The sequence below is a fragment of the Streptomyces sp. NBC_00223 genome, from assembly GCF_036199905.1.
GTDB lineage: Bacteria > Actinomycetota > Actinomycetes > Streptomycetales > Streptomycetaceae > Actinacidiphila.
This window is the reverse complement of sequence record NZ_CP108109.1, coordinates 283,993-340,019: the sequence shown is the minus strand read 5'-3', so window position 1 is coordinate 340,019 and position 56,027 is coordinate 283,993. Positions and strand designations below refer to the sequence as shown.

The window sequence follows — 56,027 nt, the reverse complement described above, 5'->3', positions numbered from 1 at the left end:
CACCTCCACCCTGCCCGTCTCGGCGCTCGCCGAAGGCGTCGAGCGGCAGCGGGACTTCGTCGGCCTGCACTTCTTCTCGCCGGTCGACCGGATGCCGCTGGTGGAGATCGTCCGCGGCGCGGCCACCGGCGACGAGACACTGGCCCGCGCCTTCGACCTGGTCCGGCAGATCCGCAAGACCCCCATCGTGGTCAACGACTCGCGCGGCTTCTTCACCTCCCGGGTCATCGGCCAGTTCCTCAACGAGGGCGTCGCCATGGTCGGCGAGGGCGTCCCGGCCGCCTCCGTCGAGCAGGCGGCGGCGCAGGCCGGCTACCCCGCCAAGGTGCTCGCGCTGATCGACGAACTCACCCTGACACTCGGCCGCGGCATCCGCCGCGAGGCCCGCGCGGCGGTCGAGGCGGCGGGCGGCAGCTGGCGGGAGCACCCGGCCGAGCGGGTCGTGGACCGCATGGTCGAGGAGTTCGGGCGGCCCGGCCGCAGCGGCGGCGCGGGCTTCTACGAGTACGAGGACGGCCGCCGCACCCGGCTGTGGCCGGGCCTCGCCGAGCACTTCGGGACGGCCGGGGGCGCCGCCGAGGTGCCGTTCCGCGACATGCGGGAAAGGATGCTGTTCGCCGAGTCGCTGGACACCGTACGGCTGCTGGAGGAGGGCGTCCTGACCTCGGTCGCCGACGCGAACATCGGCTCGCTGCTGGGCATCGGCTTCCCGGCGTGGACCGGGGGAGTGCTCCAGTACATCAACGGCTACGAGGGCGGGGTCGCCGGATTCACCGCCCGGGCCCGGGAGCTGGCCGCGCGCTACGGCGAGCGGTTCGCGCCGCCCGCGCTGCTGGTGGCCAAGGCGGAGAGCGGGGAGATCTTCAGGGACTGAGCGGCGCGGGCGGGTCACCAGGTGGGCGATCCTCACCGGCCGCGGGCCGCCCGCCTCGTACGCTGGCCCCCGTGCGCCTACGCCTCGCCGCCCTGCGCCCGCCGCTGTGGGCGGCTCTCCTCGCCCTGCTCGCGTGCTGTTCGGCGTGCTCGGGCGGCGGAGGTGACCACCACCCGCCGGCCGGGTCGTCCGGCGTCGGCGACCGGCTCTTCCCCGACGCGGGCAACGGCGGCTACGACGTCACGCACTACGGCCTCGACCTGTCCTACGACCCCGGCTCCGGGCGGCTGCGCGGCACCGCGGTGATCAGCGCGACGGCCGACCGGGAGCTGAGCGCCTTCGACCTCGATCTCGCCGGGCTCACCGTCGACAAGGTCACCGTCGGCGGCCGGACGGCCGGTGTGCACCGCTCCGGCACCGAGCTGACCGTACGGCCCGCGACGCCGCTCGCCCGCGGGGAACGCTTCGAGACGACCGTGACGTACGGCGGGGTGCCGGACCTGCTCAAGGACCCGGACGGTTCGCACGAGGGGTGGTTCCGCACCGACGACGGGGCGCTGGCGTTGGGGGAGCCGGTCGGCTCCATGGCGTGGTTCCCGGGCAACGACCACCCCTCGGACAAGGCGGCGTACGACATCACCGTCGACGTGCCCGCGGGGCTGACCGTGGTGTCCAACGGCGAACTCGTCGACCGCCGTGACTCCGGCGGCCGCAGCGCCTTCCACTGGCGCACGGACGCGCCCATGGCGACGTATCTGGCCACCGTCGCCATCGGGCACTACGACATCACCCGGTCCCGTACCCCCGACGGGGTGCCGCTGTACGTCGCCGTGGACCCGCGCTCCGCCGACGCCGCGACGGACGCGGCGGTGAAACGTATCCCCGAGATCCTGGACTGGGAGAGCGGGCTCTTCGGGCCGTACCCCTTCGCGTCCTCGGGCGCGATCGTCGGCCACCTGCCGCGCGGGTCGGTCGGCTACGCGCTGGAGACGCAGAACCGGCCGGTCTTCCCGGGCGACGGAGCGCCGCCCGCGCTGCGGACGACCACCTTGGCGCACGAGCTGTCCCACGAGTGGTTCGGCGACTCGGTCACCCCGAAGTCCTGGCAGGACATGTGGCTCAACGAGGGCTTCGCCACCTATGCGCAATGGCTCTGGCAGGAGCGCGAAGGCGGCCCGTCCGTCGACGAGAGCGCCGCCAGGGCCTTCGCCGACCCCGCGAACTGGGCCTTCCCGCCCGACGCCCCGCCCTCGGCCGCGGCCGTCTCCGCGCCCCCGGTCTACGGGCGCGGCGCGCTGGTCCTGTACGAGCTGCGCAGGGCCCTGGGCGAGCGGACGTTCGCCGCCCTGCTGCGCGGCTGGCCCGCCGCCCACCGCCACGGCAACGCCTCGACGGCCGACTTCACCGCCTTCTGCCGCGAACTGTCGGGCAACGACCTGACCGCGCTCTTCGCCACCTGGCTCCACGCCTCCGCGAAGCCCGCCCACCTCTGAGCCCGGCGGCGTGGCCGGTCAGCGCAGGGGGGCGCCGACCGTGTGCATGTGGGTCAGGGCCTGGGCGAAGGACTCGACCAGGCCGGTCTCGGTGTAGGAGACGCCCAGTTTGCGGCAGTGCGCCCGGACCAGCGGCTGGGCCAGCCGCAGATGCGGCCGGGGAAGACTCGGGAAGAGGTGGTGCTCGATCTGGTAGTTGAGGCCGCCGAGCATGAAGTCGGTGACCGGGTTGCCGCGGACATTGCGCGAGGTCAGCACCTGGCGGCGCAGATGACCCCAGCGCGCGCCCTCCTCCGGCATCGCCATGCCCTTGTGGTTCGGCGCGAACGCGCACCCCAGGTGCAGCCCGAACAGCGCGTGGTGCAGCGCCGCGAAGGCGACCGCCTGCCACAGCGGCAGAAACGTCAGCAGCACCGAGGCGTAGACGACCACATGGGCGACGAGCAGCCCGCCCTCGACCATCCGGTCCCGGGTCCCCATCCGCCGCAGGTCCTGGAAGCTGGCCACCTTCAGCGCCAGCCCTTCCAGCAGCAGCATCGGGAAGAACAGCCACGCCTGGTACTTCGCCAGGAAGCGCGCGAAGCCCTCCCGCTCGACGGCCTGCGCACGGGTCCACACCAGCGCGCCCACCTCGACATCCGGGTCCTTGCCCACGTGGTTGGGGTTGGCGTGGTGCTTGTTGTGCTTGTCGGTCCACCAGCCCGCGCCCATACCGAGCAGCAGATTGCCGTGGAAGAGCGCGATCGCCCGGTTCGTGTCCCGGCCGCCCGCGATCTGCTGGTGCCCCGCGTCGTGCCCGACGAAGCCGGTACGCGCCGACAGCACCGCGGCCGGCAGGGCGAGCGCCAGCACCCACCAGGTGCCGGTCCCGCCGACCAGCACCACCGCCACCCACACCGCCGCGAACATCAGCAGGTTCAGCGTGATGGAGCGTACGTAGTGGCCGGTCCGGCGCCGCAGCAGACCGGCCTCCCGCACCTGCCGCAGAAGCGGCGCGAATTCGCTGCCGGCCTCTGCCGACGGCGCCCTCCCGGGCGCTTCGATGAGTGTGCGGGCAACAGTGGCCATGGGCGCTCCTCGGTGTTGGGCGGTGTCCGGCACACGGCCCGACGGGCCGTACTACGACGCTACGAACCACCGCTCGTCCCGGACCATGGCGCCATCACCCGGATCCCCGGGGTGCCAGACCCCCTGATAACCGGGGGATATCCCTACCTGCGCGCTGCCAGGATGTCCTGCATGACCACGAACGATCTCTGCCCGGCCGCCGCATGGACGGCCGCGCCCCTTTCAGTGTTGCACCCTGACGCCGAGAACCTGCTACGTCGCTACTACACCGAACTGATCATCCGCTATTACGGCCGTCCGACCGACGACGAGGAGGTGGCGGCCGTCCTCGCCGAGGAGCCCAGCGACGACCTGACCCGCCCGACCGGCGAATTCCTGGCCGCCCACCTGGACGGCGTCCCCGTCGGCTGCGTCGGCGTCCGTGTCCTCGACGTCCTCGACGCCTCTAGCGTCGAACTGACCAGGATGTACGTCGCTCCCGAGGTCCGCGGCCGGGGACTCGCGGACACCCTCGTCGGCGCGGCGGAAAGCGTCGCCCGCGACACCTTCGGCGCCCGCGTGATCCGCCTCGACACCCGCGCCGACCTGGTCGAGGCCCGCGCCCTGTACGCCCGGCACGGCTACACGGAGATCGACGCGTACAACGACAGCCCGTACGCGGACCACTGGTTCGAGAAGACGCTGGGCTGATTCCCCTACGATGCTGGCAACATCCCAGCGTCCGAGGAGCGAGATCATCAGCGGCAACGGATCGGTCGAGGCCAGGATCGCCGAAGAACTCGGCGTACGCGAAGGGCAGGTGCGGGCGGCCGTCGACCTGCTCGACGGCGGGGCGACCGTGCCGTTCATCGCCCGCTACCGCAAGGAGGTCACCGGCACCCTTGACGACGCGCAGCTTCGCACCCTGGAGGAGCGGCTGCGCTATCTGCGGGAGCTGGACGAGCGGCGCGCGGCCGTACTGGAGTCCATCGAGTCGCAGGGCAAGCTGGACGACGCGCTCAAGGCGCAGATCCTGGCCGCCGACTCCAAGGCCCGCCTTGAGGACATCTACCTGCCGTTCAAGCCCAAGCGGCGCACCAAGGCGCAGATCGCCCGTGAGGCGGGCCTCGAACCGCTGGCCGAGCGGCTGCTCGCCGACCCGGGCCTGGACCCGCAGACCGAGGCGGCCGCCTACGTCTCCGCCGACAAGGGCGTCCAGGACGCGGCCGCCGCCCTGGAGGGCGCCCGCGCCGTCCTCACCGAGCGCTTCTCCGAGGACGCCGACCTGGTCGGCGAGCTGCGCACCCGGATGTGGACCCGCGGCCGGCTCATGGCGAAGGTCCGCGACGGCAAGGAGGAGTCGGGCGCGAAGTTCGCCGACTACTTCGACTTCGCCGAGCCCTTCACCAAGCTGCCCTCCCACCGGGTGCTGGCGATGCTCCGCGGCGAGAAGGAGGACGTGCTCGACCTCACCCTCGAACCCGAGGAGCCCACCGAGGGCCCCAGCAGCTTCGAGCGCCGCATCGCCCAGAACTTCGGCATCGCCGACCGGGGCCGCCCCGCCGACAAGTGGCTCGCCGACACCGTCCGCTGGGCCTGGCGCACCCGCTTCCTGGTCCGCCTCGGCATCGACCTGCGGGTCCAGCTGCGCCAGCAGGCCGAGGACGAGGCCGTACGGGTCTTCGCCGCGAACCTCCGCGACCTGCTGCTCGCCGCGCCCGCAGGCACCCGCGCCACCATGGGCCTCGACCCGGGCCTGCGCACCGGGGTGAAGGTCGCCGTCGTCGACGACACCGGCAAGGTCGTCGCCACCGACACGATCTACCCGCATGTGCCCCGCAACCGCTGGGACGAGTCGCTGGCCACCCTCGCCCGCCTCGCCCGCGAGCACCGTGTCGACCTGATCGCGATCGGCAACGGCACCGCCTCGCGCGAGACCGACAAGCTCGCCGCCGAGCTGATCCGCCTCCACCCGGACCTGAAGCTCACCAAGGCCGTCGTCTCCGAGGCCGGCGCCTCGGTCTACTCCGCCTCGGCCTACGCCTCCGCCGAGCTGCCGGAGCTGGACGTGTCGCTGCGCGGTGCCGTCTCCATCGCCCGCCGGCTCCAGGACCCGCTCGCCGAACTCGTCAAGATCGACCCGCGCTCGATCGGCGTCGGCCAGTACCAGCACGACCTGTCCGAGGTGAAGCTCTCCCGCTCCCTGGACGCGGTCGTCGAGGACTGCGTCAACGGCGTCGGGGTGGACGTCAACACCGCCTCCGTACCGCTGCTGCGCCGGGTCTCCGGCATCACCGAGGGCCTGGCCGCCAACATCGTCGCCCACCGCGACTCCCACGGCCCCTTCCGCGCCCGCAAGGCCCTCAAGGACGTGGCCAGGCTCGGCCCCAAGGCGTACGAGCAGTGCGCGGGCTTCCTTCGCATCCAAGGAGGCGACGACCCGCTCGACGCCTCCAGCGTGCACCCCGAGGCGTACCCGGTCGTACGGCGGATGAGCGCGAGCGCAGGGACCGGCATCGCCGACCTGATCGGCAACGGGACCGTGCTGAGGTCGCTGCGCCCGCAGGAGTTCGTGGACGACTCCTTCGGCCTGCCGACCGTCACCGACATCCTCACCGAGCTGGAGAAGCCCGGCCGCGACCCGCGCCCCGCCTTCAAGACCGCCGCCTTCAAGGAGGGCGTGGAGGAGATGAAGGACCTGCGGCCCGGAATGCTGCTGGAGGGCGTGGTCACCAATGTGGCCGCCTTCGGCGCCTTCGTGGACGTCGGCGTCCACCAGGACGGCCTGGTGCACGTCTCGGCGCTGTCCGACTCCTACGTCTCCGACCCGCGCGAGGTCGTCAAGCCCGGGGACATCGTGCGCGTCAAGGTGCTCGACGTGGACCTGCCGCGCAAGCGGATCTCGCTGACACTGCGGCTGAACGACGAGGTCGGGCCCGCGCAGCGCGGTGACCAGCGCGGCGGCTCCGGTGGTGGTTCCGGCGCGGGTGGCGGCTCGGGTGGCGGCGAACGCCGGGGGACCCCGCCGCGCCAGGGCGGCGGCAGGGGCCAGGGCCAGCGCCGCGGCGGCCCCGGGGCGTCCGCGGCCGCGCCCGGCGGCGCGATGGCCGACGCCCTGCGCAGGGCCGGACTGACCGGCGGCAAGTGACGGGGAACCCTTACGGCCCGCGACGCGTTCCACATGGTAGGCAGTACCAGGACGCGGCGTGGGCCGCCGTGAGGCGAAGGCGGGGAAAATGTCGAATCGAGCGAAGCTCGCCATCGGTGGCGTAGCGGTGGGTCTGGTGCTCTTGTACTGGATCCCCCTGTGGGTGTTCTTCCTGATCATCGTGGGTGTGCCGGCGGTGGCGTACCTCACCCTCGACCCCTCGCAGCGGCGTCGGCTGCGCCGGGCCGGCCGGCGGCAAATCGGTCGCTGAGCCGCCGACCCTCCGGATAGGGTGCGAGCGCGGTCAGGGCATCCGATCGAGGGGACGACGTTCCATGAGCGGCGGCACGGTCATCGCGGTCAGTCGCGACGCCACGCACCGGTTCAGCAAGGTCAACCAGAACAGCATCCGGCTGGTCGCCGGGCTCGGCGTGGAGGGCGACGCGCACCTCGGCGTCACCGTCCAGCACCGGTCCCGGGTCGCCCGGGACCCGACGCAGCCCAATCTGCGCCAGGTGCATCTGATCCACTCCGAGCTCTTCGACGAGCTGCGCACCGCCGGGTACGAGATCACCCCCGGCGACCTGGGGGAGAACGTCACGACCCGCGGCCTGGACCTGCTCGGCCTACCCGTGGGCACCCGGCTGCGCATCGGCGCCGACGCCCTGATCGAGGTCACCGGTCTGCGCAATCCCTGTCTGCAGATCGAGCACTTCCGCAGCGGCCTGCTCAGGCAGGTCGTCGGCCGTGACGAGACCGGCGCGGTGGTCCGCAAGGGCGGCATCATGAGCGTCGTGCTCGAAGGCGGCGACATCCGCCCCGGCGACCCGATCGCGGTCATCCTCCCGGCCGCGCCGCACCGCCCGCTGGAGCGCGTCTGATGACCGCCGCCATCCGCTCGGTCGACGCCCTCCGCGCCCATCTGGCCACCGGCGCGAGCGTGAAGTACGTCCACTTCTGGGGCCACCGCCCGCGGTGCGACGGCAGCGTGGACGCGGCCTGCCTCAGCCAGTGGTGGCCCGCGCCCTTCACCGTCGAAGGCGTCGAGTACGCCACCGCCGAGCACTGGATGATGGCCGGCAAGGCCCGGCTGTTCGGCGACACGGAGGCCGAGAAGCGGGCGCTGGCGGCGAGCCACCCCAAGGCGGCGAAGGACGTGGGCGGTTCGGTGCGCGGCTTCGACGAGGCGGTGTGGCGGCGCGAGCGCTTCGGGCTCGTCACGGCGGGCAATGCGCACAAGTTCGGACAGCACCCGGATCTGCGGGCCTATCTGCTCGGCACGGGCGAACGCGTCCTGGTCGAGGCCAGCCCGATGGACCGTATCTGGGGCATCGGCCTGGCCGTCGACGACGACCGGGCCCGGACTCCGGCGGCGTGGCGCGGCCTCAACCTGCTCGGCTTCGCCCTGATGGAGGCCCGGGCCCGGCTGTCGGCGGGCTGAGGGGGCCTTGCACAAAGGCGCGGATCGGCGGTCGGTTCCGGTGGTCGGGTTCCGGCGGTCGGTTTCGCGCCCAGGGGGCCGTCGCCCGGGAGACGCGGCGGACGAACAGTGTGCGCGGGGCCGTACGCCGGAACGTGTTCGCGTCTCGCGGGCGAGGGCGGGGCATCCCGCGCGGGGCCGGTTCGCCGCCTAGGCTGCCCGTACGGCCGTACCGGCAACCGCCCCCGGAAGGGAGCCACCCGAACATGACGGAACGTCTGGTCGTCATCGGCGGCGACGCCACCGGTATGTCCGCCGCCTCCCAGGCCCGCCGCAGGCGCCCCGCCGACGACCTGGAGATCGTCGCCTTCGAACGCGGCCATCACACCTCGTACTCCGCCTGCGGCATCCCGTACTGGATCGCCGGCGACGTCGGCGACCCGGACGCGCTGATCGCCCGGACCGCCGCCGAGCACCGGGCCCGCGGCATCGACCTGCGGCTCGGTACCGAGGTCACCGAACTGGACCTCGCGGGCGGCCGGGTACGCGCCCGGGACGCCGAAGGACGCGAGGAGTGGACCGGGTACGACCATCTGGTGATCGCCACGGGAGCCGTGCCCGTACGCCCGCCGATCCCCGGCATCTCCGCGCCCGGCGTCTTCGGCGTGCAGACCCTGGACGACGGCGAGGCCGTGCTGCGCGGTCTCGACCGCGCCGGGGTCCGGCGGGCCGTGGTGGTCGGCGGCGGCTACATCGGCGTCGAGATGGCCGAGGCCATGCTGCGGCACGGCCTCGACGTGACCCTCGTCGACCGTGACGACCAGCCGATGAACACCCTCGACCCCGACATGGGCCGCCTGGTGCGCGACGCGCTCGAAGGGCTCGGCGTGCGGGTGGTCTCCGGCGCCGCCGTCCGCGAAGTGCTCACCGGCGCCGACGGCCGGGCGCGGGCGGTCGCCACCGACGACGCCGAGTTCGCCGCGGACCTCGTGGTCCTGGGCCTGGGCGTACGCCCCGGCACCGGCCTCGCCCGCGCGGCCGGGCTGCCGCTGGGCGAGCACGGCGGGCTGCTCACCGACCGCGCGATGCGGGTACGCGGCACCGAACGGGTCTGGGCGGGCGGCGACTGCGTGGAAGTGCTCAACCTCGTCTCCGGCGCCTTCCAGCACATCGCCCTGGGCACCCACGCCAACAAGCACGGCCGGATCATCGGCACCAACATCGGCGGCGGCTACGCCACCTTCCCCGGCGTCGTGGGCACCGCCGTCAGCAAGGTGTGCGAAGTCGAGATCGCCCGCACCGGCCTGAAGGAGTCCCAGGCGCGGGCGGCCGGGCTGCGGTACGTGACGGCGGTCATCGAGTCCACCAGCCGGGCCGGTTACTACCCGGACGCGGCCCCGATGACCGTCAAGATGACGGCGGAACTCGGCAGCGGGCGGCTGCTCGGCCTCCAGATCGTCGGCCGGGAGGGCGCGGCCAAGCGGGTCGACATCGGGGCGGTCGCGCTGACCGCGGGGATGACCGTCGATCAGATGGTCGGCCTCGACCTGGGTTACGCGCCGCCGTTCTCGCCGGTGTGGGACCCGGTGCTGGTCGCGGCCAGGAAGGCGGCGGACGCGGTGGCCGCGGACGTGGGGAGCGCGGCCGCGCGGGGCCGGCCGCCTTTCGGGCCGGCCGGGCTGAGCGTGTGAGGGGCGGGACTCCGGTAGCTCAGCTGGAGGCGGCGGCCACCGGCGCTGCCGCCAGCCGGGTGAGCGCGTCGAGCAGTGCCGGCAGCGCCGGTCCGCGCCCGACGGGCAGCACCTCGCCGGGAGCGTCGTCGAGCAGTACGAAGGCCATGTCGTCGGTCCTGCCGACCAGGCTCCAGCCCGGACCGTCCGCCCGCACCGCGCCGTAGGCGGTCCTGACCCGGCCGGGCGGCGGCGGTTGGCGCACGTACTCCTCGGCCTGCGCGAGCGCCCGGCGTACGCCCAGGTGCGAGACGGCGCCGGGCGGCCCGGCGGCGTCCGGAGCCCCGTCGGGCACGCTGTCGCCCGGACCGCCGCTGATGTCTCCGTGGAGCGTGTCGAGCCCGTCGCGCCACTGCCGCCAGTGCAGGGCGACGTCGTCGGCGCCCAGGCGGCGTTGGGCCGGGCCCCACTGCGCGGTGTCCGGGGGCGTGAGCGCGGGGCCGCCGCCGGTCTCCTCGTCCGGGTCGTAGGGCGCGGGCAGCCCGGGGGCGGCGACGGCGACCGGCAGCGGCCAGCCCGGCAGGGTGGCGGCCGAGGTGTCCTCGTCCGGCGACAGTTCGTACTCCAGCCCGCAGTCCCAGGCGGCCAGCGCGCACGCCACCGCGGCGGTGTCCGTGGTGGCGACCGTCCAGCGGGCTCCGCCGGCGTCCTGCCCGAACACGAGGCCGTAGCCGTCGTCCTGGGGATCGAGTCCGAGTTCGGCGCAGGCGGCCGGATAGTCGTCCCCCAGCACACCGGGGAACCGACCGGGCGTCAGCAACGCGGCGGTCAGCACGAAGAGCGCGTCGTCGTCCTCGGGGTACGCGGCCGCGGCCATCCGTCGTCTCCTGTTCGTCTCGGTCCGCGCACCTTAACCAGCGGGTAACCTCCGCGTCGAGAGGGCGTGAAGGGCCGATTCCGGCGCCGGATCGGGTCCGTGGCGGCGTTATCGGGCCGTGTACGTGGCGCACGGCGGTGCGCGCGGTGTGACGGGCCTGTGGGGCGTACGGCGGCGCCGGGCGCGGTCGGCAGAGCCCGCGGCGGGGCCGGATACGGCGGCCGTGCATGATGGTCGCGTGATCACCCTCAGGTCCGTGGGCCTCTTCGTCCTCGCCGCGCTGCTGGAGATCGGCGGCGCCTGGCTGATCTGGCAGGGAGTGCGCGAGCACCGGGGCTTCGGCTGGGTGGGCGCGGGAATCGTCGCCCTGGGGCTCTACGGGTTCGTCGCCACCCTCCAGCCGAGCGCCGACTTCGGGCGCATCCTGGCCGCCTACGGCGGGGTCTTCGTCGCGGGCTCGCTGCTGTGGGGCATGGCCCTGGACGGCTACCGCCCCGACCGCTTCGACATCACGGGGGCGGTGATCTGTCTCGTCGGCGTGGCGGTCATCATGTACGCGCCGCGCGGCGGCTGAATTTCGTCGGCCCGCTCTCTGTGACATCGGCCGAATCGCGACCGAGATCCGAGAGGGGGTTGCCGTAGCGCCGCGGGCGTACCAGGCTCGTAGCCGCAGCGGAGACCGGAGGTAGGCGATGACGGTGAGCAACGGGCTCGCGTGGCTGCTCGACGACCTGACACAGCGAGTGCCGCATGTGCAGCACGCACTCGTCCTGTCGAACGACGGGCTGGTCACCGGCGCCAGTGGCGATCTCGACCGTCCGACCGCCGAGCATCTGGCAGCTGTGTCCTCCGGGTTCCACAGTCTGGCCAAGGGCGCGGGGCGGCAGTTCGGGACCGGGAACGTACGGCAGACCATGATCGAGTTCGACGACGGTTTCCTCTTCGTGACCGCGGCGGGGGACGGCAGTTGCCTCTCCGTGCTCAGCGGGATGGAGGCGGATATCGGCCAGGTTGCCTATGAGATGACCCATCTCGTCCGCCGGGTCGGCGAACACCTCGGGGTCCCGCCGCGCCAGTCGGACGCCGCGCCTTCCTGATTTCCTCACTTCCTCGAACTTCCCGATTTTCCGGGGGAGTTCGGAGTTATCCACAGGCTCGTCACGGGCTGTCGGGCTTTCGCGCTACATTCGTCACTGTCAGTGAACGAATGAAGCGAGGGAGTGATGACCGTGAAGACGACCGAGGTCACGCGGGGCAAGGACGTACGGGGCAGGGACGTACGGGACGAGGAGCCGCGGGCGGGCGGAGTGCCGGCCGGCGGGGTCCGGGCGGGGGAAGTACGGGCCGGGAGCGCGGGGGTCGAGGACGCGCGGGCCCGTGCCGGGAGCGCGGCGCGGCGGGAGCTGTCCGCGCGGAGTAAGGGGATCGGGCCGGCGCCGGGCGCGCCGCCCGGGAGCGGGACGCTGCTCACGCTGGGCCGGGCGCGTGACACGCTCGGGCTCGACCACGACGACTTCGACGTGGCCGTCCAGATCGGCGAGGTGCGCACGGTCGCCTGCGGCCCGCGCGTACGGAAGGTACCGGCCGCCGAGGTGGCCCGGCTGCTCGACCCGGACGGCCGTCCCCAGGCCCTGCTCGACCGGGTGCGCCTGGTCAGCAGCACGGACGCGGCGAAGCAACTGGGCATCGGCCGCGACCGCTTCGTACGGCTGGCGAGACTCGGCTACGTCCGGCCGCTGCGCTGGTACGTGAACCGGTACCGGGCGCTGGTGTGGATGTATCCGGTCCAGGAGTTGCCGGACCTCGCCGACCAGCACCCGGCGCTGCTGCGCGGGCCGCTGCCCGAGGGGCTGCGCGGAGCCGTCGCGAGCGGCGAGGACCAGCGGGCGCGCGGCTGGCGTTCCCGCAGGGTCGCCCAACTGCTCAGGGACGCCTACGACCCCTGGGAGGAGGCCGCCGTCTGGGCCGCGCTGCTCGGCCCGGAGGCCGTCGACCAGGCCCTCCCCGACCCGTACGAGCGGGCGCACTTGCGCAGGCTGCGCCGCGCGCTGCCGCCGGGGCGGACGGGCGCGGCCACGCCCGAGCAGATCAAGGAGATCACGACGGCCGACCACCCGGACGAGATCGCAACGGCCCTGCTCGCCCTGTCCGAAACCCTCGTCCGAGCCCGCGCCCATGAGTCCGCCCCGGCGCTCGTGCCACCGACCGTGGGGCCGCTGCCCGTATCGGCCTTCACGCCGTCGGCCGGCCTGGTCGCCACCTCGGTACGCCCGCCTGCGGCGCCGACTGCCTCGGCGCTCGGGCTCGCGCCCATGCCACCCGCCGGGGTGCCGGAGATGCCGACACGGCAGTCCGCCGCCGGATCGCTGCCTTTGCCGGCCTCCGCGGCGCCCGCCGGTCCGGTCATCGCCTCCGCGCTCGGCCTCACGCCTGTGCCGCCCGCAGGGCTGCGGGCGGCGCCGCCGTGGCCGTCCGCCGCTGGACCGCTGCCCGCTGCCTCCGCGGCGTCCGCCGGTCCGGCCATCGCCTCCGCACCCGGGCTCACGCCCGTGCCGCCTGCCGGGCTGGCGGTCGGACCCGCCGTCCGGCGGGTCGCCGAACCGCCGCCCCCGCGGGCCCCCGGGCCGGTCGCCGTATCCGTCGATCGGGGGCGGGTCGTGCCGCGGGGGCTGCGGAGGCTGCTGCGTGGGGGCGGGTCAGCTGTCGGTGCGGCCCGGCGGCTGAGCCAGGCCCGTGCCCGCGCTCACAGCTCGCCGACGTCCGTCAGCCGGATCACCGCGCGGCCCTCCTCGTCGGAAGCCGCCAGGTCCACCTCGGCGGACAGGCCCCAGCCGTGATCGCCGTTGGGGTCGGCGAAGGTCTGCCGCACCCGCCACAGACCGTGCTCCGGCTGCTCCTCGATGAGCAGCAGCTTGGGCCCGCGCGCGTCGGGCCCGGTGCCGAGGTCGTCGTACTCGTCCCAGTACGCGTCCATGGCGTCCGCCCACCGGTCGGCGTCCCACCCGGACTCCGCGTCCAGCTCGCCGAGCTGGTGGTACTTCTCCAGCGCGGCCAGCTCGACCCGGCGGAAGAGCGCGTTGCGGACCAGGACCCGGAAGGCGCGGGAGTTGGCGGTGACCGGCTTGACCTGGTCGGCCCGCTCCGCGGCCTCCTCGGCGCTCTCCTCCTCGGGGTTGGCGAGCTGCTCCCACTCGTCCAGCAGACTGGAGTCGACCTGCCGTACCAGCTCGCCGAGCCAGGCGGTCAGATCCTGGAAGTCCTCCGACTTCAGATCGTCCGGCACGGTGTGCTCCAGCGCCTTGTACGCGCTCGCCAGGTAGCGCAGGACGATCCCCTCGGTCCTGGCCAGCTCGTAGTAGGAGGTGAACTCCGCGAAGGTCATGGCCCGTTCGTACATGTCGCGGACCACCGCCTTGGGCGAGAGCGGGTGGTCGCCGACCCACGGGTGGCTCTTGCGGTAGACGCCGTAAGCGTGCATCAGCAGCTCTTCGAGCGGCTTGGGGTAGCCGACCTCCTGGAGGCGTTCCATCCGCTCCTCGTACTCCACCCCGTCGGCCTTCATCGCCGCCACCGCGTCACCGCGCGCCTTGTTCTGCTGGGCGGCGAGGATCTGCCGGGGGTCGTCGAGGGTGGACTCCACCACGGACACCATGTCCAGGGCGTAGGAGGGGGAGTCGGGGTCGAGCAGTTCGAAGGAGGCGAGCGCGAAGGTGGACAGCGGCTGGTTGAGCGCGAAGTCCTGCTGGAGGTCGACGGTCAGCCGGACGATCCGGCCCTCGGCGTCCGGCTCGTCCAGCCGTTCCACCACACCGCCGGCCACCAGCGAGCGGTAGATCGCGATGGCCCGGCGAATGTGCCGCAGCTGGGACCGCCGGTCCTCGTGGTTGTCCTCCAGCAGATGGCGCATGGCGTCGAAGGCGTTGCCCGGCCGTGCGATGACCGACAGCAGCATGGTGTGCGTCACCCGGAAGCGGGAGGTCAGCGGCTCGGGATCGGAGGCGATCAGCTTCTCGAAGGTGCCCTGCGACCAGCCGACGAACCCCTCGGGGGCCTTCTTGCGCACCACCTTGCGCCGCTTCTTGGGGTCGTCGCCGGCCTTCGCGAGGGCCTTCTCGTTCTCGATGACGTACTCCGGCGCCTGGGCCTCCACGAAGCCCGCCGTGTCGAACCCGGCGCGCCCCGCGCGCCCGGCGATCTGGTGGAACTCACGGGCCCTCAGCACCCGCACCCGCTGACCGTCGTACTTGGTCAGCGCGGTGAACAGCACCGTGCGGATGGGCACGTTGACCCCCACGCCCAGGGTGTCCGTACCGCAGATCACCTTCAGCAGACCGGCCTGGGCGAGTTTCTCCACCAGGCGGCGGTACTTGGGGAGCATCCCGGCGTGGTGCACCCCGATGCCGTGCCGCACGTAGCGGGACAGATTGCGGCCGAAGGTCGTGGTGAAGCGGAAGTTGCCGATCAGCTCGGCGATCGCGTCCTTCTCGGCGCGCGAGCACATGTTGATGCTCATCAGCGCCTGCGCCCGCTCCACCGCGGCCGCCTGGGTGAAGTGCACGATGTAGACCGGGGACTGACGGGTCTCCAGCAGTTCGGTCAGGGTCTCGGTCAGCGGCGACGAGCGGTACTCGTAGCTGAGCGGCACCGGCCGGCTCGCGGACCGTACGACCGTGGTGGGCCGTCCGGTGCGGCGGGTCAGATCCTCCTCGAACCGCGACACGTCACCGAGCGTGGCCGACATCAGCAGGAACTGCGCCTGCGGCAGCTCCAGGATCGGGATCTGCCAGGCCCAGCCGCGGTCGGGCTCGGCGTAGAAGTGGAACTCGTCCATGACGACCTGGCCCACGTCGGCGTTCCGGCCGTCACGCAGCGCGATGGAGGCGAGCACCTCGGCGGTGCAGCAGATCACGGGCGCGTCCGGGTTGACCGACGCGTCGCCGGTGAGCATGCCCACGTTCTCGGTGCCGAAGAGTTTGCACAGGTCGAAGAACTTCTCCGAGACCAGCGCCTTGATCGGCGCGGTGTAGAAGGTCACCTCGTCGCGGGCCAGCGCGGCGAAGTGCGCACCGGCCGCGACCAGGCTCTTCCCGGAGCCGGTGGGGGTGGAAAGGATCACATTGGCACCGGAGACCACCTCGATGAGCGCCTCCTCCTGGGCGGGGTAGAGGGCGATGCCCTGTCCCTCGGCCCACGTCGAGAACGCTTCGAAGAGGGCATCGGGGTCGGGCTCGGCAGGCAGCTGGTCGATGAGGGTCACCCCTCCATCTTGCCCGTCCCGGCTGTGCGTGGGGGAACCGGAGGAGGCCACTGTGATCACCGGCGATAAGGTGTGCCGTCAACGAAGCGTCAACTCCGCCCGAGGGCGGCTGTGTAGGGGGGATGAGCGGCACCATGATGGGACCTGCGCACTCACTGTCCGGAGCGACGGCCTGGCTGGCCGCCGGGGCGGTCGCCTCCGGCCTCGGCCATCCGATGCCGTGGCCCACGCTGCTGGTCGGTGCGCTCATCTGCGCGGGTGCGGCGCTCGCCCCGGACCTCGACCACCACGCGGCGACCATATCCCGGTCCTTCGGGCCCCTCTCGCACGCCGCCTGCAAGATGATCGACAAGCTGTCGCACGCCACTTACAACGCGACCAGGAAGCACGGCGACCCCAGGCGCGCGGGCGGCCACCGCACCCTCACCCACACCTGGCTCTGGTCGGTGCTGATCGGGGCGGGCTGCTCGGCCGCCGCGGTCTTCTTCGGCCGGTGGGCCGTGCTGGCGATCCTCTTCGTCCACATGGTGCTGGCCGTGCAGGGCCTGCTGTGGAAGCAGGCCCGCAAGTCCAGCGACGCCCTGGTCTGGCTGCTCGGCGCCGCCAGCGCGTGGCTGCTCGCCGGTGTGCTGGACGACCCGGGCAACGGCAAGGACTGGCTCTTCACACAGCCGGGCCAGCACTACCTGTGGATCGGTATGCCCATCGTGCTCGGCGCGCTGGTGCACTGCCTCGGCGACGCGCTGACGGTCTCCGGCTGCCCGGTCCTGTGGCCGATACCGCTCGGCAGCAGGCGCTGGTACCCGGTGGGGCCACCGAAGTTCATGCGGTTCCGGGCCGGGAGCTGGCTGGAGATCAAGGTGCTGACCCCGGCGTTCTTCGTGGTCGGCGGGGCGAGCGCGCTCGGCGCCCTCGGCCTGTTCGGCTGACCCGGACGGCTGCCCGGAAAGCCCGGACGCCCCGGACAGCCGTGGCCGGGCCTCCCGGCCCGGCCACCGCGGCCGTCCCCCCGATCGCGGTCACCTCCGCCCCGGCCGCCGTCCGGCCCGGCTCAGCCGTGCCAGGACCGCCACAGGGCCGCGTACGCGCCGTCCGCCGCGACCAGCTGGTGGTGGCTGCCCAGCTCGCTGATCCGGCCCTCCTCCACCACCGCGATCACATCGGCGTCGTGCGCGGTGTGCAGCCGGTGCGCGATGGCGACGACCGTACGGCCGTCCAGGACCCGCGACAGGGACCGTTCCAGATGGCGGGCCGCCCGCGGGTCCAGGAGCGAGGTCGCCTCGTCCAGCACCAGGGTGTGCGGGTCGGCCAGGACCAGCCGCGCCAGGGCGAGCTGCTGGGCCTGGGCCGGGGTGAGCACCGACCCGCCCGAGCCGACCTCGGTGTCGAGCCCGTCGTCCAGCGCCCGCGCCCAGTCCTCGGCGTCCACCGCGCGCAGCGCCTCCCACAGCTCGCCGTCCGCCGCCTCCGCCCGGGCCAGCAGCAGATTGTCCCGGAGGCTGCCGACGAAGACATGGTGCTCCTGGTTGACCAGGGCGACATGCTCGCGCACCCGCTCCGCGGGCATCCGGGCCAGCTCCGCGCCGCCGAGGGTGACCTCGCCGGTCCGCGGCGCGTAGATCCCGGCCAGCAGTCGGCCGAGCGTCGACTTGCCCGCGCCGGAAGGTCCGACCAGCGCCATCCGGGTGCCGGGCGGCACGTTGAGCGTCACCTCGTGCAGTACGTCGGCGCCCGCCCGGTAGCCGAAGCGCACCCGGTCGGCCGCCACTTCGCGCCCGTCCGGCACGACCGACGCGTCGCCCTCGTCCTCGGCGACCTCGCGCACCCCGACCAGCCGCGCCAGCGACACCTGGGCGACCTGCAACTCGTCGTACCAGCGCAGGATCAGGTTCACCGGGTCGACGAGCATCTGGGCGTAGAGGGCGCCGGTGGTCAGCTCGCCCGCCGTCACCCAGCCGTGCAGCGCGAAGACGCCGCCGATCATCAGCACGGAGGTCAGGATCAGCACATGCGTCAGATTGATCACCGGGAAGAGCACGCTGCGCAGCCACATCGTGTAGCGCTCCCACGCCACCCACTGGCCGATCCGCAGCCGCGACAGCTCCTCGCGGCGGGGGCCGAGCCCGTGCGCCTCGATGGTGCGCCCGGCGTCGACCGACTCGGTGAGCGCGGCGGCGACGGCCGCGTACCCGGCGGCCTCGGAGCGGTACGCCTGCGGGGCCCGGCGGAAGTACCAGCGGCAGCCGGCCACCAGCAGCGGCGCCGCGACCAGCACCGACAGCGCCAGCGGCGGCGAGGTCACGGCCAGCGCGCCCAGCAGCAGCCCGGCCCACACCACGGCGATCGCCAGCTGCGGCACCGCCTCGCGCATCGCGTTGGACAGCCGGTCGATGTCGGTGGTGATCCGGGAGAGCAGATCGCCGGTCCCGGCCCGTTCCAGCACGCCCGGCGGCAGCGTCACCGAGCGCACCAGGAAGTCCTCGCGCAGATCGGCCAGCATCTCCTCGCCGAGCACCGCCCCGCGCAGCCGTACCATCCGCACGAAGAACGCCTGCACCGCCAGCGCGGCCAGGAACAGGGCGATGGTGCGCCCGAGGTGGATGTCCCGGTCGCCCGTCGACAGATCCTCGACCAGCCGGCCCAGCAGATACGGCCCGACCATCGAGGCCAGCACGGCGACGACGTTGACGCCGATCAGCAGGGCGAAGGCCGTCCGGTGCCGCCGGGCCAGCTCGCGCACATAGCGGCGGACCGTCGTGGGCGAGCCCACCGGCAGCGTGGTGCTCTGCCGCGGCGCGGCCGGATCGTACTCCGGCGGTCGCAGGCCGATCATGCGGACTCCTCCATCGTGGCGTCGGTACGGGAAGCGGCCTCGGCGGGCGCGCCGAGGACGGCGGACGGCCCGGAGTCGGTCTCCCGGGTGACCACCGCGCGGTAACGCCGGTTGGTCCGCAGCAGTTCGTGGTGGCCGCCGGCCGCCGTCGCCGTACCCTCGTCGACGAAGACCACCCGGTCGGCCCGGTCGAGGACCAGCGGACTCGACGTCAGGACCACGGTGGTGCGGCCCGCCCTGAGCTCCTTGACCCCGACGGCGATCCTGGCCTCGGTGTGCGCGTCCACGGCCGAGGTCGGCTCGTCCAGCACCAGCACCTCGGGGTCGGTGACCAGCGAACGGGCCAGCGCCAGCCGCTGCCGCTGCCCGCCGGACAGCGACCGCCCCCGCTCGGTGATCCGCGCCCGCATCGGGTCGCCGCAGTCGGCGTCCGCCCCGGCCAGCGACTGCGCCAGCGCCTCCAGCACGTCCCCGCACTGGGCCGCCGCGAGCGCCGCCCGAGCCGCGACCATCCCGGACGACGGCACGTCGAGCAGATCGGCCAGCGCGCCGGAGAGCAGCACGGGGTCCTTGTCCTGGACGAGTACGGTCGCGCGGGCCAGTGCCAGCGGAAGGCCGTCCAGCGCCCGCCCGCCCAGCAGCGCGGACGGCTCGTCCCCGACGGCCTCCGGGCTGTGCCCGCCGAGCCGGGCGGCCAGCCGCCCCGCCGCGTCCGGGTCCCCGCACACCACTGCCGTGAGCAGCCCGGCGGGCGCGCGCAGCCCCGACGCCGGGTCGTACAGATCACCGCCCGGCGCCACCGGCTCCGCGTCCGGGCCACCGGACGCCGCGGCGTCCCCGGCGGTGCGCCGCAGCGCCAGCACCCGGGCCGCGCGCTTGGCCGAGGGCCGGGAGAAGGACCAGGCCATCGCGATTTCTTCGAAATTTCGGAGTGGCATCAGGAGGAAGGACACCATGCCGTAGACGGTGACCAGTTCGCCCACCGAGATCCGGCCGTCGAGCGCGAGCCGGGCCCCGTACCAGGCGACTCCGACCAGCAGCAGCCCGGGAAGTATCACCTGGACGGCGCTGATCAGCGCCCACATACGGGCGCTGTGCACGGCGGCGGTGCGCACCTGCTGGGAGGCGCCGCGGTAGCGGGCGAGGAAAAGCTCCTCGCCGCCGATACCGCGCAGTACCCGCAGTCCGGCCACCGTGTCGGAGGCCAGTTCGGTCGCCCGGCCCGCCTTCGCCCGCTGGAGGTCGGCCCGCCGGGTCGCCGCAGGCAGCAGCGGCAGCACCGCGCAGGCCAGCACGGGCAGGGCCAGCGCGACGATCAGGCCCAGCCGCGGCTGGTAGACGAGCAGCGCGACCGCGACGCCGATCGTGGCGAGCAGCGCCGAGGTGAAGCGGGCCAGTGCCTCCACGAACCAGCCGATCTTCTCCACGTCCCCGGTGCTGACGGCCACCACCTCGCCCGCCGCCACCCGCCGGGTGAGCACCGAGCCGAGTTCGACGGTCTTGCGGGACAGCAGTTGCTGGACCCGGGCGGCGGCGCAGATCCAGTTGGCCACCGAGACGCGGTGCAGCATGGTGTCGCCGAGCGCGGCGAGCGCCCCGAGCACCAGCATCAGGCCGCCGGCGAGCGCCAGCCGGTCGCCCGAGCGGTCCACGACCGCCTGCACGGCGATCCCGACGGCCGCCGGAAAGGACCCCACGGAGGCCATCAGCAGGGTGCCCCACCCGGCGGCGGCCAGCTGGCTCCGCCACTGACGCACCTCCAGCCAGAGCAGGAATCGGGCACCGCTGCGGGCGTCGGGCACACCGGGATCGGCGTAGGGAAGGCTGTTGAGGGACGACATGATGTCCTGAAGTTCGGTGCGGGTGCGGCGGCGTACCGGGCCGGTCGCGTGCCGGTGGGGGATGGCAGCGATACATCGACATGGCGATACGTGCGCAGACCGGACCGGGGGCGGTCCGGAGCCGTGCAAGGGTCGCCGGACAGCACCGGCCCGGTCAACCGGTTTTCGGGCGGCCGGCCGGCTTCGCGGCAATAACTTGCAGCAAGAGTCGGCAAGTTCTTCCGCCAAAGTCTTGACGTGTACTCACCCGCGGCGGGAAGCTCCTGCGCGGAACCCCGAGGATCGAGGGGTTCCGACCCCCTGGCGGCCAGGCGCGTGGCTGTCTTCGAGGGCATCGCCATGCCCGTTCCCCCGAAGGAGCCGCCCATGAGATCCCGCGTACTGTCCGGCACGCTCGCCGCGCTCGTCGCGGCGACCGGCCTGATCGCCGCCACGCAGCAGCAGGCGCAGGCCACGCCCCCCGGCAGCAAGGACGTCACCGCGACACTCTTCGAGTGGAAGTACGACTCGGTGGCCAAGGCGTGCACCGACCAGCTCGGCCCGGCCGGCTACGGCTTCGTCGAGGTGTCCCCGGCGACCGAGAACATCCAGGGCGACCAGTGGTGGACGTCCTACCAGCCGGTCAGCTACAAGCTCGCCAACCGGCTCGGTGACGAGAACGCGTTCAAGAACATGGTGAACACCTGCCACGGCGCGGGCGTCAAGGTCGTCGCCGACGCGGTGATCAACCATATGAGCGCGGGCTCGGGCACCGGCACCGGCGGTACGAACTACAGCAAGTACAACTATCCCGGTTACTACCAGAACCAGGACTTCCACACCTGCCGTCAGGACATCTCCAACTACGGCGACCGCGGCAACGTCCAGAACTGCGAACTGGTCGGCCTGGCCGACCTCGACACCGGCAGCGACTATGTGCGCGGCACCATCGCCGGCTATCTGAACCATCTGATCGCGCTGGGCGTGGACGGCTTCCGTGTCGACGCCGCCAAGCACATCGCCGCGAGCGACCTGGCGGCGATCAAGTCCAAGCTCACCAACCCGGGCGTCTACTGGGCCCAGGAAGTGATCTACGGCGCGGGCGAGGCGGTCCAGCCGGGCGAGTACGTCGGCACCGGTGACGTGGACGCGTTCCAGGGCGCCTTCGACCTCAAGCGGATCTTTTCCGGCGAGAAGCTGTCGTACCTGAGCAACTGGGGCCAGTCGTGGGGCGCGGGCTACCTGTCGAGCGACAAGGCCCGCACCTTCGTGGACAACTGGGACACCGAGCGCAACGGCTCGACGCTCAGCTACAAGAACAACGCCACCTACACCCTGGCCAATGTCTATCTGCTGGCCTGGCCGTACGGCTCGCCGAACGTCTACTCGGGCTACGAGTTCTCCAACAACGACGCCGGCCCGCCCAACGGCGGCACAGTGAACGCCTGCTACAGCGACGGCTGGAAGTGCCAGCACGCCTGGCCGCAGATCGCGAACATGGTCGGCTTCCGCAACGCGGTCTCCGGCACCGGCGTCACCAACTGGTGGGACAACGGCAACAACGCCATCGCGTTCGGCCGCGGCGGCAAGGGCTATGTCGCGATCAACCACGAGGGCGGCTCGCTCACCCGGACGTTCAGCACGTCGCTGCCCGCGGGCACGTACTGCGACGTCCAGCACAGCGGCGCCACGTACACCGTGGGCTCGGGCGGCACCTTCACCGCCACCATCGGCTCCAATGACGCCGTCGCCCTCTACGTCGGCGCCCCCTGCGGCGGTTCGGGCAGCACGGGCGGCACCACCGGCGGTACGACCGGTGGCTCGGGGAACACGGCGACGGGAGCCTCCTTCGCGGTGAACGCCACCACGGTCCTGGGTCAGAACATCTACGTCGTAGGGGACAACGCCACGCTGGGCACCTGGGACACGGGCAAGGCGCTGCTGATGTCCTCGGCGAGCTACCCGGTGTGGAAGCTCGACGTGACCCTGCCCGCGGGTACGTCGTTCCAGTACAAGTACATCCGCAAGGACGGCTCGGGGAACGTCACCTGGGAGTCGGGCGCCAACCGCACGGCCACCGTCCCGGCCGGCGGGAAGGTGTCGCTGAACGACACCTGGCGTAACTAATCACACTATTTCGGTCGAAGTGATACAAAGCACTTCGTGTCCACCGATTGGCCCCTCTGTGGCAGGACACGGCACACTGTGGTCTTCCAAAATCTTGACCACAGAGGGGACCTTCGCACCATGAAGGGTTTTCGTACCTTCCTGCTCCGCGGCAACGTCGTTGACCTGGCGGTCGGTATTGTGATCGGCGCGGCCTTCACGGCCCTGGTCACCGCCTTCGTCAAGGCGTTCCTGACCCCGATCGTCGGCCTGGCCAGCGGCGCGACCGGTGACTACAGCGCCAAGACCTTCCACGCCTCCGGGGTGACCTTCCCGTACGGGCTGTTCATCGACGCGGTGATCAGCTTTGTGATCGTCGCCGCGGTGATCTACTTCCTCGTCGTGCTGCCGATGAACCACATGCAGGAGAAGTTCTTCCCCAAGGTCGCGGGCGCGCCGACGCGCGAGTGCCCGGAGTGCCTGACCACGGTTCCGGCGGCCGCCAAGCGCTGCTCCGCCTGCACCGCACAGATCGGCCCGGAGATCATCGAGCAGTCCGGCCCGGTGGACGCCTCGAAGTAGGCCCGGCGCCGGATCGGGGACCGCGGGACCGCGGGACGTCAGGACGGCGGCGGGCACCGGTGGCCGTCACGGCCCGGCCGCTCGCCCTCGTCCAGCACGTCGAGCAGTCCGGTGAGCGCCGCCCGCTGGCCGTCGTCCAGCGGGGCCAGCAGTTCGGCGGCCGCGGCGCGGCGGGCCCGGCGCAGATCCGCGAGCGCCTGCCCGCCGCGCTCGCGCAACTCGACCCGGATCACCCGGCGGCTGTGCGGATCGGGCACCCGCCGGACGAGTTCCAGCGCCTCCAGGGCGTCCACCAGCGTGGTCACCGCCCTCGGCACCACGTCGAGGCGCTGGGCGAGGTCCGCCATCCGCGGCGGCTCCTCGCAGTGGCCGAGGGTGCGCAGCAGCCGTGCCTGGGCCGGGGTGATGCCCAGCGGCTCCAGCAGCCGGCGCTGGGTGCGGTGCAGCCGCCGGCTCAGTCCGATCAGCTGATCGGCGAGCCGCCCGGTGACCTCGTCCGGCCGTCCGGCGGCCTCCTCGGGCCCCGCGGCCGCCGCCGTGCGCGTTTCCATGCCCCCGAGGGTATCAGGGCACATTCAATTGTGAGCATAGGTAACAATGACCTATACTCCCTTTGTCAGCGCTGTCCCGAGCCCCCGCGAGGAGCCCTTTGCGCCCCGAAAACGACCTCTCCTCCCGGTGGACACCACCGGGCAAGAAACCCGGCGCGTCCCACGACGTACGCCGTATCGTCCGCCTCTTCCGCCCCTACCGGGGGCGGCTCGCCGTCGTCGGACTGCTCGTCGGCCTGTCCTCCCTCGTCTCGGTCGCCTCGCCCTTCCTGCTGCGGGCGATCCTCGACACCGCCATCCCGCAGGGCCGCACCGGACTGCTCAGCCTGCTCGCCCTCGGCATGATCGCCACCGCCGTGGCCACCGGCGTCTTCGGCGTCCTGCAGACCCTGATCTCCACCACCGTCGGCCAGCGCGTCATGCACGACCTGCGCACCTCGGTCTACGACCGGCTCCAGCGGATGTCGCTCGCCTTCTTCACCCGCACCCGCACCGGCGAGGTGCAGTCCAGGATCGCCAACGACATCGGCGGCATGCAGGCCACCGTCACCTCCACCGCGACCTCCCTGGTCTCCAACCTCACCGCCGTGATCGCCTCCCTGGTGGCCATGGTCGCGCTGGACTGGCGGCTGACCGTCGTCTCCGTGCTGCTGCTCCCGGTCTTCGTCTGGATCGCCCGCAGGGTCGGCCGCGAGCGCAAGCGCATCGCCACCGACCGGCAGAAGCAGATGGCGGTGATGTCCTCGATCGTCACCGAGTCGCTGTCGGTCAGCGGCATCCTGCTCGGCCGCACCATGGGCCGGGCCGGCTCCCTCACCCGTGACTTCTCCGACCAGTCCGAGCGGCTGGTCGACCTCGAAGTGCGCTCCAACATGCAGGGCCGCTGGCGGATGGCCGTCATCGGCATCGTGATGTCCGCGATGCCCGCGCTGCTGTACTGGGCGGCGGGCCTGACCACCGGTCACGGCGGCCCCGCCGTCTCGATCGGCACCCTGGTCGCCTTCGTCACGCTTCAGCAGGGCCTCTTCCGCCCCACGGTCCAACTGCTGGCCACCGGCGTGGAGGTGCAGACCTCGCTCGCGCTCTTCCAGCGCATCTTCGAATACCTCGACCTGCCCGTCGACATCACCGAACGCCCGGGCGCGGTAAGGATCGAGAAGGTCCGCGGCGACATCGGCTTCGAGAACGTCGACTTCGCCTACGAACCCGGTAGCGGCGCGCCCACCCTGAGCGGCATCGACCTGAGTGTCCCCGCGGGCGGCACCCTGGCCGTCGTCGGCGCGACCGGCTCCGGCAAGAGCACCCTGAGCTATCTGGTGCCCCGGCTCTACGACGTGACCGGCGGCCGGGTCACGCTCGACGGCGTCGACGTACGCGACCTCACCTTCGAGACCCTGTCCTCGGCGGTCGGCGTGGTCGCCCAGGAGACGTACCTCTTCCACGCCTCGATCGCGGAGAACCTGCGGTTCGCCAAGCCCGACGCGACCGACGACGAACTGCGGGCCGCCGCCCGGGCCGCGCAGATCCACGACCACATCGCGGGGCTCCCCGACGGCTACGACACGCTCGTCGGCGAGCGCGGCTACCGCTTCTCCGGCGGCGAGAAGCAGCGCCTGGCCATCGCCCGGACGATCCTGCGCGACCCTCCCGTGCTCATCCTCGACGAGGCCACCAGCGCGCTCGACACGCGGACCGAGGGCGCCGTGCAGAAGGCCATCGACGAGCTGTCCGCCGGGCGCACCACCGTCACCATCGCCCACCGGCTGTCCACCGTGCGCGACGCCGACCAGATCGTGGTCCTCGACGCCGGCCGGATCACCGAACGCGGCACGCACGACGAACTCCTCGCCCTCGACGGCCGCTACGCCGCCCTGGTGCGGCGCGACAGCCGGCTGGCGACCACGGCGCCGTAGGACACGGCGGGGCCCTGCCGCCCGGACCCTACCCGCCGGTAAGGTGATGAAGGCCCGGCGGGAGACGCCCGCCCCGCCCAGGAGGTCACGGTGCCCGTACGTTCCGCCCCACTGCTCGCGGGGCTCCTCGCCACCGCGGGCGTCACCCACTTCCTGCGGCCCGGGCCGTACGACGCGATCGTGCCGGCCGCGCTGCCGGGCGATCCCCGCACCTGGACCCGGGTCAGCGGCGCCGCCGAACTCGTCCTGGCCGCCGCCGTCGCGCTTCCCGCCACCCGCAGGGCCGGGGCGCTGCTCACCGCCGGGCTGTTCGTCGCCGTCTTCCCCGCCAACGTGAAGATGGCCCATGACTGGCGCCACCGGCCCGCCCCGCTCAAGGCCGCCGCCTACGCCCGGCTGCCCGCCCAGGTCCCGCTGGTGCTGTGGGCGCTGCGGGTCGGCCGCTCGGCGGCGGCGTCACGCTGAGGACTGCGCCGTCACGATGACGACGTCGAGGGTGCGGGGGCCGTGGACGCCCTCGACGCGGTCGAGCTCGATGTCGCTGGTCGCGGACGGCCCGGAGATCCAGGTGAGCGGCCGGGCGGGGTCGAGCCGGGGGAGCGCCTGGGGGACGGAGTCGACCACCTGCTCCGGTGCGCGGACGACGCAGATGTGGTGATCGGGGATCAGGGTGATCCTGCGCTGCCCCTGATCGGGCCCGGCGTCCAGGACGATGGTGCCGGTCTCGGCGACCGCGAGCGCGCAGCCGGTGATCACGCTGTCCACCGCGTCCAGCTCCCCGGCCGTCAACCCGCCCCCGCCGGAGACCACTTCCACGCCGGACACCTCCGCGAGCCACGCCCCCGGCAGCCCCGCCGGTACGACCGCGCGGCGCGTTCCGTGCTCGGCCAGCAGCCGGGCGACGGTGCCGGGCAGCCCGGCCTCCTCGGTGCGGTGGACGTGGGCGCGGTAGTCGGTGAGGTGTGCGGCGAGCAGGTCGGTGCGCTCGCGCGGGCTGCGGGGGGCGTGGACGCGGAGGTAGTCACGGGCGACGGGTACGTCCCCGGGCGTCTCCTCGGCGGGGACGTCGGTCAGCGCCTGCCGGATACGGCGCAGGATCTCGGCACGGCTGCCGCTGGTGTCGGTCACTGGTCCCCGCCGTTCTCCCGTGTCTTCCGCCGTTGTCGCCACCAGTCGCGGAACGACTGCTCGGGCAGCGCGGGCAGTTCACGGCTGTCCGTCCAGGCCCTCGCGGTACGGCCGGGGGCCCGTTCCGGATGCAGCCGGCGGGTGCGCAGCGCGAGGCGCTGCGCCGTGTGCCAGGCGGCCGGGTGGTCGAGCGTCCAGCTTCCCACCCGCATGGCGGCGCGTTCCGCGGCGTGTCCCCGGGCCGGTTTGATGGTGGTACGGGTGCCGCGCAGGGTGACGGGGCCGCCCTGGACGACGCGTTCGCGGAGGTGGACCAGGACCTCGGGGATGTCGATGGCGACCGGGCAGACGGTGTAGCAGGCGCCGCACAGCGAGGAGGCGTAAGGCAGGGAGGCGTTCAGCTCGTTGTCCGTGCCCCGGAGTTGAGGGGTGAGGATGGCGCCGATGGGGCCGGGGTAGGGGGAGCCGTAGGCGTGGCCGCCGGCGCGTTCGTAGACCGGGCACACATTGAGGCAGGCGGAGCAGCGGATGCAGCGCAGCGCCTGGCGGCCGACGGTGTCGGCGAGGGTGTCGGTGCGCCCGTTGTCGAGCAGGACGAGATGGAAGACCTTCGGTCCGTCGCCGTCGGAGGTGCCGGTCCACATCGAGGTGTACGGGTTCATGCGCTCGGCGGTGGAGGAGCGCGGCAGCGTCTGGAGGTAGATCTCCAGGTCGCGCCAGGTGGGGACGATCTTCTCGATGCCGACGACCGAGATCAGCGTCTCGGGCAGGGTCAGGCACATACGGCCGTTGCCCTCGGACTCGACGACGACCATCGTGCCGGTCTCGGCGACCATGAAGTTGGCGCCGGAGACGCCGACTTTGGCGCGCAGGAACTTCTCGCGGAGGTGGAGGCGGGCGGCCTCGGCGAGTTCGGCGGGGGAGTCCGACAGGCCCTCGGGCGCGGGCCGTCCCCAATCGGCCATCCGGGTGCGGAAGATGTCGCGGATCTCGGTGCGGTTCTTGTGGATGGCCGGGACCAGGATGTGCGAGGGCCGGTCGTCGCCGAGCTGGACGATGAGTTCGGCCAGATCGGTCTCGTACGCGGCGATGCCTTCGGCGGCGAGGGCTTCGTTGAGACCGGTCTCCTGGGTGGCCATCGACTTGACCTTGACCACCTCCGACTCGCCGGTGGCGTGGACGAGTCGGGCGACGATGCGGTTGGCCTCCTCGGCGTCGGCGGCCCAGTGGACGGTGCCGCCCGCCTCGGTGACCGCGGCTTCCAGCTGGAGCAGGTAGTGGTCGAGGTGGCGCAGGGTGCGGTCCTTGACCTGGGCTCCGGCGGCCCGCAGTTGGGGCCAGTCGGCCAGCTCGCCGATCGCGACGGCCCGCTTGTCGCGGATGGTGTGGGTGGCGTGGGTCAGGTTCGCCCGCAGCTGCGTGTCCCGGGTGGACTCGGCGGCGGCCCGGGGGAAGGACGGCAGACCCAGATACGTACCGCTCATCGGACCTTTTCCCTTTCCTTCGGCCGGTAGGGCCGCTCCTCGGTGGAGGCGAGGATCTCCGCGAGGTGCACCGAGGTCAGCGGGGCGTCCTCGCGGCGCAGAATGCCGTCGAGGTGCATCAGACAGGAGTTGTCGGCGCCGCACAGCACCCGCGCGCCGCTGTCCAGGGCGTGCCGCACCTTGTCCCGGCCCATCGCGGCCGACACGTCCGGGTTCTTGACCGCGAAGGTGCCGCCGAAGCCGCAGCACTCCTCCGCGCCCGCCAACTCCCGCAGCTCCAGCCCCCCGACGGCCTCCAGCAGCCGTCTCGGCCGGTCGCCCAGCCCCAGCATCCGCAGACCGTGGCAGGAGGGGTGATACGTGACCGTGTGCGGGAAGTACGCCCCCACGTCGGTCACTTCGAGCACGTCGACCAGGAACTCCGTCAGCTCGTACGTCCGCGGCGCCCCGGCCAGGGCCTCGGTCAGCTCCTCGCCCCGCCCCTCGTCCGCCGCGCGCCGGGCGATCCGCGGGTAGTTGTCCCGCACCATCGCCGCGCACGAACCCGAGGGCGTGACCACGCAGTCGTAGCCGTCGAACGCGGTCGCGTACCGCCGGACCAGCGGCTCGGTGGCGTGCCGGTAGCCGGTGTTGAACTGCGGCTGGCCGCAGCACGTCTGGGCGGCCGGGAAGTCGACCTCGACGCCCAGGCGTTCGAGCAGGGTGACCACCGCGCGGCCGGTGTCCGGGTAGAGGAGGTCGTTCACGCAGGTCACGAAGAGGGCTACCCGCATGGGGCCGCCGCACGGACGCCGGGCAGGCCCGGCAGATGGGGATCACGCATGCGCTCATACTGCCGCACTCGGGCCCGACAGGGAAGCAGACATCCGATGTATGGCGCGGCGGATGCTCCGGCCGATCAGCCGGCCGCCGGCTCGGGGGTCCGTACGGTCCCGGCGGCGGGCTCGTCGGCCGCCAGCAGCGCGCGGATGTCCCGTACGGCCGTCCGCCCGGCCCGGTTCGCGCCGATCGTGCTCGCCGAGGGGCCGTAGCCGATCAGATGCACCCGCGGGTCCTTCGCCACGCGCGTGCCGTCCATCCGGATGCCGCCACCGGGCTCGCGCAGCCGCAGCGGGGCCAGATGGTCGAGAGCGGCGCGGAAGCCGGTCGCCCACAGGATGACGTCGGCGGCCAGCTCCCGGCCGTCGTTCCAGGCCACGCCGCGCGGGGTGATCCGGTCGAACATCGGCTCACGGCGCAGGATCCCGCGCGCCCGGGCGTCGAGCACGGCCTCGGTCGCCGCCAGCCCGGTGACGCTCACCACGCTCTGCGGCGGCAGCCCGCGCCGCACCCGCTCCTCGACCAGGGCGACCGCCGAGCGGCCCCACTCCTCGTCGAAGGGCGTCTCGCGGAAGACCGGCGGCCTGCGGGTCACCCAGGTCGTACGGGCCACGTCCGCCAGCTCCATCAGCAGCTGCACCGCCGACGTACCCCCGCCGACCACCACGACGTGCCGCCCGGCGAACTCGGCCGCGCCCCGGTAGCCCGCGGTGTGCAACTGCCGCCCCTGGAAGGTCTCCTGGCCCGGGTAGTACGGCAGGAAGGGCCGGTCCCAGGTGCCGGTCGCGTTGATCAGCGCCCGTGCCGACCACACGCCCGCGTCGGTCTCGACCCGCAGCCGCCCGCCCGCGTCCTCCCGTACCGCCGTGACGTCCACCGGCCGGCGCACCCGCAGATCGAAGGTCCGCTCGTACCGGGCGAAGTACGCGCCCACCACCTCGGCGGACGGCCGGTCCGGGTCGGCGTCGCCCAGCGGCAGGCCGGGCAGTTCGTGCACGCCGTGGGCCCTGCCGTAGGTCAGGGACGGCCAGCGGAACTGCCAGGCGCCGCCCGCCGCGGGGGAGTGGTCGAGGACGGCGAAGCCGGTGTCCGGGCGCAGGCCGGCCCGGCGCAGGAAGTACCCGGCTGACAGTCCGGCCTGGCCCGCGCCGATGACGACGACGTCGACGTTCCGCGCACCGCCTGTTTCGTTCATGCTTCTACCAACCGCCCGGCCGGGGGAATGCTTCCCGCGTCCGTACGCCGTCGGAGGCCGTCCCGCGCGGCCGCCCTACGGGGCCCGGCGGCGGTCTGCCAAGCTGCTCGGGCGCACACGCGCGCACCCGCGCGTCACGCGGGGCGCGGCCGACCGGCGGCGCGGAACCCTCGCTGGAGGCACCATGTCGCGAACCGACCCCCACCCCGGTCGCCGCGCCGAACTGCTGGCCGAACTGTCCGTGGCCGCGCGGCACTACACGGCGGCGTACGCCCTGTTCAACCAGGCGTTCGCGGACTTCTTCGGCCTGCACCCCACCGATGTGCAGTGCCTCAATCTGCTCGGCCTGGAAACGGCGCCGGTCACCATCGGCCGGGTCGGCGAACTGACCGGCCTCAGCACGGGCGCCGCGACCCGGCTGGTCGACCGGCTGGAGCGGGCCGGATACGCCAGGCGCGAGCGCGACCCCGCCGACAAGCGGCGGGTGCTGGTCGCCACCGTGCCGGAGCGGATGGCCGCGTTCGGGCAGGTGTGGAACGAGCTGAGCGGCGCGTGGTGGCAGATGTTCGACGACTACGACGAGGAGCATCTGAGCGTGCTGCTCACGCACATGCGGCGGACGGTCGAGCTGTGCGGGGCGCAGGTCGCGCGGCTGCGCGAGGGCACGGTCGGCGGGCCTCCCGAAGGGTGACGCGTCCCGCGCTCAGAGGTTCGGGGCCGCCGCCGCCCGAGGTCCGTCCGGCATCCGCGGCTCGGAGGCCCAGCGGCGCAGCCGGGCCACCCGTTCCGCCGCCTCCTCCAGCCGGTCCAGCGGCAGGTCGCCGTCCGCGACGGCCCGGGCGGCGGCCGCGTGGATCGCGTCCCGTACGCCCGCGCCGCTGCCCGGCCCGAGCCTGACCAGGTCCACTCCGGCGATCCACGCGAGCACGGCCGCGCCCGGTACGCCCCAGCCGTCGACGATCCACGGCGTGTCCAGGGCGCCGCTCACCACGACGCCGCCGTAACCGAGTTCGCCGCGCAGGATGCCGGTGATCGCGGGCCGGCTGAGGCTGGCGGGCAGACCCTCGCCGCCGGGTACGGGGGAGTGGCCCGCGGTGATCGCGCGGACGCCCGCGGCGGCGCCCTCCGCGAAGGGGCGCAGGCTGCCCGTGCCCGTGAACGGACCGAGCGCGGCGGCCACGCCGTGCGTCTGGAGATCGGTGACGAAGACCCGGGTCTCGTCGGCGCGCGGGCCCGGCCGCACGCCGAGGTGCAGATTGGCGCCCGAGGCGACGAGTTCGGCCGCCGCGGCGCGCCCGCCGCCCGACCGGTGCGGGCCCGGGTGCCCGGTCAGCGCGTCCGGTACGGCGGCCCGCAGGGCGTCGGAGGCGGCCCGGGCGGCGGCGCCGTACGCGTGCACGGCCACGCCCGGGGTGCCTCTCTCCAGGCCGCGCAGAATCCACTCGGGCACCGCGTCGCCGCGGCCGTCGACGGACGGCAGCAGGCATGAGTCGACCAGCACGGCGAGCCGGTGCAGCGCGTTCACGTGTGTCCCCCTTCGGGGCGCGGCAGGACCTGTCCGCTGGAGCGGCCCCCGGTGGAGTGCGGTTCCCTCGGCCCGCTGAATGGTACAGACCAATATGCGTCAACGGCAATCGTGCCCCACCCGTCCCGCCCGAACTCCCCCCGCCCGCAGCCGAATCGCCCCCAAAACCCGCCCTCCCGCCGGGTGCCGGCCACCGGCCCCCGGCCGACGCCGGCCACCGCGTGGCTGCTGCGGGCGGGTGGCCTTGGCGCGGCCCGGCGCGGCGCTGCCCCGCCGGGTGCGGCCTCCGCGGCTGGCCGGGCGGCTGCTCGGGCTCGCGTCCCCGCCCGGCGACGGGCGCGACCTCGTCGGCCTCTGGCGGCTGGCCGGGGGCGTAGCCTCGCCCCTCCCGGCGAGCGCGCCGCCGCGCACCCGGCTCCGCCGGACGAACGCGGGCACCCGGCGGCCGCCAGGGTCGTCCGGGGGCCGTGCCCTCGCCCCTTCCGGGGGCGGGGCAGTCCGCGGGCCGGGCCCGCGTTCCCGGGGCACCGCGCGCGGCGGGTCAGTGGGCCGCCGGGGCGAAAAGGTCCGCGGTCGCGGGGGACGGGTCGGGGCCGGTCAGGCCGCGAGCCGCGAGGAGCGGCAGGACGCCCTCGCCGAACCAGTACGCCTCCTCCAGGTGCGGATAGCCGGACAGCACGAAGTGGTCCACGCCCAGCGCGTGGTACTCCTCGATCCGGTCCGCGACCTCCTCGTGGCTGCCGACCAGCGCCGTACCCGCGCCGCCGCGGACCAGACCGACGCCCGCCCACAGGTTCGGCGCGATCTCCAGCTTGTCGCGCCGGCCCCCGTGCAGCGCCAGCATCCGCTGCTGGCCCACCGACTCGCTGCGGCCCAGCGCCTCCTGCGCCGCGCTGATCGTCTCGTCGTCCAGGTCGCCGAGCAGCCGCTCGGCCGTCGCCCACGCGTCGCGCGAGGAGTCCCGGGAGATCACGTGCATCCGGACACCGAACCGCAGCGTGCGCCCCTCCGCCTCGGCGAGCGAGCGGATCCACTTGATCTTCTCGGCCACCTGCGCGGGCGGCTCGCCCCACGTCAGATACACATCCGTGTGCCGCGCGGCGACCGGCCCCGCGGCCGCCGACGACCCGCCGAAGAAGATCTGCGGCAGCGGGTCCGGCGGCAGCGCGGTCAGCCCGCCCTCCACCTGGTAGTGCTCGCCGTGGAAGTCGAACGGCTGCCCCTGCCACACCCCGCGCACCACCTGAAGGAACTCCGCGGTGCGCGCGTAACGGCTGTCGTGGTCCAGATGGTCGCCGAACCGCCGCTGCTCGGTGGCGTCGCCGCCGGTCACCACGTTGAGCAGCAGCCGCCCCCGGGTGAGCCGCTGGTACGTCGCCGCCATCTGCGCCGCGAGCACCGGCGAGATCACCCCGGGCCGGAAGGCGACCAGGAACTTCAGCCGCTCGGTGTGCTGGGACAGGGCCGCCGTGGTCAGCCACGCGTCCTCGCACCACGTACCGGTCGGGGTCAGGACCGCCTCGAAGCCCAACTGGTCGGCGGCCCGGGCGATCTGCGCGAGGTAGTCGATGTCGGGGGCGCGGATGCCGCCGGCCGGGGTGATCTTGGAGCGCGTGATGCCCCCGTCGGTGTAGGCGTGACGGTCCACCAGCGTGCGGCCGTCACCTCCGGTGGGCAGAAACCAGTGCACATGTACGGACATGGGTGGACGCCTTCCATGGGCGGAGTACGGGCGGGGGTACGTGGCCGGCGCCGCCCCGGCGGTGGCGGCACGGGGAACACCCGGCGGCACGCCGGAAGCGCGCGAGGGGAGGGAACGACGGACCGGCTTGAGGAGAGTCGAACGTCAGAGGCCGAAGGGACACGCGGCCGACGCCACCCGCAGCAGGTCGATGTGACCGCGCGTGGTGAGCAGGCAAGGACGTGACATGCCGCGAAGGTAGCGACAGCCCCGCGAACCGGTCAATGCCGTCTCGGCACCCGGATGGTGGGCGACCATGGACGTATGGCCGACACCTTCACCACACGCGTCGTCGACGTCACCACCGGGTCGACGGAGACCGTGCACGACCTCACCGACCTCTGCGCGTCCTTCCTGCGCGAGGCGGCGCGCGGGCGCGACGGGCTGCTGCACGTCTTCGTCCCGCACGCCACCGCCGGGATCGCCGTGATCGAGACGGGCGCGGGCAGCGACGACGACCTGCTCGCCGCGCTGCGCGACCTGCTGCCCGCCGACGACCGCTGGCAGCACCGCCACGGCAGCCGCGGGCACGGCCGCGACCACGTACTGCCCGCCCTGGTCCCGCCGCACGCCACGCTCCCGGTGATCGGCGGACGGCTGGAGCTGGGCACCTGGCAGTCCGTCGTCCTGGTCGACACCAACAAGGACAACCCCCGCCGCCAGGTCCGGCTGAGCTTCCTCGGCTGAACGGCCCCGGCGGCCCCGCCGTCAACCGCCCCGCCGTCACCCGCCCAGCATCTGCGTCAGGTCGTACCGCACCGGCTCCTCCAACTGCGCGTAGCTGCACTGGCCCGGCTCGCGGTCCGGGCGCCAGCGGCGGAACTGCGCGGTGTGCCGGAAGCGGTCGCCCTGCATGTGGTCGTACGCGACCTCGACCACCAACTCCGGGCGCAGCGGAATCCAGGACAGATCCTTCTTCCCGGTCCACCGGCTCGGCCCGCCCGGCAGCCGGTCGGCGGCCTGCGCCTCCTCGCTGGCCCACGCCTCCCACGGGTGCCCGGCGACGGACTCCATCCGCAGCGGTTCGAGTTCCGTCATCAGCGCCCGGCGCCTGGCCATCGGGAAGGAGGCGCAGACCCCGACGTGCTGGAGGCGGCCTTCGGCGTCGTGCAGACCGAGCAGCAGCGAGCCCACGACCGGGCCGCTCTTGTGCAGGCGCAGCCCCGCCACCACGCAGTCCGCGGTCCGCTCGTGCTTGACCTTGGTCATGACCCGCTCGCCCGGCCGGTACGGGTAGTCCGGCCGCTTGGCGACGACCCCGTCCAGGCCCGCGCCCTCGAACTGGTCGAACCACTGCCGGGCCACCTCCAGGTCGTCGGTGACCGGGGTCAGGAAGAGCGGCGGCGCGGCGTCGCGCAGCGCGGCCTCCAGCAGCTCCCGGCGTTCGCGCTGCGTGACGGGCAGCAGCGACTCGTCGCCCAACGCGAGCAGGTCGAACGCGATGAAACTCGCCGGGGTCACCTCGGCCAGATGGCGTACCCGGGAGTCGGCCGGGTGGATGCGTTCCAGCAGCCTGTCGAAGTCCAGCCGGCCGTCGAGGGCGACGACGATCTCGCCGTCCAGCACACAGCGCGCCGGCAGCTGCTCGCGCAGGGCGGCGACCAGCTCGGGGAAGTAGCGGGTGAGCGGCTTGGTCGAGCGGCTGCCCAGCTCGACCTCGTCGCCGTCGCGGAAGACGATCGCCCGGAAACCGTCCCACTTGGGCTCGTACCGCATGCCCGTCGGGAGGGCCGCGGCGGTCTTCGCGAGCATCGGGTGCACGGGCGGCATCACCGGGAGGTCCATGAGGGCGATTGTGCGGCGGTGGCGCGGGCCGCGCCCGGCGGCGGCCGTCGGCACAGGACCGCCCGCCGGGGATCTCCGGCGCGCGGCCCGTGCCCGGGCGCCCTAGCGTGAGGACATGGCAGAGCCGCTGGAACTCACCGTCGGCGAGCGCACGGTCCGGGTCTCGAACCCCGACAAGGTGTACTTCCCGCAGCGCGGATTCACCAAGGGCGACCTCGTGCGCTACTACCTGAGCGTCGGCGACGGGGTGCTGCGCGCGCTCAGGGACCGGCCCACCACCCTGGAGCGCTACCCCGACGGGGTCGAGGGCGGCTCCTTCTTCCAGAAGCGCGCCCCCAAGAACCTCCCCGAGTGGATTCCGACCGGCCGGATCGCCTTCCCCAGCGGCCGCTACGCCGACGAGATCTGCCCCACCGAGACCGCCGCCGTCGCCTGGGCGGCGAACCTCGGCTGTCTGACCTTCCACCCCTGGCCGGTCCGCAGGGCCGACACCGAGCACCCTGACGAACTGCGCATCGACCTCGACCCGCAGCCCGGCACGGAGTACGCCGACGCGGTGCGGGCCGCGCTCGCGCTGCGCGAGGTGCTGGACGAACTGGGCCTGACCGGCTGGCCCAAGACCTCCGGCGGCCGCGGCCTGCACGTCTTCGTCCCCCTCGCCCCCGAGTGGACCTTCACCCAGGTGCGGCGCGCGGCCATCGCGGTGGCCCGGGAGCTGGAACGGCGGGACCCGGAGCGGATCACCACCGCCTGGTGGAAGGAGGAGCGCGGCGCGAAGATCTTCGTGGACTACAACCAGACCGCCCGCGACCGTACGATCGCCGGCGCGTACTCGGTACGGCCCTTCGCCCACGCGCCCGTCTCCGCGCCGCTGCGCTGGGAGGAGGTGACCAGCGCGGTGCCCACGGACTTCGACCTGGCCACCATGCCCGCGCGGTACGCCGAGGTGGGCGATGTGCACGCGGACATGGACACCCACGCCTTCCGCCTGGAGGCCGCGCTCGACCTGGCCGACCGCGACGAGCGCGAACACGGCCTCGGCGACCTCCCGTACCCTCCGGAACACCCCAAGATGAAGGGCGAACCCACCCGCGTCCAGCCCAGCCGCGCCCGCAAGCGGTGAGCCTGTGGAACGCGGCCCGGACCGTCCGTGTACCGCGCCGGCCAGGGACTACCTCGCGGGGCGCTGAGCGGATTCCGCGGCGCGGCCGACCGATTCGACCAGCGGGAGGACGCGGTGGGCGACCCGCTCGCGCAGGGCTATCTCGGTGCGGGTCCTGACCACTCCCGGCATCCGGATCAGCAACTGGATCAGATCCTCCAGGTGCGCGTTGTCCCGGGCCACGACGCGGGCGAGGAGGTCGCCTCCCCCGGTGATCGAGTATGCCTCTATGATCTCGGGGACCGCCGCGAGCGCGTCGCCGACCGAGTCGAGGTGCCCCTGGGTCACCTCGATACGGACGAAGGCGAGCACCGGGTGGCCGAGCGCGGCCGGTGAGACCCGAGGGCCCGCGACCGTGATCGCGCCGTCCCGTTCCAGCCGGTCCAGCCGCGCCTGGAGAGTGCCGCGGGCCACGCCCAGGATGCGGGCGTACTCGCGGACGCTGGTGCGCGGCTGCTCGAGCAGCAGCCGCAGAATGCGGGCGTCCAGGACGTCGACGGACATGGGCCGGGGGTCCCCTCACAGTTGGTGATCTTGGCATATGCAACGTACCAATGGCTCATCGATGAACGATCGTTTTGAGCCACTGCCTGCGGGGATGCCGGAACACCGGGCGAATGGGGGGACACAGCGGACGCCGGCCCGTATTCGGCGGACCGCGGGGGCCCGCCGGCCCGTCCCGTCCGTGTCGCTGGGCGGCCCGAGCACCACGGGCCGCGCGCCGCCGCAGCCGTGATCGGCCGGATCGAACCCCAAGGCGTAGCGATCACCGATCCGCGGCGCCCACGGCGGCCGGGACCGGCCGGTCCCGGAGGCCCTCCGGGCGCCGCCTCGCGGTCCTGGCCGCCCGCACCGCGACGACCGCGAGGACGACCGCGAGCAGCCCCAGCGCACCGGGAACCCAGTACCGCGAGGACCAGCCGATCCAGGCGCCGGCGCCCCACGAGGCGCCGGACCGCCCGGCGGCGTTCACATACGTACCTGTGTCCGGCGCCGTCACCCAGAAGAAGTCCGCCCCGAGCAGCACCCCCAGCGCGATCCCGCTCAGCGCGACCGCCAACTGACCGGTCGTCGCCGCCCCGACGCCCGCCCACCGCTCCAGCGGCCCGTGCACCAGGCTGCCGACCGCGCCCCCGGCGAACGCCCCCGTGAACAGGGCCCAGAGCAGCGGCGGCGTGCTGTTGGCCGGATAGAGATCGGCGAGGAGATACGTCGTGCCGACCGGATAACGGGCCGCGTCCGCGAGACCGTACCCGAAGAGCGTCCACAGCCCGCAGAAGACCACCAGCCAGATCACGAGGCCGGGACCGATCCCGCGACGGGCGGGCGGCCGCGGTCCGCCGGGCACGGCGTCCGACAGTCGCGGTGCGCCGGGCACGGCGTCGGACGGACCGGTCGCGCTCATCCGAACTCCCTGGCGGTGTGCGGGCGGACGGCCCGCCGAGGCGAATCCGGTGCGGGCCACGATGCGTTGAGGAAGCCGGACCGGCCCCTCATCCCTCGCACAGTAGGGCAGCCCGGGGGTTGCCACCACCAGCCCTCCCTCGCGCCGCAATTCGCGCCCTACGAGCCCCATGCGCCCCCGCGCGCCGACTCCTTGGGGGCACATTGCGGCGTGCCGCGAGCCCCCGGACGCGACGCGGCAGGCGTCAGGTACTAATCTCAGCCGCCGTAAAGACATCAGGCGGAAGAGGTACGGCAGTGGCCGCGCACGTATACATCGGGTCGTTCACGTCGGCGGGGGGCCGCGGGCTCACCGCCGCCACCGTCGACCCGGACACGGGAGCGCTCACCCCGCTCGGGGACACGGCCGAGGTGCCGAACCCGTCCTTCCTCGCCAGGTCCGCCGACGGGCGCACCCTCTACGCGGTCAGCGAGACCGAACCCGAGGGCGCCGCGGCGGCGTTCTCCCTCGCCGACCCCGCGGCGCCCCGGCTGCTCGGCGCCCCCGTGCCCGTGGGCGGCGGGTCGCCCACGCACCTGTGCGTCCACCGCGGCCACCTGCTGACCGCGAACTACGCCGCGCCCGGCAGCGTTTCGGTGCTGTCGCTCCAGGAGGACGGCGCACTCGGCGAGTTGCGCGCCGTCCTGGAGCACGAGGGCGACGGCCCCCACCAGGACCGCCAGGAGGCCCCGCACGCCCACGCGGTGGTGTCCGACCCCGCGGACCGCTGGCTGCTCAGCGTCGACCTCGGCACCGACTCGGTACGGGTCTGCGAACTCGACCCCGAGCCCGGCACGTTGGAGGTCGAACGGGAACTCGGTCTGCGCTCGGGCATCGGACCGCGCCATCTGGCCTTCCACCCCGGCGGCGGCCACGCCTATGTGATCAACGAACTCGACTCCGTTGTCACCGTGTGCCGTTGGGACGGCGACAAGGGCAGCCTGCGCCCGCTGGCGGAGGTCCGGGTGCTCCCGGACGGCGCCGAGGGCGACAACTACCCCTCGGAGCTGGTGATCTCGCACGACGGCCGGTTCGCGTGGGCCGCCAACCGCGGGAGCAACAGCATCTCGGTGCTCAGCGTGGACGCCTCGGGCGAGCGGCTGGAACTCGTCGACACCGTCAGCTGCGGCGGCGACTGGCCGCGCCATCTGACCCTCGACCCCGCCGGCACCCGGCTCTACGCCTCCAACGAGCGCTCCGGCGACGTCACCTGGTTCGACGTCGACCCGGCGACCGGCATCCCCAAGCAGGCCGGGTCGCTGGCGCTGCCCGCGGTGTCCTGCGTGCTCTTCGGCTGAGCCGCCGGGCCCGCGGGCGGCCCGGAGCCCGGTGCCCGCGAACACGACGGCGGGCGGCCCCCGAAAGCCCGGGGCCGCCCGCTCGTGTCGTATGCCGTGCGGTTCAGCGGTGGTTCACTGCGCCTGCGACTGCCGGAGCGCGAGGCCGAGCGCCGCCGCGTACTGCGTGACCACCAGCTTGCCGACGGTCGGGTACGGGCCGAGCGCGTCCGCGCCCGCGCAGCCGGCCTCGGCGGCGGCCGTGTGGAGCAGCTGAGGGGCGATCTCCGGGCCGATCAGGCAGGGCGCGAGGGCCAGCGTCGTCGAACCCGAGGAACGCAGCTGGTCGGCGGCCCGCGCGATCGAGCCGTCCTCGTCCAGCGCGGCGGCCAGCACCGGTACGGCCAGCCGCGCGGCCAGCAGCAGCCCGGTCACCCCGGCCGCCTGCGCGGCCTCCTCGCCGCCCACGGTGGCCAGGATGATGCCGTCGGCGGCGGTGGTCACCGTGAACAGCCGGGCGCGGTCGGCGCGGGCCAGCCCGGCCTCCGACAGCCGTACGTGCAGCGCCTCCGCGAGCAGCGGGTGCGGGCCCAGCACGTCGGTCAGCTCGACCTGGGCCTTGCTGTCGCCCACGGCCTGCCGGACGCGGCGCAGCACCGACGCCTCGGGCCCGGCGAGCAGCGGCACCACGACCGCGGAGGTGTCCTCACCGGGACGCTCGGCGGCCACCTGGTCGAGCACCGACCGCAGCGAGGGGTACTCCCCGTCGTCGCCGTCGACGAAGGCGATCCGCGGGTCGAGGCCGGACAGCTCGGAACGGGCGATGCTCACGACCTCCTCGGCCAGGCTGAGCGCCGCGGCGGTCGGAGTGCCGGGTACGGCGAGAACCAGCACCGGCGCCCCCTCGGGCGCGGTCAGCACCTCGGGGCGGCGGTGGCGTCCTGACTGGCGCGGGCGCGGGCTTCGAACGGGGAGGCCGGAGGCCGGCCCTGTGGCGTTGCTCATGGCGTCGCATGCTAACGCCTTGCGGCACCTCGGTGTTCGCTCGGGTACGCGGTAGGTCGGACCTGTCACCAACTGTCCGATTCCTCAGTCACGTTCGGTCATCGGACGAGTCTGAGCAGTGCCGGGTCCGCGGGCAGCGTCAGGGCGTCGCGCTGGAGGGCGCCGGCGATCAGCACGGCGCCGTCCAGCGGGTCCCCGGCGGCCGGTACGAGGGTGGCACCGGGCAGCAGCCGCGCGGCCTGCTCGCGCAACGGACCGAGCAGCGGCTCGCCCATCCTGAACAGACCTCCGGTCAGCGCCACTTCGACCGCCCCGGGCCCGGGGCGCACGGCGGCGGCCGACTCCAGGATGTGCGTCGCGGCCTGCCGCAGGACGGCCGCGGCCACCGGGTCGCTCGCCGCGCACCCGGCCACCTCAGGGGCGAACGAGGCCAGGACGGCGGCGCGGTCGGCGCGCGGATACAGCTGCGCGGGCAGGCCGTCGAGCGGGCCGAACCGCTCCCGGGCGCGGTCGAGCAGGGCCGCCGAGCCGCCGTCGCGGCCGTCGTGGGCCCGCAGCGCGGCGTCCAGGCCCGCGCGGCCGATCCAGGCGCCGCTGCCCGCGTCGCCCAGCAGATGGCCCCAGCCGTCCGCCCGCCGCCAGCCGGTGCCGTCGGCCGCCGTGCCCAGGGCGATCATGCCGGTGCCGGCCGCGACGACCACGCCGGGGCGCAGGCCGAGCGCGCCCGCGTACGCCGTCACCGCGTCCCCGGCGAGCGCCAGCGCGCGCGCCCCGAGCGCGTCGGCCAGGGCGCCGGGCAGCCGGGCGCGCAGGTCGTCGCCGAGCGTGGCCATGCCGGCCGCGCCGACGCAGGCCGCGGCGATCCGCCGGGCCCCGGCCGTCCGCATCAGGTCCTCGGCCAGCGGCAGGACGAGGCCGAGCAGATCGTCCGCGTCGATGCCGCGGGCACCGGTGACGGCGGGGCGGCCGGCGGTGACGGGGGCGCACGCGTCGGAACCGTCGGCGCGCGCCAGGGCGGCCCGCAGGCCGGAGCCGCCGGAGTCGACGCCGAGCACCCAGGGGGCGCCGGAGTCAGGCACGGGCGGGGGGCCGGGCGCCTGCGCGGACTCGGGCACGGGCGGCGGGCCGGGCGTGCGTGAGGTGCCGGGCGCCCGCGCGGGGCCCGGCGTCCGGGGAAGGTCCGGCACGGCTCAGCCGAGCCCGCGCGAGTCCTGCTTGAGGGCGGTGTCCACGGTCAGGGCGGAGGCGACGACCATGCTCAGCAGCGGATCGGCGAGCTGCCGGTGGATCTGCAGCACATAGTTGTCCGCCGTGGTGAACATGGTCTTGGCCAGGCCCTCCCACGTCTTGGTGATACGGCCGATCTCGGTCTCGGTGTGGTCCACGATCGCGAAGTTCCACGCCCGCCAGTTCTCGGCCTTGATGGCGCCGATCTTCTGGCCGTTGTACATGAACGCGAAGTTGATCTTGCCGATGGCGTTCTGCTGTACGATCTCGCCCAGCGGCTCGCCGTTGGCGCGGTGCACCAGCACCTTGGACTTGATGAACTTCGCCGGCCGGGTCAGTGTGAGCTGCGGCTGGCCCTGCGCGTCCCGGACCTCCAGCTTGTGGGTGAGGAACTGGTCGACGCTGGAGACGAAGCGCAGCACCTTCTTGGCGGTGCTCTGACCGACCTCCACCACGGAGCCGAGGGTGCGGCCGTTCTGGTCGAACACGCTGTACTCGTTGACGAGTTCGATCAGCTTGGCCTTCTGGTTCACCACCAGCACGGGCTCGGTGAAGAGGGTGCCGCCGCCGAAGCCGGTCGGCGCGACACCGGCCTGCTGCTGCACCTGGCGCTGGACCTTCGCCGGGTCGGGGGCGCTGCTGACGTTCAGCTCCCAGGCGCTGCCGCCGCCGCCCTGCTGCTGGGGCACCTGGCCGGGGTTGGTGTGCTCGGTCCACTGGGAGCCGTCCCAGTACCGGAGCAGGTTCGGGGTGCCCTTCGGGTCGGCGTACCAGCCGGCCGGGGTATCGGAATGCGTCGTCACCCGGGCAGACTACCTCGGGCCGCCGTTCAGGGGAGCTGCCAGTTCACCGGCTCGGCGCCCTGCCGCGTCAGCAGGTCATTGGTCCGGCTGAAAGGCCGCGAGCCGAAGAAGCCGCGGTCCGCCGACATCGGCGAGGGGTGCGACGACTCGATCGCGGGCAGTTCGCCGAGCAGCGGCCGCAGATTGCGGGCGTCGCGGCCCCACAGGATGGACACCAGCGGGCGGCCCCGGGCGACCAGCGCCCTGATCGCCTGCTCGGTGACCTCCTCCCAGCCCTTGCCGCGGTGGGCGGCCGGCCGCCTGGGGGCGGTGGTCAGCGCCCTGTTGAGCAGCAGCACGCCCTGCCGGGTCCACGGGGTCAGATCGCCGTCGGACGGCCTGGGCACCCCGAGGTCGGCGCACAGCTCCCGGTAGATGTTCTCCAGGCTGCCCGGCAGCGGGCGGACGTCCGGCGCGACCGAGAAGCTCAGACCGACGGCGTGACCAGGTGTGGGATACGGGTCCTGACCGACGATCAGCACCCTTACGTCGTCGAAGGGCTGCTGGAACGCGCGCAGCACGTTCGCGCCCGCGGGCAGATAGGTCCGGCCCGCCGCGATCTCGGCACGGAGGAAGTCCCCCATCGCCGCGATCCGGTCCGCCACGGGGTCAAGGGCCTTCGCCCAGCCCGGCTCGACGATCTCGTGCAAGGGTCGCGCAGTCACGGTCCGTCACTCTACTGGCTCAACAGCCCCGCGGTGCACGGGACTCCGCGATCGGGTGGCGACCGGCCCCCGCCACCGCCCGGGAACGGGCCCGTCCGCCCACCCGCCGCACGCCACCCGCCGATCATGACGCCCTACCTCCGCGATCCCGATGTGTCCGACATCACAAAGTCTGCACCCGACCACTGACAGCGGGCGCGGAACGGAGGGTTCCGGGGCCGGCGTCCGCTCAGAGCACCGGACGCGGGTACGCCCTGGCGTACTGCGGCGGCACCCCGGCGGACCCGGACGCGCCCAGTTCGTACGCGGCCCGCAGCGGCCACGCCGGGTCGCGCAGCAGCTCCCGCCCGAGCAGCACGGCGTCGGCCTGGCCGGTGGAGACGATCGTCTCGGCCTGCTGCGGCTGCGTGATCAGGCCGACCGCGGCGACCGGAAGGTCGGTCTCCGCCTTCACCCGGGCCGCGAACGGCACCTGGTAGCCGGGGCCCACCGGAATGCTCACCCCGGCCGCGTTGCCGCCGGAGGAGACGTCCAGCAGGTCCACGCCCCGGGCGAGCAGTTCCTTGGCGAACCGCACGGTCTCGTCGGCCGTCCAGCCGGCGCTCTCCAGCCAGTCGGTGGCCGAGATACGGAAGAACAGCGGCAGTTCCTCCGGCCACACCTCGCGGATCGCGTCGACCACCTCGAGCGCGAAGCGGACGCGGTTCTCGAAGCAGCCGCCGTACGCGTCCGTGCGGTGATTGCTGTGCGGGGAGAGGAACTGGCCGACCAGATAGCCGTGCGCTCCGTGCACCTCGACCACCTCGAAGCCCGCCGCGAGCGCCCGCCGCGCGGCCGCGGCGAACTGCGCCACGACCTCCCGGATGTCGGCCTCGGACAGCTCGTCCGGCACCGGGTGGGCGTCGTCGAAGGGCACCGGGCTCGGGCCGACCGGCTGCCAGCCCTCCCGGTCGGGGCCGAGCGGTCCGCCGCCCAGCCACTGCCGGTCGGTCGACGCCTTGCGCCCGGCGTGGCCGAGCTGGATGCCCGCGGCGGCGCCCTGCTCCTTGAGGAAGCGGGTGATCCGGGAGAAGGCCGCCACCTGGTGGTCGTTCCAGATGCCGAGGTCCGCGGGGCTGATCCGGCCCTCCGGGCTGACCGCCGTGGCCTCGGTCAGGACCAGTCCGGCGCCGCCGGTGGCGCGGGCGCCGTAGTGGGCGAAGTGCCAGTCGTTCGGCGCGCCCCGGCCCGGCCCTCGGGTGTCGGCCGAGTACTGGCACATCGGCGCCATCCAGACACGGTTCCGCAGGGTCAGGGACCGCAGGGTGATGGGCTCGAACAGTGCGCTCACGGCACGCTCCTCGTCGTAGGGCGTCGGGGGTTTCCCGGTCAGACCATAAACACCGTAGTACGGCGTCTGTCAAACTACGAGAGCTGTCGTAATATGGCGTTCATGACAGCCTCGCCCCCGGTCACCGCCGCCCTTGCCGCGAGCCGCCCGCTGGAGCACCCCGCGGTCGACGCCATCCGGCTCGAAGACGTGCTGCACGCGCTGTCCGACCCCATGCGCCTGATCGTGGTGCGGAGCCTGGCCGCCGCGAAGGACGAGATGACCTGCTCCGACGTGCCGCTGCCGGTCAGCAAGTCGACCACCACCCACCACTTCCGGGTGCTGCGCGAGGCGGGCGTCATCCGCCAGATCTACCGCGGCACCTCCAAGATGAACGCCCTGCGGCGCGGCGACCTCGACGCCCTCTTCCCCGGCCTGCTCGACCGGGTGCTCAGCGCGGCCGAGGCCCAGGCCGAACGGCTCGGCGGGAGCTGAGGGTCCGCCGGATCAGAGCGTCGGCGTCCGGACGGGCTTGCGGGTGCCGGCCGCCGGGTCGTACGCCTCGGCGCCCGGCGGCGGACTGCCCGCGCCCCACGCCAGGCCGTACCGCTGGAAGAGCTCGGCCCGCAGCCGGGCCACCGGCATCGGCGCGCCCGGCAGCAGCAGGGCCACGGTCGCGCCCATCAGCAGGGCCCGCAGCAGCCGGTACTCCTCCTCCGGCTCCGCCGCGCCCCAGCGCACGGTGGTGTCCCGCAGCAGCGAGGCCAGCAACTGCTGCTCGGGGCACTGGATGAAGCCCTCCTCCTGGAGTATCGACGCCATGTGGGTGCGCATCAGGGTGGTGTGCGTACGTGTCAGACCGAGGACCGCGTCGATCGCCCGGGCCATCAGCTCCTGCCCGTCGTCGGTGCGCGGCTCGGCGGCGAGGGCGGCGGCGAGTTCACGGTTCATCAGCCGGTGCACCGCCGACTGGAGCAGCGCGCGCTTGCCGGAGAAGTAGTACGAGACCAGACCACGGGCCGTACCTGCGCGTTCGGTGATGTCGGCCAGCGTGGTGGCCTCGTAACCGCGCTCCTCGACGAGTTCGAGGGTCGCCTGAAGCAGCCGTTCCCGGGAACGCTGACGCATCGCTTCATTGACCGATGGGCTCCGAGGGGACATGCTTACTCCTGCGTTGACTGGCTGCGAGCCAATATACTCAGCGCGGCTCGCCGGGCTACGGCCCGGGCGGGTGACGGGGAAGAACGCCGGACCCGGCGACGCGGGGGATCGCCGGGACCGGCGTTCGCCGTGTCCGGGTCGTGTCCACTCGCCGCGGTCGCTTCTCGCCCCGGCCGGGTGGTCATCGGCCGATCAGATCCAGCACTCCGCGCAGGGCGTCGGGCCGCTCGGCCACGGGCAGGTGGTCCACCAGCAGGACCGGGCAGCCGAGCGCCGCGGCGCCCCCGTCGGCCGTACGGTCGTCGCCCACCATCAAGGTCCGCTCCGGCGCCGCTCCCAGCGCCTCGCACGCGACACGGAACAGCCGCGGGTCGGGCTTCTGCGCGCCGTGCTCACAGCTCAGCACGAACACGTCCACCAAGGAGTCGAGCCCGTGCGCGCGGAAGACCGGGCGCAGATCCCAGCCGATGTTGCTGACGATCGCCACCGGCACCCCGCGCTCGCGCAGCGCGCCCAGCACCTCGGCCGCGTCCGGATACGGGGCCCACGCCGCCGGGGCGCTCTGCCGGTCGTAGAGCGCGTCGTGCACGTCCCAGGGCAGCCCGGCCGTACGGGACAGCCCGGTGTACGCCGCCCGGTGCAGCTCCGCGGTGAGATCACGGTCGGCCCAGGCCGCCACGAGGTGCGGCGGAATCCGCTCGGGCCGGGCGCCGCCGGGCTGGGCGCCGGCCCGCTCCAGCCGCCGCGCGTACGCCGTGACCGTCTCCGGGTCCGCCTCGATCCCCTCGTCGGCGAGAACCGCGCGCAGCCAGTCCTCGCAGGGCTCGATACGGAAGACCGTGCCGGAGAAGTCGAACATGCACGCCCGCACGGCCGCGGTGGCCCTCTCGTCTGCTCCGGGAGCGGTCACGTGGTCAGGCGAGCGCGTGGAGGCCGGGGCCGAAGGCGACCAGCAGCGGGACCGCGGGCACCAGCAGCGCGGCGACGGTCACCCGCAGCCGGCGGGCCGGCGTCAGACGCTGCGCCGGTTCCAGCAGCCGGTGCACCCGCCCGGGCAGGGCGGCCAGCGGCGTCGGGGACGGGCCGAACACCCCGCGCTCCTCGTTCAGCTCCACCAGCGCGAGGGCGGTCGTCACCCGGCCGAAACGGCGTGACGCCGTGTCGTCGGCGGCCAGCTCCACCAGGTGGTGGACCTGGTCGCGGAAGGCGGCGAAGACCGGCACCTGGGGGAAACCGCCCGCCAGCGCGCCCGCGCAGTGCAGCAGCACATCGTGCCTGGCCCGCGCGTGGCCCTGCTCGTGGGCCAGCACCGCGTCCAGCTGACGGCCCTTGAGACGGCCCAACGCGGCCGTGGTGATGACCAGTCGGGGCTCCGCCCCGGACAGCCACCAGGCGTCCGAGCGGCGGTCCTCCAGGATCACCAGACGCTCACCGGGCGGTACCGACTCACCCGGCAACCGGGGTGCGCGCACCCGCAGTTCGGTCCTGCGCCTGCGGCGCCGCGCGCGGGCGGCCCGCACCTCGCGGGTGAGCATCGCCGCGGTCCACAGGCCGCCGAGCGCGAGCAGGATCGCCAGGGCGCCTGCCCAGTGCCCGTACTCCTGCAGGCCGTAGGCGTCGACGACACCGCGCGGGGCGTAGGCGAAGACATTGCCGCGGACCGCCGACCAGGCGGCCGAGGCGGTGAGCGCCATCGCCGAGACACAGCACAGCAGCACAGCGGCGACCACGCACTGCCAGACCCACAGGGCCAGCACCGGTTCGCGTTCCGGCCAGTCGGCACGGGAGAGCAGACGCGGCGCCGTCGCCGCCGCAAGTGCGCCGAGAACCAGCAGCACAAACGGGACCGTCATGCTGATCACCCTAGGAGCAGGCGAGGACCGCCGGGTACGGCACCGGACCGATGTGACGCATCACTCACGGGACGTGTCGGTCACATCACCATCAGCATGGCGAACATGCCCAGAGCCATCGACACCCGGCAGGCGGCCGCCACCTCGGGCGCGTGCCGCAGCCGCGCGGTGCCGACGGCGCCGGGTATCAGCACTCCGGGGGCGGGCAGGGCCACCAGCCGGGTGCCGGAGCGCAGCACGTATCCCGCGAAGTAGAGCAGCAGCACACCGGTCAGCAGCGGGGTGCCGGCGCCGGCGTGCCCGGTGTGCTCCGCGTGCCCGCCGCCGCCCCCGGCCATCGCCAGCGCCATGTAGACCATCGCGGCCGAGCACACCGAGTGGTGCAGATGGTGTCCGGTCCGGCGGCGGGCCGACAGCAGGGCGTGCACGGCCGCGGCCGCGAAGACGGCCGTGAACACGGGCGCCCCCCACGGCCGGGGGTCGAGCACCGACAGCGGCACGGCCATCACGGCCATGCCGACCCCCATCAGCGCCTCGTGCCGGGCCTCGTCGCGCACCAGGCAGGAGACGGCGGCCGCCGCGCTGAGCACCACGAGCAGCCAGGCCACCAACGGCGGTCCGTGCATGGGCTCCCCCTCCTCGCCCTCCCCGTACGCGACGCTCCCGTTCCTCCGTCCCCGAACGGTCGCCTGATGGAGGTCTGCCCGTGCCCGGCGGCGCGCACCCACGCGCACGGAACTACTCGGGGGAGCGCGTCATTCGTACGCGCGCCCTGCGCACCACCCGCTCCGCCCCCCGGTCACCCCGCCCCCTGTCCATCCGTATTCGGCCCTGGCGACCGTCCAGGGGGCCTGTACTAGCCTGACCCGCATGGACACCGCCGCCCTCGTCTTCCGTGCCGCCACCCCCGCCGACGCGCCCGCGCTCGTGGCACTCATCGAGTCCGCCTATCGCGGGGAGGCGAGCCGGGCCGGCTGGACGACGGAGGCGGACATCCTGGAAGGCCGGCGGACGGACCCCGAGGGCGTGCTGGCCGTCATCGAGAAGCCGGACGGCCGGCTGGTGGTGGTGGAGAGCGGCGGCGAACTGGTGGCCTGCTGTCAGCTCGAACACCGGGGCGAGCACGCGTACTTCGGCATGTTCGCGGTGCGGCCCACCCTCCAGGGCGCCGGCCTGGGCAAGATCGTCATCGCCGAGGCGGAACGATTCGCCCGGGACGAGTGGAAGGTCGCCGAGATGCACATGACGGTGATCTCGGTCCGCGAGGACCTGATCGCCTGGTACGTGCGGCGCGGCTATCGGCGGACCGGCGAGATGAGCCCCTTCCCCTACGGCAACGAGCGGTTCGGGCTGCCGACCCGCGACGACCTGGAGTTCGAGCTGCTCACGAAGAAGCTCACCTGAGGGCGCGAGCCCCCGAGCGCGGGCCGACCCGAGCGCGGGCCCGACGCCGCGCGAGCCCGCACCCGCCGGCCCCGCGTACGTCGGCCCGCCCCCGTACGTCAGCCGGCGGCCACCGCCCTCACAGCCGCCCCGCCGCCGTGATCCGCCGCAGGAAGTCCCGGGTGCGCTGCTCGCGCGGCGCGCCGAACACCTCGGCGGGCGTGCCGCGTTCCAGGATCACCCCGGCGTCCAGGAAGCACACCTGGTCGGCCACCTCGCGGGCGAAGGCCATCTCGTGCGTGGCGATCACCATCGTCATGCCCTCCTCCTTGAGGTCGCGCACGACGGCCAGCACCTCACCGACCAGTTCGGGGTCGAGGGCCGCGGTGACCTCGTCGAGGAGCAGCAGCCGCGGCCGGGTGGCGACCGCCCGCAGGATCGCCACGCGCTGCTGCTGACCGCCGCTGAGCCGGTCCGGGTACTCGCCCGCCCGGTCGGCGAGCCCGAGCCGTCCCAGCAGCTCGCGCGCCGCCGCCTCGGCCTCCTTGCGCGGCACCTTGTGCACCCGGCGCGGCGCCAGGGTGATGTTGTCCAGCACGGTCATGTGCGGGAAGAGGTTGTACGCCTGGAAGACGACGCCGATCCTGCGGCGGACCGCGTCCTGGTCGACCTCCGGGTCGGTGATCTCCTCGCCGTCGAGGAAGATCGCGCCGTCGTCGATCTCCTCCAGCAGATTGGCGCAGCGCAGCAGCGTCGACTTGCCGGAGCCCGAGGCGCCGATGAGGGCGGTGACGGTGTGCGCGGGCACGTCGAGGCCGATGTCCCCGAGCACCACGGTCGGGCCGTACGTCTTGCGGACCGACTCCAGCCGCAGCACCGGCTCGACGGCAAGGGCGGGCGACACGGGTTCCTCGGCGCGCGCGCCGGTGCTCATACGGCCCCTTCCCGGCTCATACGGACCCCTCCTGCGACTGCCGGCGGTTCATCCGCGCGGTCACCCAGTCGGTGAACCGTGTCATCGGGATGGTGAGCGCCACGAAGATCGCCCCGGCGATGACATAGGGCGTGTAGTTGAAGCTCCGGCTGGCGACGATCTGCGCGGCCTGGACGGCGTCCACGGCGCCGCCGATGGAGACCAGGCCGGTGTCCTTCTGCAGCGAGACCAGGTCGTTGAGGAGCGGCGGCACCACCCGGCGGACGGCCTGCGGCAGCACCACGTGCCGCATCGCCTGGGCGCTGCTGAGGCCGAGCGAGCGGGCGGCGGCGCGCTGACTGGGGTGCACGGTCTCGATGCCGGCCCTGAACACCTCGGCCACATAGGCGGTGTACGTCAGGCAGAGCGCGAAGCCGCCGAGCACCACGGGGTCGTGGGTGACCCCGTTCAGCCGCAGCGCGGGCACGCCGAAGACCACCGCCAGGATGCAGATGATCAGCGGCAGCCCGCGGAAGAAGTCGACGTACGCCGTCGCCAGGGCGCGCAGCGGGAAGAAGACCGGGCCGCGCAGGGTGCGGAGCACCGCGATCACCAGCCCGGCGACCAGGACGACGGCGCCGCACACCACCATCAGCTGGAGGTTGAGCCACAGCCCGCGCAGCACGTCGGGCAGCGCCACCCGGGCGTAGTGCCCGTTGAAGAAGGTCTCCCGGGTGCGGGACCAGCCGGGCGAGTTGACGGTCAGCGTGACCAGCACGGCCGCCGTCACCACGGTGCTGACCGTGGCCACGGCGAAGGACCGGCGGGTGCGGGCCCGCCGGTGGCGCTCGCGGGCGATCCGCCGCGCCGACGGCTTGTACGGTTCGGCCGGTGCCACCTCGTCCCGCACGGTCATCGGCAGCTCCGCGGTACGGGGGCGGTCACTTGAGCACCGGGGCGTCGACCGCGTCGGACAGCCACTGCTTCTCGATCGCGGCCAGGGTGCCGTCCGAGCGCAGCGCGGTGACGGCCCGCGACACACAGTCCGTCAGCTTGCTGCCCTTGTCGAGGACGAGCCCGAACTGCTCGGGTGTGCCACCGGTGTTGGCGAACTGCCCGACGACCTTGGCGTCGGGGACCTCCGCGCCGGTGATGTAGAAGGCGGTCGGCAGGTCCACCACGATGCCGTCGACCTGGCCGTTCTTGAGCGCGGCCACGGCCAGGTCGTTGCGCTGGAAGACGGCGGGCTGCTTGGACGGCTTCACCACGTCGGTGATGAAGTCGAGGCTGGTGGTGCCGATCTGGGCGCCCAGCTTCGCGCCCTTGAGGTCGGCGATGGCGTGCGCGCCGGCGATCTTCGAGCCCTTGCGGGCGATGACGGCCTGCCGTACGTCGTAGTAGCCCGGCGAGAAGTCGACGGCCTTCTTGCGGTCGGCGTTGATCGACACCTGGTTGATGTCGAAGTCGAAGTCCTTGACCCCGGGCGCGAAGGCGCTGTTGAAGGGCACGGTCTTCCAGACCACCTGGTCCTGCGGGTAACCGAGCTGCTTGGCCACCGCGTAGGCGACCGCCGATTCGTATCCCTTGCCGTTGGACGGCTTGTTGTCGGAGAACCAGGGGTCGTACGCCGGGTTGTCGGTGCCGATGGTGAGCTTGCCCGCGGAGTGGGTCGGGAGCGACCCCGGCGCGCAGGCGGCGGTGGTCGCGGGCGCGCCGGACGAGGGCGACGCCGGTGTGTCGGAGGCGGTGTCGTCGTCCTGCGGCGAGCAGCCGACGGCGAGGGCGAGGGTGAGCAGGGCGGCCGCCGGGAGGGCGACGCGGCGCGGGGACGGCGTGATCGCGGGACGCATGGCGGGACTTTGGCACCGCGTGGACGGGTCTGTCCATGCGATGGGGACTGTTGTCCGAATGACGGACCTTTGTGTCCGCTGTGTTGCGGACGGTCACGAGGGGTGGCACGCGTGTCGCGCACGGTGATCGCCGCGGCCGCTACCCGGCGGGCTCCTCCGGCAGGTCGGTGGCGGCGCCGTCCAGGCCGAGCGCGCGGGCCAGCGCCCAGTCCCGCGCGGAGTTCACGGGCCAGGCCATCACGGCGATCCCGGCCGCGTGGCAGCGGCGTACGACGTCCAGGCTGATCCGGGTCAGGTCAAGACTGACCAGGCGGGCGCCGACGGCCTGGGCGCGCGGGACGAGGTCGGGGCCCAGTTCGCTCGCGACCAGCACCGTGCGCGCCTCGGGGAGCAGGGTGCGGACCTCGGCGAGGGCCTTGTCGTGGAAGGACAGAACGCTGACCCGGTCGGTCTCGCCGCGCTCGCGCAGTACGGCGGCCAGCACCCGGGCCGCCGCGATGTCCTTGATCTCGGCCTGCACGGGCAGGGCGACCGCGTCCAGCACCTCCTCGAAGAGCGGTACGCGCTCGCCGAGCCCGGCGTCCAGGCCGCGGATCTCGGCGAGGGTCAGATCGCGGACCAGTCCGGCGCCGTCGGTGGTGCGGTCCACCTCGGAGTCGTGCATGACGACCAGCGCGCAGTCCTTGCTCAGATGGAGGTCCAGTTCGATCTGGTCCAGGCCCGCCCGCTCGGCCCGGCGGAAGGACCGCAGGGTGTTCTCCGGCTCGACGCCCATGACCCCGCGGTGACCGACGGTGAGGAAGCTCATGGCCGCACCCTAGTCAGCCGAGGCGGCGCGCGCCCGAACCCCGGGTGACGAGTCGGCGCCGGCGCCCGTGGGGGAGATCGCGGTGCCGGGTCTGCTGCCAAGGAGACGAAACGGCAACTTTTAGTGAGTCATCCGGGAAGCCAACAGTAAAAACAGCGGTCGACACGCCATGGGGCAGGATATTTTCCCCGGCCCCGGTTGAAGCGGGATCAAGGTCGCGGCTACCGTGTCTGAACGAGAGGTTCTTTTGCAAAGGAGGGGTCATGAGTGAAGTTCTTTCGCCGGAGGCGGCGGGTGGGAGTGAGATGTCCGGCGACGGGATCGTCGGCCACCCCCAGTGGGCCGTGCTGAAGCAGGCGGTGGAAGCCATCAGGCCCTGGCAGCAGAAGGACGGCTCGATCGACTTCGACGCCGAGGGCGCGCCCCCCCGGGACGACGCCGTACGCACCCTGGCCCGGGTCGTGGACGCGGTCGAGCAGCTCTCCCCGCTGCTCCCGCACGACGCCGACTACCACCGCGCCCTGGTCGCCGATCTGCGGCGCTGGTCCGACGGCGGCTTCGCCGTCCCCGACTTCCTCGACTCGCTGCTGGCCTTCCAGCCCGCCGCCGACCGCCGCGACGGCCTGCGCCACCTCGTCGTCTTCCCGATGTACACCCAGAACGGCAACCCGAACCGCAACCTCGAAGCGGTCGCCCTGCGTGTGGTCTGGCCCGAATGGCTGGCCGAACTGGAGCGCACCCGGTACGACAACCCGCTCTTCGTCCCCATCACCTTCGAGGACTTCACCCCGGGTTACGACACCAACTCCGCGGTGCTCTTCCCCGAGACCGTCGCCGTACGCCAGGCCCCCGAGCGCTGGACCTGGGGTGCCATCTTCTGCGACCGCGAGGCGGCCCGCTTCCGCGCCGTGACCGCCGCCGCCGTGGACACCCTCGGCCTGGAGCTGCCCGAGGAGGCCGTCCGGCTGGTCGAGGACCAGGAGCTGGCGCAGCAGACCTATGTGCTGTGGGACATGATCCACGACCGCACCCACAGCCACGGCGACCTGCCGTTCGACCCCTTCATGATCAAGCAGCGCGCGCCGTTCTGGATGTACGGCCTCGAAGAGCTGCGCTGCGACCTGACCACCTTCAAGGAGGCCGTCGCGCTCCAGGCCGAGGGCCACCCGATGGGCTTGGGCGTGCAGTACGCGATCCTCTTCGACCGGCTCTTCCGCTTCCCGGTCACCGGTGAGCGCGTGCGCAACTACGACGGGCTCGGCGGACAGCTGCTCTTCGCCTACCTCCACAAGCACGACGCCGTACGCTGGACTGACAACACCCTGCACATCGACTGGGAGCGCGCACCGCGGGTCACCAACCAGCTCTGCGCCGAGATCGAGACGCTGTACCGGGACGGCATCGACCGGCCCAAACTCGTGCACTGGTTCGCCGCCTACGATCTGGTCGCGACGTACCTCTCCCCGCATCCCGGCTCCGTCTGGGCGAAGGGTCCGGAAGCCCTGGACCTCTCGCTCCCGCCGCGCAAGCTGGTGGACGAAGTGCTGGCGGACGAATTTCCGCTCAGCATGTTCTATGAGGCCCTTGCGAAGAAGCTCCGCGAGGTGATCGCCTCGACCAAGGGCATCACCGGCGACAGCGCGCTGCGAGGCGCCGCGTGACCGGTGCCGGCGAGGAGGCGGAGATGACGACCGACACATACACAGGCGGACTCGACGGAGCGGTGATCGCGGTCGCGGGCGCGGGCGGTCCGGCGGGCCGGGCGGTGCTTCAGCGGCTGGCCCGCGCGGGCGGCCATGTGATCGCCGCGGACGCGGACCCCGAGCGGCTGGCCGAGGCCGTGGACGCGGCGCAGTACGACGCGGGCGGCGCGGACATCACCGGCGAGATCGTGGACCTGCTGGCCCTGGAGGCCACCCAGGACTGGGCCTCCCGGATCGAGAAGGACCACGGCCGGGTCGACGGCCTGGTGCACCTCGTCGGCGGCTGGCGCGGTTCCGCCTCCTTCCCGGAGATCGAGCTGGCCGACTGGGACGTGCTGCACGACCTGCTGATCCGTACCGTCCAGCGCACCTCCATGGCCTTCCACGACGGCCTGATGCGCAGCCCCGGCGGACGCTATGTGCTGATCAGCGCCGCCGCGGCCACCGAGCCCACGGCCGGCAACGCCGCTTACGCCGCGTCCAAGGCCGCGGCCGAGGCGTGGACGCTCGCGATGGCCGACTCCTTCCGCAAGCTGAGCGGCGAGAACGAGCCCACGGCGGCGGCCACCGTACTGGTGATCAAGGCGCTGGTGCACGATGAGCTGCGGGCCCAGCGCCCGAACGCCAAATTCGCCGGTTTCACCGACGTCCACGACCTCGCCGAGGCGATCGCGGCCGTCTGGGACCGGAGCCCTACGGAAGTGAACGGGACCCGACAGTGGCTGACGCCCCGACCGTGACCGAACAGCTCGCCACCGACGCCGTACGGCGCCACGATCCGCGGGTACGCGGATTCGCCAGCGACAACTACGCGGGAGTGCACCCCGAAGTGCTCACCGCCCTCGCCCTCGCCAACGGCGGCCACCAGGTCGCCTACGGCGGGGACGACTACACCGTCCACCTCCAGGAGGTCTTCCGCCGCCACTTCGGCCCCCGCGCGGAGGCATTCCCCGTCTTCAACGGCACCGGCGCCAATGTGACCGCCCTCCAGGCCGTCACCGAGCGCTGGGGCGCGGTGATCTGCGCCGAGTCCGCGCACATCAACGTCGACGAGTGCGGCGCCCCCGAGCGGGTCGGCGGCCTCAAGCTGCTCACCGTGCCCACCGAGGACGGCAAGCTCACCCCCGAGCTGATCGACCGGCAGGCGTACGGCTTCGACGACGAGCACCGGGCCCAGCCGCAGGTCGTCTCGATCACCCAGACCACCGAGCTGGGCACCTGCTACACGCCCGAGGAGATCCGGGCGATCTGCGACCACGCCCACCAGCTCGGCATGGCCGTGCACCTGGACGGCGCCCGGATCGCCAACGCGGCGGCGAGCCTGGATGTGCCGCTCGCCCGCTTCACCACCGAGGCCGGGGTCGACATCCTGTCCTTCGGCGGCACCAAGAACGGTCTGCTGCTCGGCGAGTGCGTGGTCGTCCTCGACCCCGCACGGGTCCGCGCCCTGCCGCACCTGCGCAAGCTCTCCATGCAGCTCGCCTCCAAGATGCGCTTCGTGTCCGTGCAGTTCGAGGCGCTGCTGGCCGGCGACCTGTGGCTGCGCAGCGCCGCGCACGCCAACGCCATGGCCCGCCGCCTCGACCGGGCGGTCCGCGACCTCGACGGGGTCACGGTGCTGCGCCCGGTGCAGTCCAACGCCGTCTTCGCGCTCCTGCCGCGCGAGGTCAGCGAACGGCTGCAGAAGCGCTACCGCTTCTACTTCTGGGACGAGAAGACCGGCGAGGTGCGCTGGATGTGCTCCTTCGACACCACGGAGGAGGACGTCGACGCATTCGCCGCCGCCCTCGCCGAGGAACTGCATGAGTATGCGTAGCACCGTAAACTGATTGAACGAAAGGTCGGCGGCCTCCTAGGCTCGGCTCCATGGAGCCCACCCCGGAGACCGCCGACCTTTCCGCCTATCTGGCCGCCGATGAGGTCATCGACCACGGCCACCCACTGGTACGGGAGACCGCCGCCCTGCTGCGCGCCGACGCCCCCGAACCGTATGACTATGCGAAGGCGGCCTTCGAGTACGTCCGTGACGCCGTCCCGCACTCCTTCGACAGCGGCGACGAGCGCGTCACCTGGCGGGCCTCCGACGTGCTGGAACGGCGCACCGGCATCTGCTACGCCAAGTCGCACGCCCTGGCCGCCCTGCTGCGCGCCGAGGGC

General features: G+C 73.2%; 54 protein-coding genes (2 of these 54 only partly in view). 26 read left to right on the top strand and 28 right to left on the bottom strand.

The features are described 5' to 3' along the window. Both OHA30_RS01510 and OHA30_RS01505 read left to right on the top strand, forming a co-directional pair. Positions 1-874, top strand: partial view of a 3-hydroxyacyl-CoA dehydrogenase NAD-binding domain-containing protein gene (locus OHA30_RS01510; protein ID WP_328911940.1) — the final stretch only. It extends 1,301 nt beyond the left edge of the window; the window shows 874 of its 2,175 coding nt (coding positions 1,302-2,175); its start codon lies beyond the left edge, outside the window; its stop codon occupies positions 872-874. 71 nt (positions 875-945) lie between these two features. Beyond that, the gene (locus OHA30_RS01505) at positions 946-2,367 is read left to right on the top strand and encodes a M1 family metallopeptidase (RefSeq protein ID WP_328911939.1); all 1,422 of its coding nucleotides are present in this window, start codon (positions 946-948) and stop codon (positions 2,365-2,367) included. Positions 2,368-2,385: 18 nt separating this feature from the next. On the opposite strand, the gene OHA30_RS01500 is transcribed toward OHA30_RS01505, so the two are convergent. Next, positions 2,386-3,435 (bottom strand): fatty acid desaturase family protein, encoded by a 1,050-nt coding sequence (locus OHA30_RS01500; protein ID WP_328911938.1) that lies wholly within the window; start codon positions 3,433-3,435, stop codon positions 2,386-2,388. Positions 3,436-3,606: 171 nt separating this feature from the next. Between OHA30_RS01500 and OHA30_RS01495 the strand changes: the two genes are divergently transcribed. The 6 genes from OHA30_RS01495 (at position 3,607) to OHA30_RS01470 (ending at position 9,673) form a co-directional block, all read left to right on the top strand. Further along, a complete protein-coding gene (locus tag OHA30_RS01495; protein ID WP_328911937.1) occupies positions 3,607-4,125 on the top strand; it encodes a GNAT family N-acetyltransferase in 519 nt (172 codons plus the stop codon). A gap of 10 nt (positions 4,126-4,135) precedes the next feature. After that, entirely contained in the window at positions 4,136-6,562 is a 2,427-nt protein-coding gene (locus OHA30_RS01490) for a Tex family protein (RefSeq protein WP_328911936.1), read from the top strand. Positions 6,563-6,650: 88 nt separating this feature from the next. Continuing rightward, positions 6,651-6,833 carry a hypothetical protein gene (locus OHA30_RS01485; protein WP_328911935.1) on the top strand — a complete coding sequence of 61 codons (183 nt, stop codon included), beginning with the start codon at positions 6,651-6,653 and terminating at the stop codon, positions 6,831-6,833. 64 nt (positions 6,834-6,897) lie between these two features. Continuing rightward, positions 6,898-7,443, top strand: coding sequence for an MOSC domain-containing protein (locus tag OHA30_RS01480; protein WP_328911934.1), 546 nt, complete (start codon positions 6,898-6,900; stop codon positions 7,441-7,443). Beyond that, on the top strand, positions 7,443-8,003 hold the full coding sequence (locus tag OHA30_RS01475; RefSeq protein ID WP_328911933.1) for an NADAR family protein: 561 nt from the start codon (positions 7,443-7,445) through the stop codon (positions 8,001-8,003). The genes OHA30_RS01480 and OHA30_RS01475 overlap by 1 nt, the downstream gene beginning before the upstream one ends. 245 nt (positions 8,004-8,248) lie before the next feature. Then, the gene (locus OHA30_RS01470) at positions 8,249-9,673 is read left to right on the top strand and encodes an FAD-dependent oxidoreductase (RefSeq protein ID WP_328911932.1); all 1,425 of its coding nucleotides are present in this window, start codon (positions 8,249-8,251) and stop codon (positions 9,671-9,673) included. A 19-nt stretch (positions 9,674-9,692) separates the two neighbouring features. Here OHA30_RS01470 and OHA30_RS01465 read toward each other — a convergent pair whose 3' ends face one another. After that, positions 9,693-10,529, bottom strand: a complete 837-nt coding sequence (locus tag OHA30_RS01465) for a hypothetical protein (RefSeq protein ID WP_328911931.1) — start codon at positions 10,527-10,529, stop codon at positions 9,693-9,695. A gap of 238 nt (positions 10,530-10,767) precedes the next feature. Between OHA30_RS01465 and OHA30_RS01460 the strand changes: the two genes are divergently transcribed. The 3 genes from OHA30_RS01460 (at position 10,768) to OHA30_RS01450 (ending at position 13,366) form a co-directional block, all read left to right on the top strand. Next, positions 10,768-11,103: a YnfA family protein gene (locus OHA30_RS01460; protein WP_328911930.1), complete on the top strand. Its 336-nt coding sequence runs from the start codon at positions 10,768-10,770 to the stop codon at positions 11,101-11,103. A 118-nt stretch (positions 11,104-11,221) separates the two neighbouring features. Further along, positions 11,222-11,626, top strand: a complete 405-nt coding sequence (locus OHA30_RS01455) for a roadblock/LC7 domain-containing protein (protein ID WP_328911929.1) — start codon at positions 11,222-11,224, stop codon at positions 11,624-11,626. A 126-nt stretch (positions 11,627-11,752) separates the two neighbouring features. Beyond that, on the top strand, positions 11,753-13,366 hold the full coding sequence (locus OHA30_RS01450; RefSeq protein WP_328911928.1) for a DUF6397 family protein: 1,614 nt from the start codon (positions 11,753-11,755) through the stop codon (positions 13,364-13,366). Here the strand turns inward: OHA30_RS01450 and OHA30_RS01445 are convergent. Continuing rightward, positions 13,273-15,786, bottom strand: coding sequence for a DEAD/DEAH box helicase (locus OHA30_RS01445; protein WP_328911927.1), 2,514 nt, complete (start codon positions 15,784-15,786; stop codon positions 13,273-13,275). The genes OHA30_RS01450 and OHA30_RS01445 overlap by 94 nt on opposite strands. 134 nt (positions 15,787-15,920) lie before the next feature. On the opposite strand from OHA30_RS01445, the gene OHA30_RS01440 reads away from it, so the two are divergent. Further along, positions 15,921-16,715: a metal-dependent hydrolase gene (locus OHA30_RS01440; protein ID WP_328911926.1), complete on the top strand. Its 795-nt coding sequence runs from the start codon at positions 15,921-15,923 to the stop codon at positions 16,713-16,715. A gap of 122 nt (positions 16,716-16,837) precedes the next feature. Here OHA30_RS01440 and OHA30_RS01435 read toward each other — a convergent pair whose 3' ends face one another. Continuing rightward, complete coding sequence (locus tag OHA30_RS01435; protein ID WP_328911925.1) at positions 16,838-18,619, bottom strand: ABC transporter ATP-binding protein; 1,782 nt, start codon at positions 18,617-18,619, stop codon at positions 16,838-16,840. Continuing rightward, the gene (locus OHA30_RS01430; protein WP_328911924.1) at positions 18,616-20,460 is read right to left on the bottom strand and encodes an ABC transporter ATP-binding protein; all 1,845 of its coding nucleotides are present in this window, start codon (positions 20,458-20,460) and stop codon (positions 18,616-18,618) included. Before OHA30_RS01430 ends, OHA30_RS01435 begins: the two co-directional genes overlap by 4 nt. A gap of 366 nt (positions 20,461-20,826) precedes the next feature. Here OHA30_RS01430 and OHA30_RS01425 point away from each other — a divergent pair, with 366 nt between their 5' ends. Both OHA30_RS01425 and mscL read left to right on the top strand, forming a co-directional pair. Then, on the top strand, positions 20,827-22,566 hold the full coding sequence (locus OHA30_RS01425; protein ID WP_328911923.1) for a carbohydrate-binding module family 20 domain-containing protein: 1,740 nt from the start codon (positions 20,827-20,829) through the stop codon (positions 22,564-22,566). A gap of 120 nt (positions 22,567-22,686) precedes the next feature. Next, positions 22,687-23,127, top strand: a complete 441-nt coding sequence (gene mscL / locus OHA30_RS01420; protein ID WP_328911922.1) for a large conductance mechanosensitive channel protein MscL — start codon at positions 22,687-22,689, stop codon at positions 23,125-23,127. Between the two features lie 38 nt (positions 23,128-23,165). Here the strand turns inward: mscL and OHA30_RS01415 are convergent, their stop codons facing one another. Then, a complete protein-coding gene (locus OHA30_RS01415) occupies positions 23,166-23,678 on the bottom strand; it encodes a MarR family winged helix-turn-helix transcriptional regulator (protein WP_328911921.1) in 513 nt (170 codons plus the stop codon). A gap of 98 nt (positions 23,679-23,776) precedes the next feature. Here OHA30_RS01415 and OHA30_RS01410 point away from each other — a divergent pair, with 98 nt between their 5' ends. Together OHA30_RS01410 and OHA30_RS01405 are read left to right on the top strand one after the other, a co-directional pair. Further along, entirely contained in the window at positions 23,777-25,591 is a 1,815-nt protein-coding gene (locus OHA30_RS01410) for an ABC transporter ATP-binding protein (RefSeq protein WP_328911920.1), read from the top strand. A 90-nt stretch (positions 25,592-25,681) separates the two neighbouring features. Beyond that, positions 25,682-26,056 (top strand): DoxX family protein, encoded by a 375-nt coding sequence (locus OHA30_RS01405; RefSeq protein WP_328911919.1) that lies wholly within the window; start codon positions 25,682-25,684, stop codon positions 26,054-26,056. Here the strand turns inward: OHA30_RS01405 and OHA30_RS01400 are convergent. From OHA30_RS01400 to OHA30_RS01385, 4 genes are all read right to left on the bottom strand, one after another. After that, positions 26,048-26,719, bottom strand: coding sequence for a LutC/YkgG family protein (locus OHA30_RS01400; protein ID WP_405785979.1), 672 nt, complete (start codon positions 26,717-26,719; stop codon positions 26,048-26,050). The genes OHA30_RS01405 and OHA30_RS01400 overlap by 9 nt on opposite strands. Then, positions 26,716-28,203: a lactate utilization protein B gene (locus OHA30_RS01395; protein ID WP_328911918.1), complete on the bottom strand. Its 1,488-nt coding sequence runs from the start codon at positions 28,201-28,203 to the stop codon at positions 26,716-26,718. Before OHA30_RS01395 ends, OHA30_RS01400 begins: the two co-directional genes overlap by 4 nt. Beyond that, positions 28,200-28,976 (bottom strand): (Fe-S)-binding protein, encoded by a 777-nt coding sequence (locus OHA30_RS01390; protein ID WP_328911917.1) that lies wholly within the window; start codon positions 28,974-28,976, stop codon positions 28,200-28,202. Before OHA30_RS01390 ends, OHA30_RS01395 begins: the two co-directional genes overlap by 4 nt. Before the next feature lie 125 nt (positions 28,977-29,101). Then, the gene (locus OHA30_RS01385; RefSeq protein WP_328911916.1) at positions 29,102-30,217 is read right to left on the bottom strand and encodes an NAD(P)-binding domain-containing protein; all 1,116 of its coding nucleotides are present in this window, start codon (positions 30,215-30,217) and stop codon (positions 29,102-29,104) included. 184 nt (positions 30,218-30,401) lie between these two features. On the opposite strand from OHA30_RS01385, the gene OHA30_RS01380 reads away from it, so the two are divergent. Beyond that, positions 30,402-30,908, top strand: a complete 507-nt coding sequence (locus tag OHA30_RS01380) for a MarR family winged helix-turn-helix transcriptional regulator (protein WP_328911915.1) — start codon at positions 30,402-30,404, stop codon at positions 30,906-30,908. A 12-nt stretch (positions 30,909-30,920) separates the two neighbouring features. On the opposite strand, the gene OHA30_RS01375 is transcribed toward OHA30_RS01380, so the two are convergent. Together OHA30_RS01375 and OHA30_RS01370 are read right to left on the bottom strand one after the other, a co-directional pair. Continuing rightward, complete coding sequence (locus OHA30_RS01375) at positions 30,921-31,742, bottom strand: glycoside hydrolase family 3 N-terminal domain-containing protein (protein WP_328911914.1); 822 nt, start codon at positions 31,740-31,742, stop codon at positions 30,921-30,923. A 541-nt stretch (positions 31,743-32,283) separates the two neighbouring features. Beyond that, the gene (locus tag OHA30_RS01370) at positions 32,284-33,444 is read right to left on the bottom strand and encodes an LLM class flavin-dependent oxidoreductase (RefSeq protein WP_328911913.1); all 1,161 of its coding nucleotides are present in this window, start codon (positions 33,442-33,444) and stop codon (positions 32,284-32,286) included. Between the two features lie 303 nt (positions 33,445-33,747). Between OHA30_RS01370 and OHA30_RS01365 the strand changes: the two genes are divergently transcribed. After that, positions 33,748-34,170 carry a secondary thiamine-phosphate synthase enzyme YjbQ gene (locus tag OHA30_RS01365; RefSeq protein WP_328911912.1) on the top strand — a complete coding sequence of 141 codons (423 nt, stop codon included), beginning with the start codon at positions 33,748-33,750 and terminating at the stop codon, positions 34,168-34,170. A 36-nt stretch (positions 34,171-34,206) separates the two neighbouring features. Here the strand turns inward: OHA30_RS01365 and OHA30_RS01360 are convergent, their stop codons facing one another. Continuing rightward, entirely contained in the window at positions 34,207-35,268 is a 1,062-nt protein-coding gene (locus OHA30_RS01360; protein WP_328911911.1) for an ATP-dependent DNA ligase, read from the bottom strand. Positions 35,269-35,383: 115 nt separating this feature from the next. On the opposite strand from OHA30_RS01360, the gene ligD reads away from it, so the two are divergent. Beyond that, a complete protein-coding gene (gene ligD / locus OHA30_RS01355; RefSeq protein WP_328911910.1) occupies positions 35,384-36,391 on the top strand; it encodes a non-homologous end-joining DNA ligase in 1,008 nt (335 codons plus the stop codon). 48 nt (positions 36,392-36,439) lie between these two features. On the opposite strand, the gene OHA30_RS01350 is transcribed toward ligD, so the two are convergent. Both OHA30_RS01350 and OHA30_RS01345 read right to left on the bottom strand, forming a co-directional pair. Next, on the bottom strand, positions 36,440-36,934 hold the full coding sequence (locus tag OHA30_RS01350; protein WP_328911909.1) for an Lrp/AsnC family transcriptional regulator: 495 nt from the start codon (positions 36,932-36,934) through the stop codon (positions 36,440-36,442). 262 nt (positions 36,935-37,196) lie between these two features. Then, positions 37,197-37,835, bottom strand: a complete 639-nt coding sequence (locus OHA30_RS01345; RefSeq protein ID WP_328911908.1) for a hypothetical protein — start codon at positions 37,833-37,835, stop codon at positions 37,197-37,199. A 296-nt stretch (positions 37,836-38,131) separates the two neighbouring features. On the opposite strand from OHA30_RS01345, the gene OHA30_RS01340 reads away from it, so the two are divergent. After that, positions 38,132-39,172: a lactonase family protein gene (locus OHA30_RS01340; RefSeq protein WP_328911907.1), complete on the top strand. Its 1,041-nt coding sequence runs from the start codon at positions 38,132-38,134 to the stop codon at positions 39,170-39,172. Positions 39,173-39,286: 114 nt separating this feature from the next. On the opposite strand, the gene OHA30_RS01335 is transcribed toward OHA30_RS01340, so the two are convergent. The 5 genes from OHA30_RS01335 to OHA30_RS01315 form a co-directional block, all read right to left on the bottom strand. Next, positions 39,287-40,156 (bottom strand): sirohydrochlorin chelatase, encoded by an 870-nt coding sequence (locus tag OHA30_RS01335; protein ID WP_328911906.1) that lies wholly within the window; start codon positions 40,154-40,156, stop codon positions 39,287-39,289. 98 nt (positions 40,157-40,254) lie between these two features. Then, a complete protein-coding gene (locus OHA30_RS01330) occupies positions 40,255-41,235 on the bottom strand; it encodes an N-acetylglucosamine kinase (RefSeq protein ID WP_328911905.1) in 981 nt (326 codons plus the stop codon). A 111-nt stretch (positions 41,236-41,346) separates the two neighbouring features. Then, positions 41,347-42,186: a phospholipid scramblase-related protein gene (locus OHA30_RS01325; protein WP_328911904.1), complete on the bottom strand. Its 840-nt coding sequence runs from the start codon at positions 42,184-42,186 to the stop codon at positions 41,347-41,349. Positions 42,187-42,212: 26 nt separating this feature from the next. Next, positions 42,213-42,890: a uracil-DNA glycosylase gene (locus tag OHA30_RS01320; protein WP_328911903.1), complete on the bottom strand. Its 678-nt coding sequence runs from the start codon at positions 42,888-42,890 to the stop codon at positions 42,213-42,215. A 229-nt stretch (positions 42,891-43,119) separates the two neighbouring features. Next, a complete protein-coding gene (locus OHA30_RS01315; protein WP_328911902.1) occupies positions 43,120-44,220 on the bottom strand; it encodes an NADH:flavin oxidoreductase/NADH oxidase in 1,101 nt (366 codons plus the stop codon). A 102-nt stretch (positions 44,221-44,322) separates the two neighbouring features. Here OHA30_RS01315 and OHA30_RS01310 point away from each other — a divergent pair, with 102 nt between their 5' ends. After that, complete coding sequence (locus tag OHA30_RS01310; protein WP_328911901.1) at positions 44,323-44,694, top strand: ArsR/SmtB family transcription factor; 372 nt, start codon at positions 44,323-44,325, stop codon at positions 44,692-44,694. Between the two features lie 12 nt (positions 44,695-44,706). On the opposite strand, the gene OHA30_RS01305 is transcribed toward OHA30_RS01310, so the two are convergent. From OHA30_RS01305 to OHA30_RS01290, 4 genes are all read right to left on the bottom strand, one after another. Next, on the bottom strand, positions 44,707-45,360 hold the full coding sequence (locus tag OHA30_RS01305; RefSeq protein WP_328911900.1) for a TetR/AcrR family transcriptional regulator: 654 nt from the start codon (positions 45,358-45,360) through the stop codon (positions 44,707-44,709). A 181-nt stretch (positions 45,361-45,541) separates the two neighbouring features. After that, positions 45,542-46,231 (bottom strand): HAD family hydrolase, encoded by a 690-nt coding sequence (locus OHA30_RS01300; RefSeq protein ID WP_328917688.1) that lies wholly within the window; start codon positions 46,229-46,231, stop codon positions 45,542-45,544. A gap of 43 nt (positions 46,232-46,274) precedes the next feature. After that, a complete protein-coding gene (locus OHA30_RS01295) occupies positions 46,275-47,213 on the bottom strand; it encodes a M56 family metallopeptidase (protein ID WP_328911899.1) in 939 nt (312 codons plus the stop codon). An 80-nt stretch (positions 47,214-47,293) separates the two neighbouring features. Then, positions 47,294-47,839: a DUF5134 domain-containing protein gene (locus OHA30_RS01290; protein ID WP_328911898.1), complete on the bottom strand. Its 546-nt coding sequence runs from the start codon at positions 47,837-47,839 to the stop codon at positions 47,294-47,296. Between the two features lie 244 nt (positions 47,840-48,083). Between OHA30_RS01290 and OHA30_RS01285 the strand changes: the two genes are divergently transcribed. Continuing rightward, positions 48,084-48,617: a GNAT family N-acetyltransferase gene (locus OHA30_RS01285; protein ID WP_328911897.1), complete on the top strand. Its 534-nt coding sequence runs from the start codon at positions 48,084-48,086 to the stop codon at positions 48,615-48,617. A gap of 118 nt (positions 48,618-48,735) precedes the next feature. Here the strand turns inward: OHA30_RS01285 and OHA30_RS01280 are convergent, their stop codons facing one another. The 4 genes from OHA30_RS01280 to OHA30_RS01265 all read right to left on the bottom strand — a co-directional run bounded on the left by OHA30_RS01280 (position 48,736) and on the right by OHA30_RS01265 (position 52,167). Further along, on the bottom strand, positions 48,736-49,530 hold the full coding sequence (locus OHA30_RS01280) for an amino acid ABC transporter ATP-binding protein (protein WP_328911896.1): 795 nt from the start codon (positions 49,528-49,530) through the stop codon (positions 48,736-48,738). 16 nt (positions 49,531-49,546) lie between these two features. Further along, complete coding sequence (locus tag OHA30_RS01275; RefSeq protein ID WP_328911895.1) at positions 49,547-50,425, bottom strand: amino acid ABC transporter permease; 879 nt, start codon at positions 50,423-50,425, stop codon at positions 49,547-49,549. 25 nt (positions 50,426-50,450) lie between these two features. Next, on the bottom strand, positions 50,451-51,359 hold the full coding sequence (locus tag OHA30_RS01270) for an ABC transporter substrate-binding protein (protein WP_328911894.1): 909 nt from the start codon (positions 51,357-51,359) through the stop codon (positions 50,451-50,453). A gap of 139 nt (positions 51,360-51,498) precedes the next feature. Beyond that, positions 51,499-52,167 (bottom strand): glycerophosphodiester phosphodiesterase, encoded by a 669-nt coding sequence (locus OHA30_RS01265; RefSeq protein WP_328911893.1) that lies wholly within the window; start codon positions 52,165-52,167, stop codon positions 51,499-51,501. Positions 52,168-52,430: 263 nt separating this feature from the next. Here OHA30_RS01265 and OHA30_RS01260 point away from each other — a divergent pair, with 263 nt between their 5' ends. The 4 genes in view from OHA30_RS01260 to OHA30_RS01245 are tightly spaced (at most 50 nt apart) and all read left to right on the top strand, a layout consistent with a single transcriptional unit that may run on beyond the window. Then, positions 52,431-53,828, top strand: a complete 1,398-nt coding sequence (locus tag OHA30_RS01260; protein ID WP_328911892.1) for a DUF6421 family protein — start codon at positions 52,431-52,433, stop codon at positions 53,826-53,828. 23 nt (positions 53,829-53,851) lie between these two features. Next, positions 53,852-54,610, top strand: a complete 759-nt coding sequence (locus tag OHA30_RS01255; protein WP_328911891.1) for an SDR family oxidoreductase — start codon at positions 53,852-53,854, stop codon at positions 54,608-54,610. Then, complete coding sequence (locus OHA30_RS01250) at positions 54,589-55,686, top strand: threonine aldolase family protein (protein ID WP_328911890.1); 1,098 nt, start codon at positions 54,589-54,591, stop codon at positions 55,684-55,686. The genes OHA30_RS01255 and OHA30_RS01250 overlap by 22 nt, the downstream gene beginning before the upstream one ends. Positions 55,687-55,736: 50 nt before the next feature. Next, on the top strand, positions 55,737-56,027 hold the beginning of the coding sequence (locus OHA30_RS01245; protein ID WP_328911889.1) for a transglutaminase-like domain-containing protein. The gene runs 312 nt beyond the window's last position; the window shows 291 of its 603 coding nt (coding positions 1-291); it begins with the start codon at positions 55,737-55,739; its stop codon lies off the right edge, out of view.

Coding starts and splice junctions, on each gene's coding strand:
- OHA30_RS01500 (WP_328911938.1), bottom strand. CDS start 3,435: ATGGCCACTGTTGCCCGCACACTCATCGAAGCGCCCGGGAGGGCGCCG.
- OHA30_RS01495 (WP_328911937.1), top strand. CDS start 3,607: ATGACCACGAACGATCTCTGCCCGGCCGCCGCATGGACGGCCGCGCCC.
- OHA30_RS01490 (WP_328911936.1), top strand. CDS start 4,136: ATGCTGGCAACATCCCAGCGTCCGAGGAGCGAGATCATCAGCGGCAAC.
- OHA30_RS01485 (WP_328911935.1), top strand. CDS start 6,651: ATGTCGAATCGAGCGAAGCTCGCCATCGGTGGCGTAGCGGTGGGTCTG.
- OHA30_RS01480 (WP_328911934.1), top strand. CDS start 6,898: ATGAGCGGCGGCACGGTCATCGCGGTCAGTCGCGACGCCACGCACCGG.
- OHA30_RS01475 (WP_328911933.1), top strand. CDS start 7,443: ATGACCGCCGCCATCCGCTCGGTCGACGCCCTCCGCGCCCATCTGGCC.
- OHA30_RS01470 (WP_328911932.1), top strand. CDS start 8,249: ATGACGGAACGTCTGGTCGTCATCGGCGGCGACGCCACCGGTATGTCC.
- OHA30_RS01465 (WP_328911931.1), bottom strand. CDS start 10,529: ATGGCCGCGGCCGCGTACCCCGAGGACGACGACGCGCTCTTCGTGCTG.
- OHA30_RS01455 (WP_328911929.1), top strand. CDS start 11,222: ATGACGGTGAGCAACGGGCTCGCGTGGCTGCTCGACGACCTGACACAG.
- OHA30_RS01450 (WP_328911928.1), top strand. CDS start 11,753: ATGACCGTGAAGACGACCGAGGTCACGCGGGGCAAGGACGTACGGGGC.
- OHA30_RS01440 (WP_328911926.1), top strand. CDS start 15,921: ATGATGGGACCTGCGCACTCACTGTCCGGAGCGACGGCCTGGCTGGCC.
- OHA30_RS01435 (WP_328911925.1), bottom strand. CDS start 18,619: ATGATCGGCCTGCGACCGCCGGAGTACGATCCGGCCGCGCCGCGGCAG.
- OHA30_RS01430 (WP_328911924.1), bottom strand. CDS start 20,460: ATGTCGTCCCTCAACAGCCTTCCCTACGCCGATCCCGGTGTGCCCGAC.
- OHA30_RS01425 (WP_328911923.1), top strand. CDS start 20,827: ATGAGATCCCGCGTACTGTCCGGCACGCTCGCCGCGCTCGTCGCGGCG.
- mscL (WP_328911922.1), top strand. CDS start 22,687: ATGAAGGGTTTTCGTACCTTCCTGCTCCGCGGCAACGTCGTTGACCTG.
- OHA30_RS01415 (WP_328911921.1), bottom strand. CDS start 23,678: ATGGAAACGCGCACGGCGGCGGCCGCGGGGCCCGAGGAGGCCGCCGGA.
- OHA30_RS01395 (WP_328911918.1), bottom strand. CDS start 28,203: ATGAGCGGTACGTATCTGGGTCTGCCGTCCTTCCCCCGGGCCGCCGCC.
- OHA30_RS01390 (WP_328911917.1), bottom strand. CDS start 28,976: ATGCGGGTAGCCCTCTTCGTGACCTGCGTGAACGACCTCCTCTACCCG.
- OHA30_RS01385 (WP_328911916.1), bottom strand. CDS start 30,217: ATGAACGAAACAGGCGGTGCGCGGAACGTCGACGTCGTCGTCATCGGC.
- OHA30_RS01380 (WP_328911915.1), top strand. CDS start 30,402: ATGTCGCGAACCGACCCCCACCCCGGTCGCCGCGCCGAACTGCTGGCC.
- OHA30_RS01370 (WP_328911913.1), bottom strand. CDS start 33,444: ATGTCCGTACATGTGCACTGGTTTCTGCCCACCGGAGGTGACGGCCGC.
- OHA30_RS01365 (WP_328911912.1), top strand. CDS start 33,748: ATGGCCGACACCTTCACCACACGCGTCGTCGACGTCACCACCGGGTCG.
- OHA30_RS01360 (WP_328911911.1), bottom strand. CDS start 35,268: ATGGACCTCCCGGTGATGCCGCCCGTGCACCCGATGCTCGCGAAGACC.
- ligD (WP_328911910.1), top strand. CDS start 35,384: ATGGCAGAGCCGCTGGAACTCACCGTCGGCGAGCGCACGGTCCGGGTC.
- OHA30_RS01350 (WP_328911909.1), bottom strand. CDS start 36,934: ATGTCCGTCGACGTCCTGGACGCCCGCATTCTGCGGCTGCTGCTCGAG.
- OHA30_RS01345 (WP_328911908.1), bottom strand. CDS start 37,835: ATGAGCGCGACCGGTCCGTCCGACGCCGTGCCCGGCGCACCGCGACTG.
- OHA30_RS01335 (WP_328911906.1), bottom strand. CDS start 40,156: ATGAGCAACGCCACAGGGCCGGCCTCCGGCCTCCCCGTTCGAAGCCCG.
- OHA30_RS01310 (WP_328911901.1), top strand. CDS start 44,323: ATGACAGCCTCGCCCCCGGTCACCGCCGCCCTTGCCGCGAGCCGCCCG.
- OHA30_RS01305 (WP_328911900.1), bottom strand. CDS start 45,360: ATGTCCCCTCGGAGCCCATCGGTCAATGAAGCGATGCGTCAGCGTTCC.
- OHA30_RS01295 (WP_328911899.1), bottom strand. CDS start 47,213: ATGACGGTCCCGTTTGTGCTGCTGGTTCTCGGCGCACTTGCGGCGGCG.
- OHA30_RS01290 (WP_328911898.1), bottom strand. CDS start 47,839: ATGCACGGACCGCCGTTGGTGGCCTGGCTGCTCGTGGTGCTCAGCGCG.
- OHA30_RS01285 (WP_328911897.1), top strand. CDS start 48,084: ATGGACACCGCCGCCCTCGTCTTCCGTGCCGCCACCCCCGCCGACGCG.
- OHA30_RS01280 (WP_328911896.1), bottom strand. CDS start 49,530: ATGAGCACCGGCGCGCGCGCCGAGGAACCCGTGTCGCCCGCCCTTGCC.
- OHA30_RS01275 (WP_328911895.1), bottom strand. CDS start 50,425: ATGACCGTGCGGGACGAGGTGGCACCGGCCGAACCGTACAAGCCGTCG.
- OHA30_RS01270 (WP_328911894.1), bottom strand. CDS start 51,359: ATGCGTCCCGCGATCACGCCGTCCCCGCGCCGCGTCGCCCTCCCGGCG.
- OHA30_RS01265 (WP_328911893.1), bottom strand. CDS start 52,167: ATGAGCTTCCTCACCGTCGGTCACCGCGGGGTCATGGGCGTCGAGCCG.
- OHA30_RS01260 (WP_328911892.1), top strand. CDS start 52,431: ATGAGTGAAGTTCTTTCGCCGGAGGCGGCGGGTGGGAGTGAGATGTCC.
- OHA30_RS01255 (WP_328911891.1), top strand. CDS start 53,852: ATGACGACCGACACATACACAGGCGGACTCGACGGAGCGGTGATCGCG.